The organism is Halanaerobium saccharolyticum, assembly GCF_004362045.1.
Taxonomy (GTDB): domain Bacteria; phylum Bacillota; class Halanaerobiia; order Halanaerobiales; family Halanaerobiaceae; genus Halanaerobium; species Halanaerobium saccharolyticum_C.
The window spans coordinates 1-57671 of sequence record NZ_SNWX01000011.1 but is presented as its reverse complement, the minus strand read 5'-3'; the positions used below and the strand labels follow the sequence as shown (position 1 = coordinate 57671).

Sequence of the window (57671 nt, the reverse complement as noted above, 5' to 3'; positions counted from 1 at the left end):
GTTCTTCTACAACTCTGACGAGGTGGTGATAGACTTTAGTATCATTGATACTTTCATCATTTTTGAATAGATCTTTAACAGAATTTAATTTACCGAGAAGATTATTTAATATATCTTCTTTATCATGGTTACTTAAATACTCAGAAAAGTTGTCATCAAGAATCTGAAGAATATTTTTATGAATTCTATTTTTTTGAGAATCGGATAACTCTCTAACAAAATTCTCGAAAACCTTACGCATTAACTGAATCCTGGAAAGATGCTTTATATTAGCCTTTACCATAGTGGAATCCATACGCTGAATATCAGTATCGAGATCTGCAGCTGCAATAAATTCAGCCAGCAGTTCATCAAAAATTTCATCCAAAGGATTTTCACCTGTTTCATTCATGTAGTCAACCAGATTTTCTCTAAAATCATAGATAGTCCTTAAACCAAGTGTTAATTGTCCCGCTCTTTTTAAGCCAACCGCCTTCATAAAGCGGATATCACAGTGAAATGACTCTAAGAGTTCTTTATCACTGATATCAAAAAGATGTTTTAGTATTTCCAGTGAAACGATAATTTTAACAGGAAAGTTTGGCCTACCATTATCTTCAGAATACATGTCGGCAAATTTATATTCATCAATATTATCAAAAATATGTGTTTTAAATTTACCAGCCCAGCCCTGTTCAAGTTCTTCGACCAGACTCTGAGGTAAATTGAAGTCAAAATCACCAAAAGCAACGTTTTCATCTTCTTCAAAGGGTTTAAACACGATTATCACTCCATAGCTTTATGATACTTTAATTATATCATATTTAAGCATGGATGCCCAGGTTTAAAGGCTTTGTTTTAGTAATATTTTTGTAAATTAGGTTCGTTTTAAACTATTTTAGACTTTTCGCAGTGCAATCATTAAAATATAGTTTACAACTTTTATTATCAATGGAGGGAGGTGTTTGATAGATGGCAGTTAAGATTCGTTTAAAAAGAATTGGAAGTAAGCGTAATGCATCATACAGAGTTATTGTTTCTGATTCAAAGAGAGCTCCTCAGGGCTACTTTGTTGAAGAATTAGGTTTTTATGATCCTACAACTGAGCCAGAAACATACAATATTGACGAAGAAAAAGCACTCAAGTGGTTAAATAATGGTGCAAAACCTTCAGATACAGTTAAGACTTTATTAAAAAAGTCAGGTGTTATGGCTAAGTACCACGGTAATGAGTAATTAAAAGGAGGTTTTCTCCATGGAAGAACTGATAAAATTTATTGCCGAATCTATTGTAGACAATCCTTCTGAAGTTTCGGTTAATAGAGTTGAAAATAATAATTCTATTACTGTCGAGCTTTCTGTTGCAGATGAGGATATGGGTAAGGTCATTGGTAAAAGAGGCCGGATAGCAAAAGCTATTAGAACCGTTGTTAATGCTGCAGCAGCAAAAGAAGGAACAAATGTAAAGGTTGATATTAAATAATTTTTCAGGCTGGTGAAATAATTGAGTGATAATTATTTAGAAATTGGAGTAATAACTCGTTTTCAGGGGAATAAAGGTGAGGTTAGAGTTAAAGCCACAACTGATATCCCTGAGCGCTTTTTAGATATTGATACTGTTTATCTAAAAAGAGATGACGATTTTAAAGAGCTGGAAATTGAATATATTCGATTCCACAAACAATTTATAATAATTAAGTTTTTTGCTGTTAATTCTATTGATGAAGCAGAGGAACTTAAAAATTATCAGATCTTAATTGATGAGTCTGAAAAATATTTACTTCCAGAAGACAACTTTTATGTCAGTGATCTGATAGACTGTGAGGTTTATTTAGAATCTGGCAGATATCTGGGAAAATTAATAGATGTAGTTGATACTTCAGGCACAGATATTTTTCTGGTTCAGGGCCAGGAAAAAGAATATATGCTGCCTGCCAGTCGTGATATGATTTTAGAAATTGATCTTGAGAACCAAAAAATTATTGTAGACCCAATTCCGGGAATCTTAGATCTTTAGGAGCTGAATTTATGTTTTTTGATATTTTAACTCTTTTTCCCGAAATGTTTGAGGGACCTTTTAGTGAGAGTATTTTAAAAATAGCCAGAGAAAAAGATTTGATAGATATTAAAACAGTTAACATCCGTGATTTTGCTGATGATAAACATCATACAACAGATGAACCTCCATATGGTGGAGGAGCTGGAATGGTGATGAAGGCTGAACCGATCTTTAAGGCCTGGCAGCATACTCAAAATAAAAGAGGCACTGAATCAAAAACAATTCTGATGAGTCCTCAGGGTGAGGAATTAACTCAGGATTTAGTAAAAGATTTGAGTCAGGAACAAGGTTTAACAATAATTTGTGGTCGTTATGAAGGTGTGGATGAGCGAGTAAGAGATACTATTGTAGATCAGGAAATTTCTATTGGTGATTATGTACTTACCGGTGGAGAATTACCAGCAATGGTGCTTGTTGACTCAATATCCAGACTCTTAAGTGGTGTTCTGGGTGCTGAAGACTCTTCTAAAAAAGACTCATTTTATAATGGTCTTTTAGAACATCCTCATTATACCAGACCCCAGAAATATAATGGTCTTAAAGTTCCTGATGTTTTACTTAGCGGTAATCATCAGTTAATTGAACGCTGGCGAAAAAAAGAGTCTTTAAGAAGGACTTTTTTAAGAAGAAAAGATCTGCTGGAAGATAAAAAACTTAGTGATCAAGAAAAAGAATTACTTAAAGAAATAAAGCTGGAACTAAAGGGTGAAGTTGATGAGTAAAATTGAGGCAGATGTTTATCTTGGATTAGTCCATAATCCTATCTATAATAAACTGGGCGAAGTTATTACAACAACTGTAACAAATTATGATTTACATGATATAGCAAGAGCTGCAAAGACCTATGATATTAAAAAATACTATATAATAAATAATTTAAAATCACAGCAGGAATTAGTAGAGAGAGTAAGGGATTACTGGACAGGTGGTAGGGGTGCAGATTATGTTTATAATCGGCATCAGGCCTTTTCTGTACTTGAAATCGCCTCTGAATTAGAGGAAGTTAAAAGTAAAATAGAAGAAGAGACCGGTCAAAAACCACTGTTAATAGCTACTGATGCCCGCGAATATCCAAATACTATATCTTATAAAAATATGCGAAAAGAATTGCAGCAAATCGATCGTCCCTTTTTGATTATCTATGGAACAGGTTATGGATTGACCAAAGAGATGATTGCAGACTGTGATTATATGCTCTATCCAATCTGGGGTAGAGGAGATTTTAATCATCTGTCAGTTAGAAGTGCTGCTTCAATAATTATGGACCGTTTGTTATCTGATCCCTGGTGGGAAGCATAAATTTAAATTTTTTTGAGAGGAGGTTTATAGATGAACATTATCAATGAAATAGAAAAAGAACAAATTCGTGATGATATTCCCGAGTTTGCTGTTGGAGATACATTAGATCTTAAGGTTTTAATTTCCGAAGGTGGAAAAGAAAGACTGCAGCCATTTAGAGGTGTTGTAATTAGAAGAAATGGTGGTGGTTTAAGCGAAACCTTCACTATTCGTAAAATTGCTCACGGTGTAGGTGTGGAAAGAACTTTCCCACTACATACTTCAAAGTTAGATACAATTACTGTAGTACGCCGTGGTGATGTGAGAAGATCTCGCCTTTATTATCTGCGGGATAGAAGAGGTAAGGCTTCCAGAATTAAAGAGAAAAGAGAAGAAAGAAAATAATTATTTGATTTTAAGGTGGGGACTTTCTCCACCTTTTTTCAATATTTAAATATATTATTATTTAAATAAAATATGATCCAGAAAAAAGTTTTAAGGAGTTTTTATAATGATACAGTGGTATCCCGGCCATATGGCCAAAGCAAAGAGAATATTAAAGGAAGACTTAAAATTAGTCGATATTGTAATTGAGGTTGCTGATGCAAGAGTGCCCTTAAGCAGTCAGAATCCTGATCTCAGAAAATTAATTAATGAGCAGGTCAAGGTGACTGTTTTAAACAAAAAAGATCTGGCTGACCCGAAATATAATAAAAAGTGGATAAGCTACTTTGAAAATGAAACAGATGAGGATGCAGTGCTGCTCAATTCTCTGACTGGAGAGGGAGTTAGTGAATTGAAAAGTATTTTAAACAATACTTATGATCAGATTGCTGCTAAACTGGCTAAAAAAGGAAGAAACCCCCGTCGACTGCGGGCAATGATTATTGGTATTCCCAATGTTGGTAAATCTGCTCTGATTAATCTGCTAGCCGGTTCTAATATCACTACTATTGGTAATAAACCAGGAGTAACCAGAGGCAGACAGTGGGTTAATGTAAGTAAAAAGATAAGATTGCTTGATACACCGGGAATTTTATGGCCTAAATTTTCGAATGAAGATATGGCCTATAAATTAGCATTAACAGGTGCTGTTGATAATGATATTTTTGATTTTGAACTTGCTGCCTATAAATTAATCCAATTTATATTAAATATTGATGAGAAAATTTTGCTAGTTGCTTATGACCTTGATTTCTTAGAAGCCCATCCGTATGATATCCTTGCTGATATTGGTCGTAAAAGAGGCTGCTTGATGACAGGTGGCAGGGTAGATCGCAACCGGGCAGCGGGAATAATAATCAATGATTTTCGTGATGGTAAGCTGGGTGAAATAACTCTGGAAAAACCAGCAGAGGCAGCTAAATTAAAGGTGGAAAATCAAGATGAATAAGAACTTAAACTTACCGAATTTTTCTCAGCTGACTATTAAAGAAGTTAAGTCATTTACTTCTGAGCTGGAAATAGATAAGCAGCTGCCGGCGATAATTAAAATTTTAAATCAGGACTCACGTAAGGGTGTTCAAAAAATCGCAGCCCGACTGGAGCGGAAAATTACAAAAAAGAAAGCTGTGATAGAAAAGTGGAATAAAATGAATGAAGTTGAAGCTGAGCTGCAGGCAAATGGTTATCAGATGATAGTTGGTCTGGATGAAGCAGGTAGAGGTCCTCTGGCTGGACCTGTAGTAGCTGCTGCTGTTGTGCTGAATCCTGAAGTTAAAATTTATGGCCTTGACGATTCTAAAAAACTATCGCGTCAGAAAAGAGAAAACTTATTTGCTCAAATTCAAGCAAAGGCAAAGGTAGGAGTCGGTCAGGCTTCAAGTGGTGAAATAGATAAATATAATATCCGGGAAGCTACTTTTGTCGCCATGAAAAGAGCAGTTAAAGATTTATTGCCTGAATTAGAAAGTAATCCAGATATTTTACTGGTTGATGGTAATGCCGTTATTCCGGATTTAACTGTTGAACAAAGATCAATAATTGATGGAGATGCGGATGTTAATGCTATTGCTGCAGCTTCTATAATTGCTAAAGTAACAAGAGATAATATTATTTTTAAATATGCTGAAAAATTTCCTCAATATAATTTTAAGTCAAATAAAGGATATGGAACTGCAGAGCATATAGCGGCTCTGGAAAAGCATGGTTCCTCTCCAATTCACCGCAAATCATTTGGCAGAGTTCCAGAATGACTATAGCTTTTTCTGAAAGATAATTCAATTTAAGTTTGAAATTCCAAAAATCAATTTATTGAACAGTTTTGTTTCATTTAAAATTTACCCCTTATATGATTAAGAAAGGAGAATAGAAAATGGATACAAAAAAATTAGCCAGAGGTGCTGCAATTACTGCCTTATATGTTGTTATTACATATTTTCTGGCTCCTGTAAGTTTTGGCCCAATTCAATTTAGAGCTGCAGAAGCACTGACGGTTCTTCCAATATTATTTCCAGAAGCCATACCGGCTTTATTTTTAGGTGTACTGCTGGCTAATATTATAGGTGGACTGGGTTTAGTAGATATTGTTGGCGGTAGTCTGGTTACTTTATTAGCTGCCTATGTGACATATAAAAATCGGGATAATATTTTAGCTTATTTAAGTCCAATTTTGTTCAATGCTTTTTTAATCAGTATTTATCTGCATGTTTTATTTGGTCTTCCGTACTGGTTAAGCGTTATTCAAATTGGATTAAGTGAAGCAGCAGTTGTTTTAATCCTGGGTGTACCCTTAATTAAATATCTAAAGAAGCATTTCTGATTTTTCTGCATACCAGCGAAAGTCCACTGCTTCTATTAAGTCAGATTTTTTAATCTGAGGGTTATTATTTAAATCAGCAATTGTCCGGGCAACCCGCATCAGCCTAATATAACCTCTGACACTTAATTGAAGACGTTGATAGGTCTGACTAAGGACTTTATCGCTGTTGCTACCCAGCTGACAGTATTTTTCTATATCTTTTAACTGCAGTTCAGAATTATTTTTGATTTTCGCATTTTGGTACCTTTCAGCCTGCATTTTGCGGGCTTTTTTTATCTGTTCACTATAGTTAACATTTTTAGCTGTAGATTCCTTTAATAATATTTCATCTTTTTTTAAAGGCAAAACCTCAATCTGCAGATCAATTCTATCTTTTAAAGGTCCCGATAGTTTTTGCTGGTAACGAACAATATCTCGCTCCGAACACTTACATTTCCTATCTTGAACACCTGCAAAACCACAGGGGCAGGGATTCATTGCGGCCAGAAATTGAAAATTTGCCGGAAAATAATAACTACCCTGCTGACGAACAATTTTAATTTTTTTTCTTTCCAGAGGCTCTCTCAAATTTGCCAGGACACTATTTTTAAATTCCGGCAGTTCATCTAAAAAAAGTACACCGTTATGGGCCAGAGATATTTCTCCAGGCACGGGTATCTGACCTCCTCCAATTAAAGCAGCAGAAGTAATCGAGTGATGAGGAGCCACAAAGGGTCGATATTTCATTTTAAGATTTAGTTCTTCTAAATTATTATTGATACTGTAAATTGAAGCAGTCTCCAGTAATTCTTTTTTATTTAAAGGTGCCAGCAGTTTAACTATCGACTCTGCCAGTACTGTTTTACCACAACCCGGGGGGCCAATCAATAGGAGGTTGTGACCTCCGGCGGCTGCAGTTACTAGTGCTTTTTTTGCATTTTTTTGACCTCTAATTTCGCTGAGATCTGGATAATTCAAAGCTGCTTGTTTATTAAAGTTAAAATTATTACTGACTGCCGCAGTGCTATTTTCTAAATTATCAAGTTCCCTTAAATGTTTTATTAAATATGAATTTAAATTTTTTACTAAATAGGATTCTTTTTGATTAGCAGCCGGCAGTACGGCTTCCAGATAATTATTTTCTCCAGCTGCCAGCAGCATGGAGAGAACTCCTTTTACATGATTGAGGTTACCATTTAAATTTAATTCTCCGGCAAAAAATCTTTTGTTTTTATTCTTAATCTTAATTTGCCCGGAACATTCGAGTAAGACAGCTGCAATTGCAAGATCAAAATGAGAACCATATTTATTAATATTACCTGGAGCCAGATTTACAGTGATTTTTTTAACTGGCCATTCAAAGCCAGAATTTATGATAGCTGATCGAACTCTTTTCGCCGATTCTCGAACAGTTTTTCCTGCCAGTCCAACAATATTAAAACCTGGTAAACCTCTGGAGATATCTACTTCTACCTTCACCATTTCTGCTTTTACTCCATGTATAACAGCTGAGTACAAATATGAATACATTTTATTCTCCTTTCAGACTTATAATTAGTAGTTATCAAATTTAAAGTACTATAACAAAATTTAATTAATGATATTTTTAAAATGCTTAAGCTTATCTATTTTTCTGGCAGCAGGATCAATTTTTAGGGCAATTAAGTCAAAGCGAATTGAGCTCAGATGAATATTTTTTTCAGCAAAATAGAAGATAGCAGCCCGACGCAGATGATGAATCTGTTTGTAATAGAGAGAGTGGGCCAGCTCGATATAATTTTCGGAACTTCTACTTTTTACTTCAATGAAAATAGTGTAATTATTTTTGGCTGCAATAATGTCTATTTCTCCAAATTTATTTCTGTAATTTCGTTCTACAATATAATAACCTTCTTTTCGTAGATATTTTGCTGCAATTTCCTCCCCGATTTCCCCAATCTTATTGTGCAGCGCCATTTAAAAAACCTCCTTTTTAGTATATATTATATAATTATGTAAATAAATAGAAACTACTGCATATTTTTTAAATTTTATTCTGAAATTTATAATTTATCTTTTGATATCCGGTTTAGTTATTTTGTTAGATAAAATTTAACAATATTCAAAAGAAAATTATTTTTGTTTAAAACAAATAAAATAGAGGATTTTAAACAAATTTCACGAAATTAAATATTAGAAAAGAAAATAATGTTCTCTTTTTAGGTGCTTCTATATATTAGAAGATAATAGGGAATCAGGTGAAATTCCTGAACGGGTCCGCCACTGTTAATCAGTAGGCCGATTAATTACCACTCACTCATCAATGGCGCTGGGGAAGGTAAATCGGTAGAGCTGTATAGTCAGGAGACCTGCCTAAAAAGATGACAGCCATCTTCGAGACAGGAATGGTTGTGGGCTATTTATGCGTCTTTAGACACCCTCAATTGATACCTGGGTGTCTTTTTATATTTTATAGCCTTATTTTGTCTTAGGTGGCTGTGAGCAGACAAAACACAAGGAGGAATTTTAAATGTTAAAAAAAGTAGTTTTAGTCATGCTTACAGCACTTTTGATTTTTGTGGTGCCGGTAAGTGGGGAGGAAGAAGTTATGGAACTGGATGAGCTTGTTGTAACAGCGAGCCGCTATCAGGAAAGTATTATGGAGACCCCGGTAAGTATTGAGGTTATTGATCAGGAGGAGATAGAGGAGAGTGGAGCTCAGAATGTGGCAGAGTTAATTGCTTCTGTGCCAGGAGTTAAAATTACCAATTATGGAGGGCCAGCTGGTAGTAAAACCATAAGTATTAGAGGAAGTGATTCTAATCAGGTCTTAATTTTAATAGATGGACAATCAATTAACACTAAAATGATTGGAGATGTTGATTTAGGACAGATTTTGCTTTCTAATCTAAAAAAAGTTGAGGTTTTAAAAGGACCCGCTTCTGCAGTATATGGTGCAAATGCCCTCGGTGGTGTTGTTAACATTATAACTAAAAAAGGTTCTGATATAGAAGGACTAAATTTAGAGTTTGGAATGGGATCTTTTGCGACTTATAAAACGGCACTAAATTATGGTATTACACTTGCTAATTCAGAAGTAATGATAACTGCAGAAACATTAAATTCGGATGGGTTTAGAAATGATCCTGATAATAGTGGAGTAGATCAATATAATTTTTCAACAAAAATAAATTATTACCTAAATCAAAATGATGAATTTATTTTTGATATAATCTCTAATAATTCTGATAAAGAAATCCCGGGTTCAGTAAATATGCAATCTCCAAATGCTAATCAGGAAGATAAAATGGAAAACTATAGATTAACTTATAAAAAAAATGAGGAAAATTATGATCTTAGAACTTCTATTTATTATAATAATCAGGAAACTAATTATAACAATCCTGATGTTTATGTTAATAATACTCATTTAAAAGAAAAAATTGGTTTTGAGTTAAATAATACTTTATATTATGAAAATAATACTTTAACTTATGGTCTTGAAGTTACTAATGATGAATTAGATAGTTCGCAGCTTCCAGAGATTTATGATGCTACTAATAAAGCTATCTTTTTAGAAAATAGTTATACTAAACTTGAGAATTTAAAAATAAATATTGGAATTAGATATGATAATAATGAAGATTATGGTTCAGAAACTAATCCAAGAATTAGCTTGTTATATAGAGTAAATAATAATAATAATCTATTTTTTTCATATGGAGAAGCTTATCGTGCTCCAACCTTTGATGAATTGTATTGGGACGAATTATGGTTAGAGGGTAACCCAAATTTAGTACCTGAAAAATCTAAGAATTATGAAATAGGTATTAAAAGTGAGCTAAACAATAGTAAAATGGAAGCTGTATTATTTAAAAGTGAGCTAGAAAATGAAATTGTTGGTTATCCAAATCCTGTTTACAAAAATATTAAAGAATCAGAAACAGATGGACTAGAATTAAATTTAAGTAAAAATATAACTGATAATTTAACTTTAGGCTATAGTCATACTTATCTGGACAGTAGAAATGTCAAAACTAACGAATTATTAAAAGATCAATATTATAACGATGTGTCTTTAAGTTATAGACCAGACAATTATAAATTAATATTTAAGGGGAGTCATGTTGGAGGAAGACTTGATGATTTAGACAATTATACAGTTTTTGATTTAAACTTTATAAAAAATATAAAGTTGATAAAAAGAAATTATAAACTCAAATTAACGGTTAATAATTTATTTGACCAGGATTATCAGGTAGTTGAAGATTACCCAATGCCCGGCCGCAACTTTATGCTTAATTTAAGTACTGAATTTTAAATAGAAATCAAAGGAAAGGATGATGATTATGAAGCAAAAAAAAATAATATATTTTATAGCTTTTCTCTTATCATTATCCTTTATTTTTTGGCTGGAAGCCAGTTCTTTAAAACTTTTGACAGAAGATATAAAACCTCTCAGAAGGGAAGAGGTTAAAATAGAACTATTATCTGTTTCTAAAAATTTATCAGAAGAGAATGAGGAACCTGAAACAGAAGAAAAAAAACAAACTGAAACAGCAGTAAAAACACAAAAATCTCAAGAAAAGCAGGAAGAGGATAATTTGAAAAAGATAAATGAAATAAATGAGGAAGTAGATAATAATAGCTTAGAAAAAGAGAGGAAAGCGATTACACCAGAAAAAAATAAGTCTAATGTGAAAGAAAAATCTGAGACTAAGGATCAAAAAGAACTGAATACAGAAGAAACAAATAAATTGGAAAAAGATCAGGATAAGCCACCAGCCTGGTTAAAAAATACAGAATCTGAAAACAAAAAAGATAATTCAAAAAATAAAAATCTGAAAGCCAGAGATGAAGAAAATAAAAAAGATAAATTTGATTTAGAAAAATATCTGGCTGAATTGAAAAAAGAAGATGAAAAAAATAAGGAGTCTCAAACTGAAAGTAAGCAGAATTTAGAACAGATAAATTTAAATAAAAATACAACCAGTGAAACTAAAAAAACAAAAATGGCTGAAACTATCAAAGAAAACCAGAGCATAGAGAAAGTAGAAATAAATAATAGCAATAATTCTGAGGCTGAGGAAAATAATCAAAAAATCAAGGAGAATAAAGTATATGATTTAAGAAATGGTGATTTCGGTTCAATCCAAAAACCTGGTATTAAAAATTACGCTAAGCCAGAATACCCTTCTAATTTAAGAAGAAGAAACATTGAAGGTGAAGTTATAGTCTCCTTAAGAGTAGATGAGGAGGGTCAGGTTCAAAATTTAAAAATTTACAAGAGTTCAGGTTATGATTCCTTTGATCAGTCAGCTTTGAATGCAATTTCTAACTGGAAATTTAAAGCTGCAGAAAAAGATGGTAATCAGGTTGCAGTAATTGTTAATCTTCCCATTCGCTTTAAGTTAAACTAAATGGAGGTATAAATTATGATTACAGAATTTATTGACACAGCAGGTATTGCTGCTTATCCACTGCTTTTAGCTGCATTTTTAATGATTTTTATAGTTTTTGAGAGAAGCATTATATTTCTTGTGAAATATAGAAGAATAAATAAAGATAAATATTTAAAGGGAATTATTAATTTTGATCCCGCTAATAAGCAGAATAATATTTTAAAAGATGAAAAAGGTATTGCCGCAGATATTTATCACAGTTTGTTAGCAAAAAATCCTAAAAATAGAGAAGAATTCAATTTGTATCTGGATGCAGAAGAGGTGGATAAACTACCTGAACTGGAAAAGCACTTAGGCTTTCTAAATTTTATTGCTCAGGTTTCACCAACTTTAGGTCTGCTGGGGACAGTCAGCGGTATGATTAAAACTTTTCAGGTTTTAAGTGTAGGAGGCAGTCCTGAGCAGATGGCCCTTGGTATTTCTGAAGCTCTATTTACAACTGCGGCCGGTTTAATTATTTCCCTGCCTGCTGCAGCTTTTTATCATTATTTTTACTCAAAAATAGAAAAACTTCACAATCAGATGAATAATCTGAGGCTGGAAATTGAAAGCAGGCTCTTTAGAGAAGAAATCAAGGGACTGAAAAATAATGAAATATCAGCCTAAAAAAAAGGATTCCACCTTAAATCTGGCCCCGATGATTGACATAGTATTTTTGCTTTTGATTTTCTTTTTAGTATCTTCCAGCTTACAGGGAGAGGAAGCACTATATAATATTACAGTTCCTGACAGCAGTATCGGTCAGAGTTCAACCCAGGAGGAGATAAATATTTTTTTAGATCAAAATAACAAAATATATTTTGATGGTAAAAGATATAATAGTCAAAATATTGCTGAGCTTTTTACTATCATAAATAGTGAAGAAAATAAAAAAGTTAAAATTTATTCGGATAGAAAAAGTGATTTTGAATCGGTTATATTTTTAGTTGAAGAATTCAAAAGTCAAGGATATCAAAATATTTCATTTGCCCTGAGGCAGAAAAATTAAATATTAATTTCTCAATTAATAAAATAAAAAAGGATTTTTTCAATCTTATTAGAATTATATATTTAGAGCTTAATTATTAATCTTAAATAAAAGAAATTTAATAAAAGCAAAAGGAGGGGATTTTGATGAATAAAAATTTAGGAATGTTTTTAGTTTTTATAGCTTTAATTTTATTATCTGTTTTAGTGGTAAATGGTTTGTATTTTAATGTTCCGGCTTTAGAAACAGCAGAGAGAGAAGTTCCAGCAGAGGTGAGTGAAGATTATATTACTGCTAATTTAAGTATCAGTCAGCAGGAGGAATATGACCCTAATATTGTTGATGTAGTGCTCGGTTTTGAAAACGAAAATACCGAACAGGCAGCAGCAGTGGAAGAAAATAATAGGATTGTAAGTAGGTTAATGACAATTTTGGAAGAGGCAGAGCTTCAAAATATAGAAACTCAGGGTTTTAGAGTTTATCCTCAGACTAGAACTAATGAACAAACTGGAGAGAGAGTTACTTATTACACGGTTAGTAATCAGATAAAGTTTACTTCTACTAATTTGGCTGAATTACCAGTCTTATTGGGCCGATTACTGGAGGCAGGTGCCAATAGAGTGGTTAATATCAACTATCGTCTGGAAAGCAGCAAACAGGCTTTAGAAGAAGTTACAGCTCAGGCTTTAAGCTCACTTAGAGATAGAGCTGCTTTTCTGGCTGAAAATCTGGATAAGGAAAATTACAGAATTAAAAAAATTAATTTTGGAAACCAGAATATTTATGGTAGTGATGCCCTAAAAACTATGACTAGAACTGCGGAAACTGGAGATTTTACGAAAGTTCCGCTGGCAGAACAAAAAGTTAATATCAGTGTTTCTCTATCAGCAGAAATAGAATTATATTAATTATAAAGCTAAAAAAGCTGAGCGTAGATAAAATACGCTCAGCCTTTTTTTGTACTTATTTATTCATTATTAAGTAAAAAGTTGGCTGCTCTTTCCATATCATCTTTAGAGGCTACCAGAAAGACCTGATTACCGGCAAAAATTTCTCTATTTCCCCTGGGAACAATATATCTATCCTGTTTTTTATCAAATATTCCTGCAATTACACAGTTTTCGGGGAAGTTTTTTTGACTTACAATCTCTGAGATTTTCATCCCAGAAATCCTCGAATCAGCTGGAATGGTTAAAATTGAAACCTCAGCTTTGCCATCACCAAGAGACGCCACTTTCCGGACATCAGGTTCTTCAATATCTGTAATAAAGCGGTCGACAATTAACTCCATAGTAGCAGCAATATTTGTTGCCCCTGCCATCTGATAGGCGTTTTCGTATTCCGGTTCTCTCATTCTTACCAGAATCTTTTCTACCCCAAAGTTTTTAGAAAGCAGAGAAAAAGATAAATTATCTGCGTCATCTCTCATTACTGCGATTGCAACATCACATTTTTCGATGCCGGCTTCTTTTAAAATATCAATTCTGGTTGCACTCCCCAGAACAGTTACTGCACCATAACGGCTGTATATTTTTTCAGCAACATTTTGATCTTTTTCTATTACAATTACATCATGTTTTTGAACTAAACTTTTTGTTAAGTTTCTTCCTGCAATACCTCCACCAGCAATAATTATATACATTTCTATACCTCCATTATTAGAGCTTAAACTTATTCTTTATTCTTCCCAGGCTTTTTTAGTAAATAAAATTATAATCGGCAGAATTTCTAATCTTCCAGCCAGCATTCCAATGATATAAGTCATTTTAATAACGGGGGAGAGAGAGGCCATTTTTTCTACAGAAAAGAAAAATGGACCTATATTTCCCATAGCTGAAAACATTCCTGAAAATGCCTGCCAGCCGTTAAGATCAGAAAAAATAGAAGTAATTATACCTCCAATTATAATTAAAAATAGCCAGAAAGAAAATAAGCCTGTTAATTTATTTATTTCATCACTATCTATGATACTCTTATCAAGTGTAACGGGTAAAACAGCATGATTAGGTAAATATATTTTTTTAACTTCTCGATTAAACAACCCCCCCAAAATATTCAAACGCATTACCTTAATTCCACCAGAAGTTGACCCTACACTACCGCCGATCAGCATAAACACTATAAATATCTGTCTGGCAGCAGCTGGAAAAAAGCTGGAATTAATATTATGGGTTCCAAATCCTGTGGTAGTAAGGATAGAAGTAACCTGAAAAATTGTTTTGCGAAAAATTTCTTCAGCCCCAAAATTACCAGCTGTATTTAAAACTATAATTAAAACACTAATAAAAATTGTTGAATATAAAATTAATCTAATAAAAGTTTTTAGTTCACTATTCTTTTTAATACTTTCGTAATCTTTAGTAAAAAATCTATAGTGAAGTAAAAAGTTTGCACCCCCAAGAAACATAAAAAAAGTTATTACATATTCAATCAGAATATAATTTGAATAACCACTAGCTGCATAATGAGCAATACTTGCATCATAATGCGAAAAACCACCGGTTGATAAAGTGGTAAAACTATGAGTTAAAGCATCGAAAACAGAAAGGCCAAGGAAAATTAAGATAATACTCTCCAACAGCATAAAACCTAAATAAATCATCCAGAGTATTTTTACAGTTTTAAATACATTCGGTACTGGCCTGGAAACATTAATTTTATGGCTTTCTGCACTAAAAAGCTGCCAGGTTTCGCCTTTGGCCCTGGTCGAGATCAACAGAAAAAAAGTTAAAATTCCAAGTCCACCTAAAAGCTGCATTAAACTTCTCCAGAAAATTATTGACTTGGGCATCGAATCCAGGCCAGTAAAGACAGTGATTCCAGTAGTAGTAAAGCCACTAACTGCTTCAAAAAAAGAATCAATAAAAGACTTTTCTATTCCAATTATAAAAGGAAGAGCACCTAAAACAGAAACAATGATCCAGCCTGCAGCACACAATAGCATAGCAGTTGTTAAGTCTATGTATATGTTCTCGGGATCAGTGGGCAGTTTTAAAATGGTTCCTGTAATTAGAGAAATAATAATTGTATAGTAAAATGCCTGATAAATATTATTTCCATCCTGATAGATAAAGGCAAGAACTAAGGGAATTACTATAATAAAACCCATGATAAATGCCAGTATACTTAAAAAATAGAGGATTGTATTATATTTGGTAGATTTGAGCAATAAATTTACCTCCTTAGTTGTTAAAAATAATTTATTATAAATAACTTCTATTAATTACATATTCAAGAACGAACTATCATTTCCTTTATTAGCCATAAAATTCAAGGGAATAATGTTTTTAAGATAAAATTTGATTTTAACAAAATTTGGATATATAATATAATTAAAAATAAGGAGGCAAATTATGGATATTAATGAAATGATAATAATTTTCCTGAATCAGCTGAGTGGATTTGGTCCCAGAACAATTATTGATTTAATAAATAAACTGAATAATCTAGAAGAAATGTGGTCTTTAAATAAGCAGCAGCTAAAAAATCTGGGCTTAACAGATTTTAAAATTAAAAAATTTAATGATCATAAAGAAAAATTTAAACCGCAGGAAATATTTACTGAGTTAAAAAAAGAGCAGATTAGTTATCTTACATTATATAATAATCAATATCCGGACAGGTTAAAAGAAATTTATGATCCTCCACCTGTTATTTTTTATAAAGGAGGTTTAAATTTTCAGCTGCCGGCTGTTGCTATTATAGGATCCAGAAACTCAACTCTTTATGGCCGAAAAATAGCAGGTAAAACAGCTTCAGAGCTGGCTGAAAAGGGGATAAATATTATAAGCGGCCTGGCCAGGGGAATAGACAGTACTGCTCATCAGGGGGCCTTAGCGGCTGATGGTGGAATTACTACAGCAGTTTTAGGGAATGGCTTCAATTATCTTTATCCTTCCCAGAATAAAATGCTGTCTCAAAAAATAATTGATAGAGGTCTAATGTTAACAGAATTTAACGCAGAGATTGCTCCCCGGGCCAGGAACTTTCCCAGAAGAAATAGAATTATCAGCGGACTCTCAGATTTAATTTTAGTAGTTGAGGCTGGAGAAAAGAGCGGAACTCTGATTACAGTTGATTATGCTCTGGAACAGGGAAAAGACGTTATGGCTGTACCAGGAAATATTGATCGTCCCAGTTCTGTTGGCTGTAATAGATTGCTCAAAAAAGGAGCAGCAATTTTCACAAAAGTAAGTGATATTATAGATTATTTAAGTAGATATTTACAGAATAATAAAGAGCAGAATGAATTTGTAGAAACTGATAAATTATTCAATAATATTTATCCCGAGCTTAATTCAGATGAAATTAAAATTCTAAAACTGTTTCAACATGAAATTGAAATATACTATAATGATCTGGTCAGATTAAGTAATCTGGATTCAGAAAAAGTTGATCAAATACTGGTAAAATTAGAGTTAATGAATCTTATAATTCGCCTAAAAGGGAAAAAATATCAATTTAAGGGTTTACAAAATCTCCTTAAACCAATATAATAATATACTAGTTAAAGATTTTTTATGATAGGGAGGCCTAATCGGCAGAAATGCCAGAATAATATGAATAAAAAAGTGATAGAAATTTTAAGTGTTCTTATCCATAAAATGCTGAATGATGAGGATCTCTGGCGGAAACAGGAAGATGTTATAATAGAATTAGAAGACCAGGGTTATACAATTGAAAATATTAGTGAAGCATTTGAAGTTATATTTAGTGAAGTGATTTCTGTTGAAGATCGCGATTTTTATATTGATTATGAGATGCCAAGTGGTTATAACAGAGTATTTACTAAAGTAGAAAATTTTTATTTTAGTAATGAAATTAAGTCCATAATTTATAAATTGAATGGACTTGGTATTTTATCAGCAGATGAGCTGGAAATTATTATTTATAGAATGATGCAGATTGCAAGTGTTGATGATTTAAAGGCTGATCTGGTCTGGGATATTATTAATGATGTTGTTGATGATTCAGAATTAATGCTGACAATTTCAGCTGAAATAAATGAATTTGACAGCAATCTTTTAAAACAACAGAGAGTAAACTAAAAGTTTACTGGAGGTATCAATTTAATGGCAAAGAAAAAGAAGAATTTAGTAATTGTAGAGTCACCTGCAAAGGCAAAGACAATTAAGAAGTTTTTAGGCAGGAATTATAAAGTTGAAGCATCAATGGGTCATGTACGTGATTTACCTAAAAGTAAATTAGGAATCGACTTAGAAAATGATTTTGAACCAAATTATATTACTATTCGGGGTAAGGGAAAAACTTTAAGTAAATTAAGAAAAGCAGCTAAAAAGAGTAAGGATGTATATCTTGCAACTGACCCTGATAGAGAAGGAGAAGCTATTTCCTGGCATCTGGCTTATGCCTTAAAATTATCCGATGAGGAAAATAATAGAATAGAATTTAATGAAATAACTAAAACTGCAATTCAGAATGCAATTAAAAACCCACGGACAATAAATAAAGATTTAGTAGATGCCCAACAGGCCCGGAGGTTACTAGATCGTCTGGTGGGATATCGCTTAAGTCCTCTGCTGTGGAAAAAAGTACGTAAAGGCTTAAGTGCGGGTAGAGTGCAAACTGTTGCAGTTAAAATAATCTGTGAACGAGAAGAAGAAATTAGAAATTTTGATGAGGAAGAATACTGGAGTCTGGAAGTAGAGTTAAAAAATGAGAGTGATGAAAAATTAAAGGCAGATCTATATAGAATTAATAATAAAAAGTTTAAGCTAGAAAGCAAAAAAGAAGTTGATCAGGTAATTGCTGATATCAAAGATCATGATTTTGAAATAATTAAAGTAAAAAAACGTAAAAGAAGAAGAAATCCAAAGTCTCCATTTACAACTTCCACTTTACAGCAGCGAGCTTCAAATAAACTTAACTATACTGCCAAAAAGACAATGTATCTGGCTCAGCAGCTATATGAAGGTATAGATATTGGGAGTTCAGGTACAGTTGGTCTGATTTCTTATATCAGAACCGACAGCACCAGGCTTTCTAATGAAGCAAAAAACGGTGCCAAAGATTATATTCTCAATAAATATGGAGATAAATTTTTGAAAAGTTCAAAGAAAAAATCGAAGAAAAATTCCAATGCTCAGGATGCCCATGAGGCTATCAGACCAACTGATACTCAGAGAACTCCTGAGAAGATGAAAAAACATTTATCCAAAGATCAATATAAATTATATGATCTAATCTGGAAAAGATTTGTTGCCAGTCAGATGAGTCCGGCTCTTTACGAAAGTATATCTGCCCAATTTAAGGCTGGGGAAAAATACAAGTTTAGAGTTAGCGGCTCTCGCCTCTTATTCCCTGGACATTTAATTTTAACTGGAAAAGCAAAAGAAGATGATATTGACCTTCCAGTTTTAAAAGAGGAAGATCAATACAGTTTATTAAAGACAAATCCTGAACAGCACTTTACAACTCCTCCTCCCAGATATTCGGAGGCTACACTTGTAAAAACTCTAGAAGAAGAAGGAATTGGACGTCCGAGTACCTATGCGCCAACATTATCTACCATAGAGTCCCGGGATTATGTAGAAAAAGAAGGTCGTTATTTTAAACCAACAGAACTTGGCGAAACTGTAACTGAACTATTAACTGATTATTTTCCTGATGTAACTGATGTTGAATTTACAGCAGGTTTAGAAAAACGACTGGACGAAATAGAAAAAGGAAATGAAGACTGGAAAAAAATATTGAGAGATTTTTATGAGCCGTTTTATCAGCGTCTGGAAGATGCAAGAGAAAATATGGAAAGTGTCCAGATTGTGGAAGAAACTGATGAAGTCTGCGAAAAATGTGGTAGTCCAATGGTAGTTAAATATGGCCGTTATGGTAAATTTCTGGCCTGCTCCAGTTACCCTGAATGTAAAAACACCAAGCCATATTTAATTAAAACTGGTGTTGACTGTCCGGAATGTGAAGATGGTGAGATCATAGAAAGAACTTCTAAAAAAGGGAGAACTTTTTATGGCTGCAGTAATTATCCAGACTGTAATTTTATGAACTGGAATAAACCTGTTAAAAAACCATGTCCTGAATGCGGTAGTCTGATGGTTGAAAAAACAACTAAAGCCAAAGGAAAACATTATAAATGTACCAATAAAGAATGTGGACATACTGAAAAAGCAGAATAAAATTTGATTTATCTGGCTTTCTTCAAATTTCAAGGAATAATAAATTTGGAGAAAGCCCTTAAAATCAACTCAAGAAAGCGTTTACAATAATAATTATAACTAATAAGATTAAACGCTGTGATATGTAAAAAAATTAGAATATGGTTAAAATATTGTGAAATTAAGAGCGTTAACTTGACATTTTTGATCTTTTCATGGTAATATAAACAAAATAGGTTAAAATATTTTGAATCATGTGACAATTTAAAAATATAAGATTATAAGTAAAGGAGGTTCTAAATTGTCAATTACAGATTTTGAAGCAACTACTATAGTTGCAGTAAAACATAATGGTTGTATGGCCCTGGCTGGAGACGGACAGGTAACCCTGGGTAATACAGTTATGAAAAGTACAGCCAAAAAAGTCAGAAGATTATATAATGGTGAAATTTTAGCTGGATTCGCCGGTACATCTGCAGATGCTTTTACTCTTTTTGAAAAATTTGAAGGTAAACTGGAAGAGTATCATGGAAGTCTGCAGCGGGCAGCAGTGGAGCTGGCCAAAGAATGGCGGACAGATAAAATTTTAAGAAAACTTGAAGCTTTGCTAATTGTTGCAAATCTGGAGGAAATCCTTATTATTTCAGGTAATGGTGATGTGATTGAACCTGATGGCAGGATTACTGCTATTGGTTCTGGTGGCCCTTATGCAAGAGCGGCTGCAATAGCATTATCAAATCATGGTCAAAACCTGAATGCCGGGGATATCGCCAGTGAAGCACTCAAAATAGCGGCTTCTATTTGTATTTATACTAATGAAAATATTACTTTAGAGGAGTTAAATGGAGGTGAGTCTGAAACAGGTGAATAATCAATTAACCCCAAAAGAAATCGTTGCCGAACTGGATAAATATATAATTGGACAGGAAAAAGCAAAAAAATCAGTAGCTATTGCCTTAAGAAATAGGTATAGAAGAAAACTGGTTAAAGATGAGATGAAAGATGAGATAATTCCAAAAAATATTCTGATGATTGGGCCTACTGGTGTTGGTAAAACTGAGATTGCTCGCAGACTTGCTAAAATTGCCAGAGCTCCTTTTATCAAAATAGAAGTGACTAAATTTACTGAAGTAGGTTATGTAGGTCGTGATGTAGAATCAATGATTAGAGATCTTACAGAATCTGCAATTAGAATGGTCAAAGAAGCTAAAATGGAAGAGGTTGAAATTGAGGCTGAGAAACAGGCAATTCAGCGTATTGTAAACCGCATGCTTCCTGGAAAGAAAAAAGATAAAGACAGTTATTATTCTAATCTGGTTGATGATATCAATAAAAAATCAGATGATGTAGATGATCGAATTGCTGCCAGAAAAAAGAGAATGTATCAGAGAATTAAAGATGGTAAGCTGGATGATCAAAAAATAGAAATTGAAGTAGAAGAAAATAATACTCAAATGATGGATGTTTTTTCCGGTTCCGGAGTTGAAGAAATGGGTATTAATTTTAAAGATATGCTGGGAAATATTTTTCCAAATAAAAAACAGAAGAAAAAAGTAACTATTGCTCAGGCTAAAGAAATGCTCAAAGATGAAGAGGCTCAAAAACTAATTGACATGGATCAGGTTAAGTCAGAAGCAATAAAAACTGTTGAGGAAGATGGAATAATCTTTTTAGATGAAATGGATAAGATAGCAGGTAGAGAATCAGGATCCGGCCCAGAAGTTTCAAGACAGGGTGTACAGCGAGATATTTTACCAATTGTGGAAGGCTCAACTGTAAGTACCAAACACGGTTCGGTGAAAACTGATCATATTTTATTTATCGCTGCAGGAGCGTTCCATGTTTCTTCACCAGCAGATTTAATACCAGAACTTCAGGGTAGATTTCCCTTAAGGGTCAATTTAGACAGCCTCAGCCGGGATAATTTTAAGGATATACTGCTGCTGCCTCAGAACTCTCTGGTTAAACAGTACAAGGCTTTATTAGAGACTGAAGGTATAAAGATTAACTTTAGTGAAGAAGCTATAGAAGAAATATCCAGTTTCGCTTATGATATCAACGAAGAGACTGAAAATATTGGAGCCCGAAGGCTGCATACAATAATGGAAAAATTACTGGAGGATCTTTCTTTTGAAGCACCAACTTTAGCTGAACAGGAAATTGAAATTGATGTAGATTATGTTAATGATAAATTAAAAGATGTTGTAGCAAATAAAGACTTAAGTAAATATATTTTATAATTTCAAAACAGAAAATGGAGGAGATTGATATGGGTAGTTTATTAGAAAAAAGCCGAAAGATTAATCGATTATTACAGAGAACAGGTGGAAATGCGGTAGATTTTTCCGATATGGCCTATGTTTTAAAAGAGGCTGTAAGGTGTAATGTATATGTGACAAGCAAAAAAGGCAAAATTTTAGGCTACAGTCTGCGCGATGATTTTGAGTGTGAAATTATGGAAGAAAAAGTAATTGAGCAGGGAGCATTTCCAGAGGAATATAATGATGGATTACTGAGAATTAGGGAAACTAAGTCGAATATTGAACAAAAAGATGGCAAGTGTGTTTTTGCTGATGGTGAAGATTGCTTATTTGAAGATAAATTAACAACGATAGTTCCTGTTATTGGTGGAGGAGATAGACTGGGAACTTTAGTTTTAGCTCGATATGGTTCACCATTTGATGACGAAGATTTAGTCCTTGCGGAATATGGAGCTTCAGTTGTGGGAATGGAAATTCTACGTTCCCGCAGTGAAAGAATAGAAAAAGAAGCCCGCAAAAAGGCAGCAGTTCAAATAGCGATTGATACCTTATCTTATTCCGAATTAGAGGCTATTGAACATATTTTTGAAGAATTAGATGGAGAAGAAGGTTTATTAGTAGCAAGTAAAGTAGCGGATAGAGTGGGTATAACAAGATCTGTTATTGTAAATGCTCTCCGTAAATTTGAGAGTGCTGGTGTAATTGAATCTCGTTCATTAGGAATGAAAGGAACATATATTAAAGTCCTTAATGATAATTTATTAGATGAATTAGAAAAGGTTAAAGGATAATTTTTAGTAACTAATTTGAGTTTGCAGGCTCCTCTGATTATTTGAGGAGCCTTTTAACTGCTGCCGAAAAGAATTATCTAAAAAAGCTTGATTAAATTCTGAGTCTATGGTATACTTTTTTGTGGCAAAATACACACGATAGTTGATCTAAATGCTGGTGCTGTATTTTATACAGTTGTGTTTAGAGTTGATGCTGTCGGAGGCTAAAACCAGAAAGGAGGTGCAGGAGTTATGTCAGTTGTAAACATGAAACAACTCCTCGAATCGGGTGTTCATTTTGGTCATCAGACTAAGAGATGGAACCCAAAGATGAAACAATATATTTTCACCGAAAGAAATGGAATTTATATCATTGACCTTCAGCAGACAGTTAAGTTAATTGATAAAGCTTATAACTTTGTCAAGGAACAGGCTGCTCAGGGAAAAAATGTATTGTTTGTTGGAACTAAGCGTCAGGCACAGGAAACTGTTAAAAAAGAAGCTGAAAAATGCGGAATGCCTTATGTTAATCAGCGTTGGCTAGGTGGTATGTTAACAAATTATAATACCATCAAAAAACGTATTGATCGTTTAGAAGAAATCGAGCAAATGGAAGAAGAAGGAATTTTTGAAGTTCTTCCTAAAAAAGAGGTTATCGACTTAAAGAAAGAACACGATAAGCTTGAGAGATTCCTCGGTGGAATTAGAGATATGAATGGTTTACCAGATGTAATCTTTATTACAGATGCAAGAAAAGAAGATATCGCAGTTTCTGAAGCTAGAAAACTGGATATCCCAATTGTATCAATTTTAGATACAAACTGTGATCCAGATCTGATAGATTATGTCATTCCTGGTAATGATGATGCTATTAGAGCTGTCAAATTGATTACCAGTGTTATTTCTGACGCAGTACTTGCTGGAAAGCAGGGCAGACAGGAAGCTGAAGCTAAACAAGAAGAAGCTGAAGTTGAAGTTGAAGAAAATACTGCTGAATAATTAAGACTTAATAAAAAGCGCTGGTAAAGTTTTTATGCTTTGCAGCGCTTTTTTCTAGCATAATTTTAACTATATTTAATTCAAAATAGTAAATATCAATTAATAATTGTTATTAAAACACTAAGGAATTAAAATACTAAGAAAAATGATTAATATTATTTTATAAGTTATTATAAGGAGGTTTTTAATAAATGGGAGTTACAATGAAAGATATAAAAGAGCTGCGTTCCCGTACCGGTGCAGGTGTTCTTGACTGCAAAAAAGCTCTAAATAAGGTTGACGGCGATATTGAAGCTGCTGTTGAATACTTAAGAGAAAAAGGTATGGCAGCTGCTGCTAAAAAAGCAGGTAGAGTTGCTGCCGAAGGATTAGTAAGCTTAAATATAAGTGATGATCGTAAGAAAGGTGTTCTGGTTGAGGTTAACTCTGAGACTGATTTTGTTGCTAAAAATGACAACTTCCAGTCCCTTGTTTCTGACATTTCTGAGCATTTAATGCAGAGTCAAGCTGAAGATGTAGAAACTGTCGAAAATGAAGCCTGGTTTAAAGATGAGAAAGAAACTGTTAGTGATGTTATTAAAGCAGCCATTGCTAATATTGGTGAAAATATAAATTTGAGAAGATTTAAGAGAGTCGAAACAGATGGCTATTTATTTGGATATATCCATATGGGTGGAAAAATTGGTGTTTTAGTTGAATTTGCAAATGAATTTGCAGAAGAGAAAGCTCAAGCTGCTAAAGATGTGGCAATGCATATTGCTGCAATCAATCCAGAGTTTTTAGATCGTGACTCTGTAGATTCGGAATCTATAGAAAAAGAAAAGAAAATTTATAAGGAACAGATGTTAAACGAAGGTAAACCTGAGCATATTCTTGATCAAATTGTAGAAGGTAAGATCAATAAGTATTATACACAGGTCTGTCTTTTAGAGCAGCCATTTGTTAGAGATGATGATAAAACTGTTGCTGAAGTATTGAAAGAAAATGATATGGAAGTTAAACAGTTTACACGTTTTGAAATTGGTGAAGGTATTGAAAAGAAAGAAGAGGACTTTGCTGCTGAAGTTGCTGCTATGACAAAAAATCAATAATAATTAAAAAAGGAGAGCACTGGAGAGAGTGTTCTCTTTTTTTAAGTAAATTTGCTTATAAAAAAGGAATTAGCTAAAAATTGAAGAATAATATTTAATGGAGGTTAATTATATAATGACGGAAAAACCAGTTTATTCAAGAATACTGCTGAAGATTAGTGGGGAGGCACTGGCCGGTAATAACGGTTTTGGTATTGATCCCGAAATGATTAAAAAAATTGCAGCTGAAATTAGTGATGTTGTCAAAACTACAAATGTTGAGATGGCAGTTGTAGTTGGTGGAGGTAATATATTTAGAGGGATTGCTGGTAGTGCTAAAGGAATGGATCGCGGTACAGCTGATTATATGGGGATGCTGGCAACTGTAATCAATGCTTTAGCATTACAGGATGCCATCGAAAAATTTGATATTGAAACCCGTGTTCAATCTGCAATTGAGATGCGCCAGATTGCTGAGCCCTATATTCGTCGTCGTGCAATTAGACATCTGGAAAAAGGTAGAGTTGTGATCTTTGCTGCTGGCACAGGAAATCCATTTTTCTCAACTGACACTACTGCTGCTCTAAGGGCTGCAGAAATATCTGCAGATGTAATTTTAATGGCTAAAAATGTTGATGGGATCTATGATTCTGACCCCAGTGTTAATGAAGATGCTCAAAAACATGAGTCTTTATCCTATATTGATTTATTAAATAATTCTCTTAGGGTTATGGACTTTACCGCTGTTTCTCTCTGTATGGACAATAAAATACCTTTAAAAGTTTTTGCAGTTAAAAAAGAAGGTAATATTAAACGGGTATTACTCGGCGAAAACATTGGAACTTCTGTTAGTTAATAATTAGATCTGAGGAGGACAAATTTATGTTTAGAGAAGTGATGAAAGAAACAGAAAAAAAGATGGAAAAGACACTTGAAAAAACCAAAGAAGATTTAAATACTATTAGAACTGGTAGAGCCAGACCCTCACTTGTGGAAAATATAAAAGCAAACAATTATGGAGTCGCCACTCCCATTCAGCAGATGGCCAAAGTTTTTGCTCCTGAAGCCAGACAGATAGTAATTGAACCCTGGGATAAGAATAATATTGAAACTATTGAAAAGGCTATTATGCAGGAGAATTTGGGCCTTAACCCCAGTAATGATGGTAGTGTAATTAGAATTAATATTCCTCAGTTAACAGAGGAAAGAAGAAAAGAACTTGTTAAAATTCTGCATGAAAAAGCGGAAAAAGGAAGAATTGCAATCCGGGCAATTAGAAGAGAATCCAATGAAGAACTTGAAATGTTAGAAGAAGAGGGAGAAATCTCAGAAGATAATATGCACCGCGGTCTGGAAAATGTTCAGGAATTAACTGATGAGTATATCGGTAAACTTGATAATATTGTTGAGAAAAAAGAAGAAGAGATTATGGAAGTTTAAAAATGAAATTTTCTAAACTTTTAGCTTCCCCACTGGATAAAGCAGTTGAATTTATGGAAAAACAGCAGTTTGAATACAGATTAAAAGAAATAAAACCTCCATTTCAAAATAATGATCATCTTAAAAATAAAGGACTCAAACGAGTACTAAAGATCGAAGAAGAAAAAAGTTTTTACCTAATAACCTGGTCTTTTCAATATAACAGCTAATTTATACCCCCTTTTTAGGGGGTAATTAATTAATTGGAAGGGATGATTTAATGAATACTCCCAAAAACATTGCAATAATTATGGATGGAAATGGTCGCTGGGCAGAACAAAGAAATAAAAGCCGAAGTGCCGGCCACAAAGAGGGTGTTAAAACTCTTAAAAAAATAGTAAAAGCCGCAGTAAACTTAAAAGTTGAGTCATTAACTGTGTATGCTTTTTCAACTGAAAATTGGAAAAGACCAAAAGCAGAAGTTGATTTTTTGCTAACTTTAATGAAAAGAACAATGCGCAATGAAGTAGATGAACTTTTAGAAAATGGAGTTCGAGTTCAATTTCTGGGTAGAAAAACCAATCTTTCTAATAATTTGATTAAGGAAATTAATAATATAGAAAAAAGATCTGCTGAAAACAGTAATTTGACTTTAAATATTGCTTTTAATTATGGTGGGAGAGCAGAAATTACTGATGCCGCCAAAAAAATAGCTGAAGATTATAAGAATGGTAAAATTGTGTTAAATAAGTTTGAGGAAAAAGATTTTGCCTCTTATTTATATCAGGAGGAACTGCAGAATATAGAATTATTGATCAGAACAGGTGGAGATCTGAGACTGAGTAATTTTCTACTCTGGCAGTCTGCTTATGCAGAATTATATTTTACGGACAAGTTCTGGCCTGATTTTGCTGAATCAGATTTAAAACAGGCCCTTAAAGAATTCAAAAATAGAGAAAGAAGATTCGGCGGCTTAAATGACGGTGATCATCATGCTTAAAAAAAGAATTATTAGTGCAATTATTGGTATTTTATTATTAATATTTTTAGTTTTTGCAGGTTCACTGCCTTTTTTTATTACCGTCAGCATGATCACTGTGCTTGCTGTTAGAGAATACAGCCGAATGCTTGAAATCCAATCAAAATTATTAAGAAGTATACTTGCAGCCTCTGCTGTATTGATTGTTTTTAATGTTTATCTTATTTCTAATAACTTTAATTATTTACCTTCTGGTATTATATTTTTTATTATTACTTTTGCTCTTTATCTTTATAATTTATATGATTATCAGGAAGTGGAATTCATTAAAAACTTAAGCCATCAATTATTTTCAGTTATTTACATTGGTGGTGGTCTATCTTTTGCGGTTTTTTTAAGAGATATTAATCAGGGTGTATTTGTAAATACCAGTGCTTTATGGCTGGTTTTAATCGCCACCTGGCTGACCGATTCCGGGGCTTATTTTGTCGGTAAAAGGTTTGGTAAAAAAGCAATGGCCCCGGTGATTAGCCCGAATAAAACTGTCGCTGGTGCGGTTGGGGGAATTTTTACCACAGCAATTTTTATAATATTTGCTTCTCTTTTTTTAGAAGTTTTTAATATTTATTATTTTATTTTCGCTTTTTTATTTCCAGTTGTGGCAATCATGGGAGATTTATTTGAGTCCTGTATTAAACGAAGTTTTAGAGTAAAAGATACAGGTACAATTATACCAGGTCATGGTGGGATACTTGATCGCTTTGACAGTTTCATTTTTACAGCACCATTTACCTATTATTTTATAATTTTATTATTGGGGTGAATTAGATGATAATTAACAAATGGTATATTAAATATTTTTTAATGTTCTTATCTTTATTAATTAGTTTAGTTATTTTGGAACATGTATTTATATATTTCACCCCTTTTATTATTGCGGCTGTTATCGCAAGTTTAATTAATCCTTTTGTAGATTATATAGATCAAAAGGTTCCTATACACCGGGGTTTTTCAGTGATTGGGGTTCTGATTTTGGTAATAGTAATCCTATTAACAATGATTATTATCGGTGGTGCTCAGGGGTATTTGGAATTAAACAGGCTGCTTAAAAACTTACCTGACTACCGTTCTATCGATTCGCAAATCAAATGGTTTTCAGAACAAAACCAGCAGTTTGAGACATTTATGGAAAACTGGGAAATATCTGATGCTGTCCGGGATGCGATTAACAGTAATTTGCAGTTGTTATATAATGGAATTAGAGATGCATTAATTTCTGTCATTAATTCTATCTTAGAATTTTTGACCAGACTGCCAAGCTTATTTATGATTCTTTTTATTGCTTTTATTGCTGCTTTTTTTATCAGCAGAGATCGTGATCATATTAAAGAATTTCTAATTAACATTTTTCCGGAAGAGGTGCAGCCTAAAATTGCAAATGTTTTTACTCAGCTAAACCGTTCAGCAGTTGGATATATTAGGGCGATGTTGATCTTAATTTCTATTACTGGTGTGGTTGCCGGGTTAGGAGCGAGATTAATAGGTAATCAATATGCCTTAATTGTAGGGGTGGCAGCAGCTGTACTGGATTTAATTCCAATTATTGGACCAGCTCTTTTATTTTATCCCTGGATTGTGACTTCAATTATATTTGGTAACTTTTCTCAGGCTTTTGCTATTTTTATTTTACATTTGTTTCTGTCTGCTATACGCTCAGCTTCAGAAGGTAAGATTATGGGAAAAAGTCTGGGTTTACATCCTTTAGCAACAATGATTGCTCTTTTTTCGGGATATAGAATTTTAGGAGCCATTGGTTTTGTGGTCGGCCCAACTTTTTTAGTTATAATTAAGGCAATAGTTGATTCTGATTTAATAGATATTAAAGATTAATTAAAATAGAAGTTTGAGGTGAAAATTATGAAAGAAATTACAATTCTGGGTTCTACAGGCTCAATTGGAACCCAGACTTTAGAAGTAATAGATAATTTAAATAACTGGAAGATTAAGGCTTTAAGCGCCTATCAGAATGTTGATCTTCTTTTTAAACAGATAAAAAAATATCAGCCTGAATTTGTAGTGATGGTAGAGCAGGAGGCGGCCTCCAAGCTGAAGTCTAAATTGAAAAATCAGAAAACTGAAGTCTTAGCTGGCAAAAATAATTTACAGACTGCTGCTGCAGAAGATGTCGATCTCTTACTAAATGCAATTGTTGGTTTCGCTGGCCTTGAACCGTCAGTGGCAGCTGCGAAGGCAGGTAATGATATTGCACTGGCAAACAAGGAAAGTCTAGTCAGTGGTGGACCTGTCTTAACCCGATTAGTTAAAGAAAAAGGGGTTAAGCTGCTGCCTGTTGATAGTGAACACAATGCGATTTTTCAACTTCTAATGGGGCATGAACAGGAATTAAATGAGATTATTTTAACTGCCTCTGGTGGTCCTTTCTTTTCTTATTCCAGAGAGGAATTAACTCAGGTGTCAGTAGAAGATGCACTTAATCATCCCAACTGGGAAATGGGCAGTAAAATAACTATTGACTCAGCTTCCTTAATGAATAAAGGTTTGGAAGTTATTGAGGCTCACTGGTTATTTGATTGTGCTTATGATGATATTAAAGTCCTGGTTCATCCACAGAGTATTGTTCATTCCATGATTAGATTAGTTGATGGGACAGTACTGGCTGAGATGGGACCTGCTGATATGAAAATACCAATTCAATATTGTTTAACTTATCCAGAAAGAAATAAAACTGCAGGTAATAATTTAGAGCTTGACCAAATTACAGCTTTAGAATTTTTCCCGGCAGATACTGATAAATTTCCTAATTTAAAATATGCATATACAGCTGGTAAAGCAGGAGGAACTTTTCCTGCAGTTTTAAATGCTGCTAATGAAGCAGCAGTTTACAGTTTTTTAAGGGGAGAAATCCCATTTTTAGCTATGAGTCGAGTTGTTGCTTCGGTTCTGGATCAGCATCAAAATATTTCAGATCCCGATTTGGAGGCTATCTTGACATCTGATCAGGAAGCTCGCCGCTTAGCTGTGGAGGTTATTAAAGAATGGTTTTAACTATTGTTTCTTTTATTGTTGTACTGGGTATTTTAGTTTTTATACACGAGTTTGGTCATTATATTACAGCAAAAAAATCTGATATAATGGTCTCTGAATTTGCATTAGGTTTTGGTCCAAAATTACTTTCTAAAAAAGTGGGAGAAACAGTATATTCCATTAGAGCAATTCCACTTGGCGGTTTTTGCAATATGGTGGGAGAGTTTCCTGCTGATGAGTCAATGCCGGAAGAAGAAAGAAAAATTTATGATCAGGCAAAAGAAAATGGCCGTCTTTTTACACAAAAACCAGCTTTTAAGCGTCTTGCAGTGATTTTTATGGGACCAATTATGAACTTTTTACTTGCTGCTTTAATTTTCATTCTGACTTTTGCTATCTTTGGTGTACCAACTTCTACCACAGAAAAAGCTATTTTAGGTAGAGTTATACCCGAACAACCAGCTGCCGAAGCTGGTCTAAAAGCTAATGACCGCATCCTGGCAATAAATGGCCAGGAAATTAGCAGCTGGCAGGAAATGTCTGAGTTAATCAGAAATAATGCCAATCAGAAAATAACGATTCGCTATCAGCGGAATGAAGAAATAAATACAATTAGTTTAACTCCTGTGTTGAGTGAAGAAAGCAACCAGGGTGTAATCGGTGTTTATCCTCAGTTAGTTAGAGAGAATCTCTCTATTGGCAATTCAATAACTATGGGGCTGCAGCAGACTTATCAGGTTTTTAAGATGACGATTATGGGTTTTGTACAGATGTTTAGGGAGAGTTCTGCCGAAGATATTGGTGGACCAATTATGATTGCTTCAATTATCGGCCAGGCAGCTAGAAGAGGTCTTTTGAATGTTTTAAGTTGGACCGCCATTATTAGCATTAATTTAGGGATTATCAATTTGTTTCCCTTCCCAGCATTAGATGGAGGAAGAATATTATTTATTTTTATAGAAATAATTAGAGGTAAGCCTGTAGATCCACGCAAAGAAAGTTATGTCCACCTAATCGGTTTTGCTCTGCTAATGATTCTTATGATCTTCATTATTTATAATGATCTAATGCGGACTTTCTTTTGATAATTAGGGGATTCAAAAAGATATTTACATGCAATAGTGAATTATTTTGACTAGTAATAATCTACAGAGGTGAATTATGTATAATAGAAGAAAATCAAAAATTGTTAATTTTGCTGAACAGCCTGTAGGAGGAGATGCTCCGGTTTCTGTGCAGTCAATGTGTAATACTAAAACTGAAAATGTAGAAGCTACTGTTAAGCAGATCAAAGCACTGGAAGCAGTAGGCTGTGAGATAATTAGAGTTGCAGTTCCTGATAAAAATGCAGCTCGAGCTCTATCAGAAATTAAGCAGAAAATTAAAATTCCTCTGGTAGCGGATATTCATTTTGATTATCAGCTGGCTTTAATGGCAGTTGAAAATGGTGTTGATGCTTTAAGAATTAACCCTGGAAATATCGGTAGTGATCAGAGAGTCAAGGAAGTTGCTTTAGCCTGTAAAGAAAATGATATTCCAATCAGAGTTGGCAGTAATTCTGGTTCCATTGAGGCAGAATTAATAAAAAAATATGGAGGGCCAACAGCAGAAGCAATGGTAGAAAGTGCACTCAGAAATGTCAGGGTTTTAGAAGAAAATGATTTTAGACAGATTGTGATTTCTCTTAAATCAAGTCAGATCTCTACCACCCTGAAAGCCTATAAATTAATGGCAGAAAGGGTTGATTATCCTTTCCATATTGGGATTACTGAATCTGGAACTCCCTGGAGGGGAACAATTAAATCTGCTGCCGGTATTTCTTCACTTTTAACTCAGGGACTGGGTGATACTCTGAGGGTTTCTTTAACTGGTGATCCAGTGGAAGAGGTCCGGGTAGGCTGGCAGATTTTAAAGTCTCTGGAAATCAGAAAAAAGGGAGTTGAGATTATTTCCTGTCCCACCTGCGGTCGAACCAATATTGATTTAATTGCTTTAGCAGAAAAAATAGAAAAAGAGATAATGAAAATTGATAAGGAGATTACTGTAGCTGTAATGGGCTGTGCAGTTAATGGTCCGGGAGAAGCTAAAGAAGCTGATATTGGTGTTGCAGGAGGAGTCGAATCTGGTTTAATTTTTAAATCCGGAGAAATCATCAAAAAAGTAGAAGAGGACCAGCTTTTAGAGGAATTAATGAAAGAAATAAATAAACTTTAATTTTTGAATAAGATGGTTGAGCATAAAATTATAATAATTTTTAAAGATTAGAAATAGGAGTGATTTATAAGATGCGCATGTCAAAATTATACTTACCAACTTTAAAAGAAGACCCAGCTGAAGCTGATGTAGTCAGCCATAAACTGATGCTGAGGGCAGGAATGATGAGAAAACATTCTTCAGGTATTTATTCTTATCTTCCCTTAGGTTATAGAGTCATTAAAAAGATTGAAAAAATATGCAGAAAACATATGGATAACAGTGAAGCACAGGAACTTCTGCTGCCGATTATGCAGACTTCTAAAATCTGGAAGGACTCCAAAAGATGGGATAAATTTGGTCCTTTAATGATTAAATTTAATGACCGTAAGGCACGCGAATACTGTCTGGGTCCCACTCATGAGGAAGTTGTAACTGATCTAGTTAAAGATGAAGTTCGTTCATATAAAGATTTACCATTAAATTTATATCAAATTCAGACCAAGGTTAGAGATGAAATCAGACCCCGTTTTGGTGTAATGAGGGGCCGGGAATTTATTATGAAAGATGCCTACAGCCTTGATATTGATTATGAGGGGCTGGATAAAAGTTATCAGGCTATGTATGATGCTTATGAGAGAATCTTTGCAGAATGCGGTCTAGAAGCTGTTGCAGTTGAAGCAGATACAGGTGCTATGGGTGGAAAAGACTCACACGAATTTATGGTGCTTGCTGATTCAGGTGAAGATGAAATTGCTTTCTGCAGTCACTGTGATTATGCAGCAAATGTTGAGAGAGCTACTTCCCAAAAGACCGAAATCGACTTTGAAGTGGAGGCAGAAGCTGAAAAAATACATACTCCAGAAATTAAAACAATCAGTGAACTGGAAGAATATCTGGAAGTTCCAGCTGCTAAAATGATGAAAGCAGTAGCAGTAGTAGCTGATGGAGAAGCAGTATTAGCTTTAGTTTCTGGTGAAGATGAACTAAATGAAATCAAATTAACTAATTATCTGCAGGCAAATGAGCTGCGGGCTGCAGAAGATAAAGAATTTGTAGAGCTTTTCAACAGTGTACCTGGTTTTATTGGTCCAGTTGATCTAGATGATGTCCGGATAATTGCAGATCAGAGACTTAAAAATATGTCGGGAGCCATTGTTGGGGCTAATGAAAAAGATTATCATCTTAAAAATGTAAAGAGCGGCAGAGATTTTGAGGTCGAAGCTTTTACTGATCTTCGTTCGGTTAGAGGTGGAGAAAGATGCCCCAAATGTGATCAGGGTAAATTAAATATCAAAGAGGGAATTGAAGTTGGTCATATTTTCAAGCTGGGAACTAAATACAGTGAAAACATGGGAGCAAATTATCTGGATGAAAACGGAAAAGCTCAGCCAATAGTAATGGGAAGTTATGGGATAGGGATTACCCGTCTGGTTGCTGCAGCAATTGAGCAGAATAATGATCAGTATGGAATTAAGTGGCCTCAAGCTATTGCTCCCTATCAGATTATTATTCTTCCATTAGGTAATGATGATTCAGTTCAGAAAAAATCCGAAGAAATCTATCAGAATTTAAAAGCAGAGGGCTGGGAAGTTTTAATAGATGATCGTAAAGAAAGAGCAGGTGTAAAGTTTAATGATTCCGAATTAATTGGAGTGCCCCTGCGCTTAACAATTGGTTCACGCTCTCTTGAAAATGGAGTTGTGGAAGCAATGATTAGAGAAAATAACAAAAAAATGGAAATTGAACTGGATAATCTGCGGCCGAAAGTAAAAGAGCTATTTACAGAAATCTCTTAAGTTCTATTTTTTCATCTGGAAGGAGTATTTAATGACAAAAGCAATTACCTTAAGAGAAAGTAAAAATCTATATAAATATTTAATTTGTGATCAGGAAAAAAGGACTCTCTATTGTATTACAGATAATTCTGATTCATCGGCAGTCAAAGCTGAAATTCAAAAGAAAATTAACTTTGATTTAAGTTCTTATCAATTACAAATAATTTCTGATCTAAGCCCGAAAGAGGAATTATTTTTAATCTGGCCTCAGATAATTAAAGATTTTGAGGTATATTTTTCTTTCAGTAATAACTGGCTGAAAAGAGCTCAGCTGTTTTTAGAAAATCAGGAGTTAAAAATAAAAGTTGAAACAAAGATGGCCCAGAAAAACCTGGCCCAGCCAAAAGTAATTGATTTTCTAAAAAACAATACTGGTAAATATTTAAAACAGATAAAAAAAGTTAGTGTCCATAATGGAGACTTTTTGCCTGAGATCGAAGAAAAATCAGATCCCAGCAAATTCAAACAGCGTTCCGAAAGAACTGCTCCGCCTTCTCAAAATTATTCAAATGGAGGCTCTAAGTCCTCTAAAAAGAAGAGGACAATGAATAAAGACCGTTATGGGCGAGTGATAAGGGGCAAAAAAACTCATGATCTTATAGATCTGGATATGGAAATCCCTTCAGTAATTGTAGAGGCTGATTTATTTGATATTGATGTTCGTCAGACCCGCAAGGGCAGTTATCTATATATCTTGAAGATTACTGATTATGAGAGTTCAATTTCTGCAAAAACTTTCTGTGATGAAAAAGATGATTTTCTTGACAGCTTAAATAAGGGTCAGCATCTAAAAATCAGAGGTAAAGTTGCTTTTGATCCCTATAGTAAAGAATGGGGTATTATCTTTAATGATTTAATTCCCTTAGCAAAAGAAAGCCGTCAGGATAAGGCAGAAGAAAAAAGAGTGGAACTACACCTGCATACTCAGATGAGTGCCATGGATTCGATCATCAATGTAAAAGATGTAGTTAAAAGAGCTGGAGAATGGGGCCATAAGGCAATCGCAATCACTGATCACGGTGTTGTTCAGGCATTTCCTGATGCCTATGCTGCTGGCGAGAAACATGGAGTTCAGATCATCTATGGAGTTGAAGCTTATTTAGTTGATGATGGTGAACCAATAATCCATAACCCTTATCCGGAAAATTTAGATCAAACAGAATTTGTGATATTTGATCTGGAGACTACTGGTTTAAATCCATCTCAGCATGAAATAATTGAAATCGGTGCCGTTAAATTTAAAGATGGAGAAAAAATTGATGAATTTAAATCATTTATTAATCCTGGAGTACAGATACCGGCTAAAATTACTGAAATTACTGGTATTAATGATCGGATGGTCAGGGATGCTCCTCCCCTGGAAACAGTAATAAATGATTTTATTGATTTTGCAGGTGAGGGAGTCCTGGTGGCTCATAATGCTGATTTTGATTACGGTTTTATTAGAACTGCACTTGAAAATTTAAAAATAGAAAAAGATGATTATACTGTTCTGGACACTCTGGGGCTTTCCCGGGCTGTAGTTAAAGATAGTAAAAATCATAAGTTAAACACTCTGGCAAAATATTTTGGTGTTGATCTAGAAAATCACCACAGAGCTTTAGATGATGCAGCTGCAACTGCAGAAGTTCTGACAAATTTGCTTGAGATTATTAAAGAAGATGGCTGTCAGAATTTAAATCAAATTAATAGCTATACTTCCAAAATTGACTGGAAAGATTTAAGACCATTCCACGCTGTGATACTGGCAAAAAACAAAAAAGGTTTAAAAAACCTTTATAAATTGATTTCTATCTCACATTTAAATAATTTTTATAAAAAACCCAGAATTTTAAAAAGTGTACTCCTGCAGCACCGCGAAGGTTTGATTATTGGTTCAGCCTGTGAGGCGGGTCAGATTTATAAGGCTTTTGTTAACAACAAGCCTCGGAGCGAGATCAAAAAAATAGCAAAGCTCTATGATTATCTTGAATTACAGCCTCTAGGTAATAATCAATTCTTAATTCCAGATAAGGTTAATTCTAAAGAAGATTTAAAAGAAATTAACAAAAAGATTTATCAGCTTGGTCAGGAGCTGGGTAAACCCGTGGTAGCTACAACAGATGCTCATTTTTTAGATCCTAAAGACAGTATCTTTAGAGAAATTTTACAGACCGGTCAGGGTTTTAAGGATGCCGATCAGCAGCCACCTATTTATTATAGAACTACAGAGGAAATGCTGGAGGAATTTGCTTATTTTGGTGTGGAAACTGCAAAGGAAATTGTAGTAGATAATCCAAATAAGATAGCAGCACAGATTGATAAAATAAAGCCGATTCCGGATGGCCTATTTACTCCAGAAATTGAAGGAGCAGAAGCAGAAATACGTAAAATGTCCTATGAGAGAGCCCATCAGTTTTATGGAGAAAAACTGCCACAGCTGGTAATAGACAGACTGGAAAAAGAATTATCTTCAATTATTGAAAACGGATTTGCTGTTATCTATTTAATAGCTCATAAACTGGTAAAAAAATCCCTGGAAGATGGTTATCTTGTTGGTTCCAGAGGCTCAGTTGGTTCTTCCTTTGTAGCTACAATGACTGAAATCACAGAGGTTAATCCATTACCTCCTCATTACCGCTGTCCTGAATGTTCTAAACATGAGTTTATTACTGATGGTTCAATTGGAACCGGGGTAGATTTACCAGATAAAGTCTGTCCACACTGTGGTTGTGAATACATCAAAGACGGATTTGATATACCTTTTGAAGTCTTTATGGGTTTTAAGGGAGATAAAGTACCGGATATAGATTTAAACTTTTCCGGTGAATATCAAAGTAAGATTCATAAATATACGGAAGAATTTTTTGGTAGAGATTATGTCTATAAAGCGGGTACCATTTCTACAATCGCAGACCGGACTGCTTTTGGTTTTGTCAAAAATTATCTTGATGATAAAGGAATGGAAGTTAAGAGGGCAGAAATTGACCGTCTGGTAGCTGGCTGTACAGGTGTACGCAGAACAACAGGACAGCACCCGGGTGGTTTGATGATTGTACCAAAAGCTAACAGTATCTTTGATTTTAGTCCAATTCAGCATCCAGCCAATGATCAGGATACAGATATCAGAACAACCCACTTTGATTATCATTCGATCAGTGGTAGGATTTTAAAACTTGATTTACTGGGGCATGATGATCCCACTTCACTTAGACTGCTGCAGGATATGACAGGCATTGAACCCAAAGATATTCCTCTGGATGACCCGGATACAATGAGTATTTTTTCGGGGACGGAAAATCTGAATGTTGATCCAGATTTACTGGGAACCGATATTGGAACTCTCGGAATTCCTGAGTTTGGAACATCATTTGTGCAGCAGATGCTCAGAGATACCAGGCCAACCACTTTTGCTGAACTGGTTCGAATTAGTGGACTATCTCACGGGACAGATGTCTGGCTGAACAATGCTCAGAATTTGATTAGAGATGGTAAAGCAGAGCTGGCCGAAGTTATTTCTGTTCGTGATGATATTATGAACTATCTCTTACAGCGCGGGGTTGAATCCTCAACAGCTTTCTGGATTATGGAGCATGTTCGTAAAGGTAAAGGTTTAACTGAGGAAGAAGAACAGGCAATGCGCGGAAATAATGTGCCGGACTGGTATATTGATTCCTGTAAGAAGATTAAATATATGTTTCCCAAAGCACATGCTGCAGCCTATGTAACTATGGCTTATCGAATTGCTTATTTTAAAGTTCATCATCCTGCTGCCTTTTATACCACCTATTTTTCCATTAAAGCTGGTGATTTCGATGCTCAGCTGGCCTGTAATGGCAGACAGACAGTGATTAATAAAATAGAAGAACTGGAAGCTTTAGGAAATGAGATGACAGCAAAAGAAAGTGGAACCCTAACTGTTCTGCGGATTGTACTGGAAGCAATGATGAGAGGGATTGAGTTTCTACCGGTTGATATATATGAATCTGAGACCAATCGATTTATTAAAAAAGATGATAATAAACTTTTAGCACCTCTAATCAGTCTGCAGGGATTGGGAGGTAGTGCTGCCGAAAGTGTGGTTAGCGAAAGACAAAAATCTGATTTCACCTCAATTGAGGAATTATCAAATAGAACTTCACTTACTTCTACAGTTATTGAGATCTTAAGAGAACACGGTTCTCTGGCTGGAATGCCGGAGAGAAATCAACTATCTCTGTTTTAGATTCGAGATGCTGGTACCGGGTACTTGGAAAATTCTGGGAATTAAATATTCATTTTAACTTTATTTATTAATCCAGCATTTTCCAAGTACCCGGTACCGTTAACCGTTAAAAAACTTGCAAGTCTAAATAAGCTGTGATAGAATTATAAAGGAAAGAGTTTTGATATATACTAATGTTGATTTTAGGAGTGGGGATGTCTTCCCACTCTTTTATTATAGTTTAAGTAAAATTTTATCTAATAAAATTAAATATTTAAGAAAGTGGGGTGTTTTATTTGGGAAAAGTTGCTGATACAGTAACAGATTTTGTGCTTCCTATTGCCCATAGTGAAGATTTAAGTTTAATTGATGTTGAATTCTTAAAAGAAGGTAGTGATTGGGTCTTACGTATTTTTTTAGAAAACAAAGATGGAGATCTAACTATAGAGGAATGTGAAAAAGTAAGCCGGGCTTTGAGCCTTATTCTGGATGAAGAAGATCCGATAGATAAAAGCTATATTCTTGAAGTTTCTTCTCCCGGCCTGGAAAGACCACTTAAAACAGAAGAAGATTTTGAACGTTTTAAGGGAGAATTGATTGCAGTTAAAACTTTTAAGAAAATTAACGGCCAAAAAGAATTTGTAGGAACCTTAAAGAATTTTGAAAAAGAAAAAATAATTTTAAACTTGAAAAATGAAGAAGAAATAACAATTGACTACAGTTTAGTAGCACGAGCTAATTTAACTTTTGAAATTTAAAATAAGGGGGTAAAAATATGAATGTAGAATTCATTCAGGCCCTGGATGATATCGAAAAAGATAAAGGAATATCTAAGGATGTATTATTAGAGGCCATCGAAACAGCTTTAGTTTCTGCTTATAAAAAAGATTTTGGTTCTAAAGATAATGTTCGAATTGAAATTTCTGCAGAAGCTGGAGAAGTCGAGGTATATTCTCGCAAAGAAGTTGTAGAAGAAGTAGAAAATGAAAATAGCGAGATTTCTTTAACTGAAGCAAGAAATATAGATAACAAGTATGAAATTGGTGATATTGTAGAGATTGAAGTAACTCCTGCCAATTTTGGTCGGATTGCAGCACAAACAGCCAAACAGGTTGTTATGCAGAGGATCAGAGAGGCAGAAAGGGATGTGATCTTTGATCGCTATAAAGAAAAAGAAGATGAACTGATAACAGGTACAATTCAGCGTTTTCATAATGATAATATTTTAATAGATATGGGGAAAACAGAAGCGTTATTACCACCTTCTGAACAGATTGCCGGAGAAAGATATGAAATTGGGGAAAGAATTAAACTTTATGTGGTGGAAGTTAGTACAACCAATAAAGGTCCCCGGATTTTAGTTTCCAGAACCCATCCGGGTCTTTTAAAAAGACTTTTTGAAATTGAAGTTCCAGAAATATTTCAGGGTCTTGTTGAAATCAAGGCAGTGGCCAGAGAAGCAGGTCAGCGTTCTAAAATGGCTGTAAGCAGTTCTGACAGCCAGGTTGATCCAGTTGGTGCCTGTGTTGGTCCCAAGGGGATGAGAGTTCAGGCAGTTGTTGAACAGTTAAATAATGAAAAAATTGATATTGTAAAATGGGATGAAGATCCAGAAGAATTTGTTGCAAATGCTTTAAATCCTGCTGAAGTTGTCAATGTAAAGATTAATAAATCTGATAAAATTGCCCGGGTGGTAGTTCCAGATTTTCAGCTTTCACTGGCAATTGGTAAAGAGGGACAAAATGCCAGGTTGGCTGCAAAATTAACCGGCTGGAAAGTAGATATTAAAAAAGAATCTGAAATTGAAGAAGAGCCTGAAAATATTGAAGAAATTAAGGAAAATGCTTCTGAACTTGCTGAGAGTTTAGATGAATTTGAGGAAAATGAAGCTGAATTAGCAAACACAAAAACAGCTGTTGAAGAGGCAAACAAAAGTGATTTTGAGGATGAAGATGAGGAAAAAACAGTTAAAAAAGCTAATGATAATTTAATTGATAATATGGCTGATGAAGTAGAAGAGTTGGAAAATGAGACTGAAGAAGCTGAAAAGCTTGATTAAAAATTAAGAGTTGCAGTAAAAAATTTTTTATAAAAAATCTTGAGGAGGATTGAGATTGCAGAGCAGAAGTCCTATTAGAAAATGTGTAGGTTGTGGTGCCAGAAGAGATAAGATTGAACTTTTAAGAGTGGTAAATAATAAAGGTGATATTTTGGTTGATCCAGGAGGTAGAACACCTGGACGTGGAGCTTATCTCTGTCCTAATATGGATTGTTTGGATAAAGCAGTAGAAAAAAATTCACTTAAAAATGCATTAAAGATTGAAATTTCTGATGAAATTTATGAACAAATTTCGGAGGAGATTAAACATGGTTAACTAACAGCAGAATATTTTGGAGGTGCAAGTATGGCAAAAATTAGAGTATATAATCTAGCTCATGAGCTGGATATGGATAGTAAAGAAGTGATTGAAATATTAAATGATCTTGATATTGAGGTATCAAGTCATATGAGTACAATAACAGACGAAACAGCAGAACTTGTAAAGGACATGTATGCTGGTGACAGTCAGCAGGAAAATAAAGAAGTTAAAGCGAAAACTGATCCTGAAAACAAAGTAGAAATTGAAGATGCAGAGACTGATACTGAAGCAGATGAGGAAGCAGTAGAAATAGAAACTCCGATTACTGTCAAAGAATTTGCTGAAGAAATTGGTGAAGCTCCAAACAATTTAATTGTTGAATTAATGAATATGGGAGTTATGGCCAATGTGAATCAGAGTCTGGATCAAGATACACTGGAATTGCTGTCTGAAGAGCTGGGAATAAAAATTAAATTTAAATCGGAAGCGGAAGAAGAAGTTTCCCAACGAGTTGGACCGGAAATTGAAGATAAAGAAGAGGATTTAGAAACTCGTCCACCAATAGTAACAGTTATGGGTCATGTCGACCACGGAAAAACTACTCTCCTTGATTCAATTAGAGAAAGTAGAGTTGCTGGTAGTGAAGCAGGTGGAATTACTCAGCATATTGGTGCTTATCAGGCTGAGGTAGACAATAAAAAGATTACCTTTATTGATACTCCAGGTCATGAGGCTTTTACAGCTATGAGGGCACGTGGAGCTCAGTTAACAGATATTGCAATTTTAGTAGTTGCTGCAGATGATGGTATTATGCCTCAGACAGAAGAAGCAATTAATCATGCTAAAGCTGCAGGTATTCCAATTATTGTTGCAATTAATAAGATAGATAAAGCTAACGCACAACCTGATAGAGTTAAGCAGGAATTAACTGAGTACGGTTTAGTTCCTGAAGACTGGGGTGGAAATACAATTTGTGTTAATGTTTCTGCTTTACAGCAGCAGAATATTGGTGAGCTTTTAGAAATGATTATTCTGGTTTCGGAAATGGAAGAATTAAGAGCAAATCCTAATAGATTAGCAGAAGGTATTGTTATTGAAGCAGAGCTGGATAAGGGTCGTGGTCCAGTAGCTACTGTATTAATTAAAAATGGTACACTGGAAGTAGGAGATCCTATATTAGCTGGTTTAACATCCGGTCGAGTTAGAGCTATGTTCAATGAATTTGGTGATTCTTTAGATGTGGCTGGACCATCTGCAGCTGTTGAGGTGCTTGGATTTAATGAGGTTCCTGCAGCAGGTGATTTTGTTCAGGTCCTAGAAAACGAGCGACAGGCTAGAGACGTGGCTTCTGACAGACAGGATGAAAAAAGACAATCTGAACTGAAATCTGATGCTAAGGTTTCTTTAGATGATCTTTATAAGCAGATTCAGGAAGGTGAAGTCAAAGAATTAAATATTATTATAAAAGCTGATGTTCAGGGTTCAATAGAAGCATTAAGAGCTTCACTAGAAAGATTAGGTACAGAAGAGGTAACTGTTAATGTTATTCACACCGGTGTAGGTGGAGTAAACGAAACAGATGTTAATCTGGCAAGTGCTTCTAATGCTATTATTATTGGATTTAATGTTAGACCTGATAATAATGCTCTTAAAGCAGCAGAAAAAGAAAAGGTAGATGTTAGAACTTATAGAGTTATTTATAAGGCTCTAGAAGATATTAAAGATGCCATGGCCGGACTGCTTGATCCAGAACTTAAAGAAGAGATTACTGGTAGAGCAGAAGTTAGAGATACTTTTAAGGTTCCTGATGTAGGTATCATTGCCGGTGCATATATTACTGATGGTCATGTAAATCGTAATTATGATGCCCGCTTAATAAGAGATGGAGTAGTGATTCATGAAGGAACAATTTCTTCACTCAAAAGATTTGAAAATGATGTTAGAGAAGTAAAGTCTGGTTATGAATGTGGAATTGGAATTGAAAATTATAATGATCTCAAGGTTGGCGATATCATTGAATTCTATACTTATAAGGAGATCAAAAGAACCTTATAGAGGTGAGGTAAAATGAAGAACAAACGTGCAGTACGAGTTGGAGAATTGTTGAAAGAAGAAATCAGTCAGATTGTTTTAAGAGAAATGAAAGATCCCAGAATTGGATTTGTTTCTGTTACTGATGTTGTAGTTAGTGGTGATTTGAGGCATGCTAAGGTTTTTATTAGTGTTTATGGTACTGACAAAGAAAAAGAAGAAACTCTGGCAGGTCTGCAGCAGGCTCAGGGTTTTGTCCGCAAACTTGTTGGAGAAAGAGTTAAAATTCACCATACACCGGAGATTATTTTTCGCTATGATGATTCAATAGAAAATGGAGTTCATATTTCCGAAATAATAAAAGATCTCAAAGAAACAGGAGAGATAAAGGAGTCTGACTCTGATGCAGAAAAAAATTAAAGAAATTATTGAGATTATAGAAGAAAACGATAATTTTTTAATTGTCGGCCATGTAGGTGCCGATGGAGATAGTATCGGATCAGTAACGGCTTTAACACGCCTGTTATCAAAGAAAAATAAAAAAGTCAGAGCTTATCTTAATCGTGATACTCTGGCTCCTTTTTCTTTTCTGGAGGTTAAAGAAGAGATATTTTACACTGATGCAGAAAAATTAAAGGAAGAACTTAAAGTTGAAGATTATATTTTAATCTGTCTGGACTCAGGTACCCGAGAAAGAGTAGATCTGGATCAGGAAATTATTAATTTAGCTCAATTTATAATTAATATAGATCATCATGCTGATAACACCCATTTTGGCAAAATAAACCTTGTTCAGTCTGACCGAGCAGCAGTGGGCGAAATTATTTATAATTTTGCTGCTGAGATGCTTGCTAATAAAATACCACTTACAATCGCTGAGCCGCTGGGTACAGCAATTATTACTGATACCGGAGCCCTGCGTTATGAAAATACTACTTCTAGAGTCCTGAGAATTCTTGCTGATTTAATGGATTCCGGGGTTAATATTTATAAAATTAATAAAAAAGTCTTTGGCAGCTTAAGTTATCAATCACTGATCTTAAAGGGTATGGCTCTGTCCACTTTAGAAAAAAGCAAAAATGGCAAAATTGCCTGGCTTTATGTCAGCCGCCAGATGATGCACGAAGCAGGAACAGATTATACTGAAGGTCTGGTTGGTCTGGCCAGAGATATCGAAGATGTGGAAATAGGTATTCTTTTTACTGAGGAAGAAGAAAGGGAAATTAAGGTTAGTCTCCGTTCTAATTTTTATGCAGAAGTGAATAAACTGGCTGCAGAGTTTAATGGTGGTGGTCATCCCAGAGCTTCCGGGGCAACGGTAGAGAAAACTCTGCAGGAGACAATAGATTCTGTGGTGGAGGCAGCGAAAAAATATGTTTGATGGAACTGCTAATATTTTAAAGCCACCTGGAATCTCTTCTTTTGCTTTAATAAAAAAATTACGCTGGCTTCTGGATGAAAAAAAAGCCGGTCATACTGGTACTCTAGATCCCGCTGCAGCTGGTGTTCTTGCTGTCTGTTTTGGTAAGGCAACAAAAATTATTCCTTTTTTAGATGACAGCCGTAAAGAATATATTTGTGAGATGAAACTTGGAACCCGAACTGATACACTTGATTTAGAAGGTGAGGTCATCAGAGAGGATTTAAACTGGAATCAGCTTTCCCAAACTGAAGTTGAAGCTGTAGTTTTAAGTTTTAAAGGAAAACAGAAGCAAATTCCACCAATGTATTCTGCTCTTCATTATCAGGGCAAACGTTTATATCAACTAGCCCGAAAAGGGATTGAAGTAGAAAGAGAAAGCAGAGAGATTGAAATTTTCAAGATTGATCTACTTGAGGTTAAATTACCAATAATCCGTTTCAAAGCTGAGGTTTCTCGCGGAACCTATATCCGTTCTCTGGTAAGAGATATAGCTGAAAAATTAAATACAAATGGAGTTATGACTTTTTTACTCAGAACTAAATCCGGTACTTTTAAAATAGAGGACTCAGTTAGTTATGAAGAAATTGAAGCAGAGGGTAAGGATTTATTGCAGAATCCTTATGAACCTCTTGCTTTTCCACATTACACCATTAAAGATGAAGAATTTCAGCGCGCGGAAAATGGTAATTATTTAATTAAAGATAATTTTGTCGAAACAAATATTGAGCTGGATGTTGGAGATTATTTTTTGCTTTTTTCGGAAACTGGTAAATTTATAGCGATCAGTCAACATCTGGTAGAAGATGATTATCATATATATCAACCACTTAAAGTTTTTATTTAGTTCTGGAGGAAATTTATATGCAGGTTATAACAAGTAAAGAATATAATAAATTTAAAAGTAGTAATACCTGTCTAGCTATTGGAGCTTTTGATGGTTTGCATAAAGGTCATCAGTTGATAATAAATCAGGCGATTAAAGAAGCCAGAAAAAATAATTATCCTGCTGCAGTTTTATCTTTCCATCCTCATCCCCTGGAAATAATTGCAGGGAAAACGCCTCCACCTTCTATAGTTTCCCGCCGCCAGAAGATATCTATTCTGGAAAATATGGGAGTAGATTATTATTTTGAGCAGGAATTTAATCAGAAATTTGCTCAACTTAGTCCGGAAGAGTTTATTAAGGAAATCCTACTGGATAAAATTAAGGTAAAAACTATAGTTGTTGGTGACGATTTTCGTTTTTCCTATAAAAATGAAGGTAATGTTGAAATTTTAAAGGAGATGGGAGAATTACATAATTATCAGGCTAAAATCATTTCTCAGCTTCATGCCAGTGATGATAGGATTTCAAGCACAAGAATAAGATCTCTGCTTAAAAAGGGCAAAATTAAGAAGGCCGAGAAACTGCTGGGAAGACCATATCAGCTCTGTGGTGAAGTAATTCACGGCAAAAAGAGGGGGAGAAAGTTGGGTTTCCCGACAGCAAATTTAAACTTAGAAACAAATTATGCATTACCGCCTGAAGGTGTTTATGCTGTTCAGGTTCAATATAAAGGCCAGGTTTATGCTGGTGCTGCCAATCTGGGCTATAATCCTACTTTTAATAATCAGGAAATTTCTTTTGAGGTTTATATTTTGGATTTTAAGGGAGATCTTTATAATCAGAGATTATGTGTTGACTTAATAGAATTTATTCGAGGTGAAAAAGATTTTGCTGCTAAGGAAGAATTAATTGAACAGATGGAACAAGATATTCTTTACACACGCAAGCTTTTATGTTAAAATTATAAAGAAAGTTTTAAATTACCGTTTGCTAGGATTACGAGTCTCCGACGTTATCTTGGCTTGCGGCGAATCAATAATGCAGGAGGTGAATTTTACATGTTAAGCAAAGAAAAAAAGCAAGAAATAATTGAGGAATATCAGTTAGAAGAAGGCGATACTGGCTCATCTGAAGTACAGATTGCTCTTTTAACTGCTAGAATAGCTGATTTAACTGAACACTTAAAAGACCATAAAAATGATCATCACTCAAGAAGAGGATTATTAAAAATGGTTGGACAGAGAAGAAAGTTACTTAGATATTTAAAAAATAATGATGTTCTGCGTTATCGTGAATTAATTTCTAAATTAGGAATTCGCGGTTAATAATGCATATTAAAAGAGCGGGGCAATCCCCGCTCTTTATTTGAATAAGGAGGAAAAAATATGAAAGAATGGACTATTGATTTTGCCGGGGATGAATTTAATTTACAGACCGGTAAGCTGGCCAAACAGGCTAATGGATCTGTTGTAGTTCGCTGTGGAGATTCTCAGGTTTTAGTTACAGCAACTATGGATGATCCAAGACCAGGTATGAATTATTTTCCACTGATGGTTAACTATGAGGAAAGAGTTTATGCTATCGGACAAATTCCTGGTAGTGTTATGAGAAGAGAAGGAAGACCCAGAGATGAAGCGACTTTAGCTGCTAGAGTAATTGACCGCTCTATCAGACCGTTATTTCCGGATGGATACAGACGTGATGTACAGATAGTTGCTACTATTTTATCTGTAGATGATGATCATGATCCAGAAGTACTGGCCCTAAATGGAGCATCTGCTGCACTAACACTCTCCGATATACCTTTTGCCGGACCAATTGGTGGAGTAAAAGTTGGATTAGTTGAGGGCGAGATAATTATTAATCCAGATGAAGAAGAAAGAGATAATAGTGACCTTGATCTGGTAGTGGCTGGTAGTAAAGATGCAATTATGATGGTAGAAGCCAGTGCTAATGAGGTAAGTGAAGAAAAAATCTTAGAAGCAATGGATGCTGCTCATGAGGAAATTAAAAAAATTATTTCTCTACAGGAGGAAATCAGAGAAGAAGCAGGTAAGGAAAAAGCTCCATTTGAATCTCCAACTGTAGATGATGAAATTCAGACTCAGGTTGACCAGATTCTGGGAGATAAAATGAAAGAAGCGATTCAAATTCAGGAAAAGAAGGCCAGAAATACTAGACTTGATGCCTTAAAAGAAGAACTTAAAATTACAATCAATCCTGATGAAGATGAAGAAATTAATGATCAGCTCGAACTGGCTTTTGAAAAGATGATTAAAAAGTCTGTTAAAAGCTTAATTATTGATGATGGAGTTCGTCCTGATGGAAGAGATTATGATGAAATCAGATCTATCTGGGCAGAGGTTGATTTTGTGCCAAGAGCCCACGGTTCTGGAATTTTTACCAGGGGTGAAACTCAGGCTTTAAGTGTTTTAACTTTAGGCTCAGCTAGAGATGAGCAGACTATATTTGGACTCGGTGAAAATGAGACCAAACGTTACATGCACCACTATAATTTTCCATCTTTCTGTGTGGGTGAAACATCTCCAATGCGTTCACCAGGAAGAAGAGAAATTGGACATGGTACCCTGGGTGAAAAAGCTTTACTGCCGGTTATTCCATCGGAAGAAGATTTTCCATATACAATCAGAATTGTATCAGAGGTCCTAGAATCTAATGGTTCTTCCTCCCAGGCGAGTATCTGTGGTAGTAGTTTAGCCTTAATGGCTGCTGGTGTGCCAATTAAAGCACCTGTTGCAGGTATTGCTATGGGGTTAATGAAAAAAGATGATGAGATTGTTGTTCTATCTGATATTCAGGGATTTGAAGATTTCCATGGAGATATGGACTTTAAAGTTGCTGGAACTAAAGATGGTATTACAGCTTTACAGATGGATATGAAATTAAAAGGTCTATCTTCTGAAGTCTTAAAAGAAGCGTTAGAAAAGGCCAAAAAAGGTAGAATGCATATTATGGGTAAAATGCTGGATGTTATTCCTGAACCTCGTCCAGAATTATCAGCAAATGCACCTGCAATTATAACTATGAATATTGACCCTGAAAAGATCAGATTTGTGATTGGTCCTGGTGGTAAGATGATCAATAAAATCATTGATGAAACTGGTGCTGATATTGATATTGAAGATGACGGTCTGGTAAAAATTATGACTGAAGATCAGGAAGGTGGACAGAAGGCTAAAGAAATGATTGAGCGACTAACCGAAGAGGTAGAAGTTGGTAAAATTTATCAGGGTAAGGTAAAAAGAATTATGAACTTTGGTGCTTTTGTAGAAATTCTACCAAATAAAGAAGGACTTGTCCACATTTCTAAATTAGCTGACCATCATGTAAAAGAAGTTGGCGATGTTGTATCAGTAGGAGATGAAATTCCTGTAAAAGTTATTGAAATAGATAATCAGGATAGAATTAATTTATCTCTTAAAGATGCAAAAAAGGAATTAAAAGATAAAGAGTAAATATAATTGAAAACTACAATTATAGAAATATAGTATTGATAATTGGAGATGAGTTTTAAGATGATTCTAGGCAAACATGTTTCTATAGCTGGCGGCCTTGATAAAGCTTTTAAAAGAGCAGCGGATATAGGCTGTAATTCTATGCAGATTTTTGTTAAAAATCCACGAGGCTGGAAAATGCGTGAGGTTGAGGCAGAGGAAGTAGAGAAATTCAAGGCAGAAAGAAAAAAATATAAAATTAATCCAGTTGTAGTCCATGCTGCTTACCTGATTAATCTTGCTTCTCCAAAAGTTGAACTATGGGAAAAATCAATTTCAGCTCTTAAGTCTGAATACGAACGTTGTGACAGGCTCGGAGCTGAATACCTGGTTTTTCATCCAGGCAGCCACACAGGTGCTGGACTGGAATGTGGTATCCAGAAAATTGCTGAAGCTTTAAATCAAATTTTAGCTGAAGTTGAATCCGAAACTATGATTCTATTAGAAAACACTGCAGGAGCCGGTACAAGTATTGGAGAAGGATTTTCTCAGCTTAAAGCAATTATTGATCGGGTTGATCAATCATTAAGACTCGGTGTTTGTATTGACAGCTGTCATGCTTATGCTGCTCAGTATAATCTTACTGAAGCAGAAGGACTGCAGGAATTAATCACTGATTTTGACCAGGTTATTGGTCTTAAACACTTAAAAGTTATTCATCTAAATGATTCTAAATATGACTGCTGTACTAATAAAGATGAACATGCTCATATTGGAGAAGGGAAAATTGGAAGCAAAGCTTTTAAAAGGTTAATTAACCATTTTAAATTGAAAGATAAAATATTTATTCTAGAAACACCATGGTTTGATAATCAGGAAAAAGATGATGATGTTATTTTATTAAAGGAATTAAGGGAGGACTAAATTTGTCTGCTAGTACTGAAATGTTATTAGAAGTTGGTAAAGAAATTGAAAAAGAAATCGAAGCAGCTTCTGGTAATGAAATATTTATACGAGCTCAATTAAATAGCAAAAATATCATAAAAGAAATAGAAGTGCTGGCCAGAGGTAATAGTTATTCTGCACCTGCTGTAATCAATAATCTAATGGCAGGGGAAATGATAATTCACAATCATCCTTCAGGAGATTTAACACCATCTGCAGCTGATATTAGACTGGCTGCAAAAATGGCAGCAAGAGAAGTTGGTTTTGCCATTATAAATAATCAGGCTGATCAAATATATGTAGTTGTAGAAGCCGGCAGTAAAAAAGAAAATAAAAAATTGGATAAAGAAGAAGTTTTAAGTTATTTTAAAAAAGAGGGGAAATTAGCCCTGGAATTAGAAAGATTTGCGGAAAGAAAAGAACAGCTGGTGACAGCTGAAAAAATTATTAATTCCTTTAATCAACATCAATTTGATTTTATTGAGGCAGGAACTGGAACTGGTAAATCTTTTGCTTACTTAATACCTGCTCTTTTTTATAATAATTTAAATCAGGCCCGAATAGTAGTTTCGACAAATACAATTAATTTACAGGAACAATTGATTAATAAAGATCTTGTTACCCTGCAGCGGGTTCTGGATTTTGATTTTAATGCTGTTTTAGTTAAAGGCAGAAATAATTATCTCTGTCTGCGTAAATTTAAGAATTTCAATAAAAACTTTGAGAATAATGAGTTAGAAATTGAGGAAAAGATTTTTAATGAATTAAATGATTGGAAAAATCATACTGAAAGTGGCGAAAAAACAGAAATTAATTTTCAGCTGAAAAATAAAGTCTGGAATCAAATTGCTGCTGAAAGTGATCTCTGTTTAAAAAGCTCCTGTCCTTTTTATTCCAATTGTTTTTTTATGCAGGCCAGAAAGAAAATATATAAAGCTGATATTTTAATCGTTAATCATCACCTTCTATTATCTGATGCCCGGGTAAAAGCTGATACGGGGTCTGCTGATAGAGGAATCTTGCCCAATTTTAATCATCTAATTATAGATGAGGCGCACAATATTGGAGAGATTGCCACTGATCACCTGGGTTATCCCTTATATCAGCCGCTTTTAGATAACTGGCTGAAAAGATTGAGTGGAGATAAAAAGTCTCTTCTATCTGAAATTAGAGAAGATATCGCTTTTACTGTTGATTCTGATCAAAAAAGATTGAGAAATATTTTAGATAAAAAAATAATCCCTACAACCCAGAAAATAAGAGATTTAATTCCCCAATATTTTAATGAACTTAAAGATTTGATTTCTGATTACAAGGATAAAAAAATAACAGTTAATGCTAACTTAAAAAATAATCTTAAATGGCAGGAATTTCATAAAACCGCTGAAGATTTAGCTGCCTATTTAAAAAATGATTTTTCTTTTTTGCAGATTATTTATGAGAATTTATATCTAGGACTGGAAGCTGAAACTGAGGAAAGTGAAATGAAAATCAAATCCAGCCTCAATCGCTGTCAGGACCTGATAAAACGAGTAGAATTCAACTTAAAATCTGATGATGATGATTATGTCTTCTGGCTGGAGTCCAGCTATTATCGAGGTTCTGAGCAGATTGTACAAAAATCTGCTCCCATTGATGCCGGTAAGTTTTTACCGGATATGATCTGGTCAAAATTAACTAACGTTATTTTTACCTCTGCTACAATCACAGCTGCCAATTCGTTTGATTATTTTTATCGAGAAACTGGGATCAAAAAAGCTGAGGAATTAAAGGTGGAATCTCCTTTTGATTATTCTAAGCAGGCTGAATTATTGATTCCATTAAATTTTCCAGATCCGGGTAATAAAAACTTTTTAAAAGAACTGGTTTTCAGTTTAAAAAAAATTATAAATAAAACTCAGGGTTCAACTATGGTTTTATTTACTTCCTATAAAATGTTGAGTTATTGTTATAATAATTTAAAAACTGAACTGGAAAAAAAGGGGATTAGAATTTTATCTCAGTCAAAACTCTCTCGTAACTATATAATGCAGGAATTTCGCAGTGAATACAAAACAATCATCTTTGGAACTTCAAGTTTTTGGGAAGGAGTAGATTTACCGGGAGATATTCTTAAATATTTAGTTATGGTTAAACTACCTTTTCCAGTACCAGGAGAGCCGCTTTATAAAGCAAAGGAAAATCTTTTAAAAGAAAAAGGTTTAAATCCTTTTTATAATCTTGCTTTACCACAGGCTGTAATTAAATTTAGACAGGGGTTTGGACGTTTAATCAGATCAAAAAATGATACAGGTTTTATAATTTTATTTGATAGAAGAGTAAAAAGTAGGTCTTACGGCCAGAAGTTTTTAGATTCTCTACCTCAGGGCTGTCCGGTTTCAGAAATTAATCATGAAGATTTACTTGCTAAAATATATAAAAATGGAGAGTAAAAAGATGAAAAATAAAAATATATTCATTCAAATCTTTATGACATTTTTGATAATATTAATATTTTCTACAGCTGCTTATACTGCTCCCAGCTTGAGTTTGATCTATGTTATTCAGCAGGGAGATACACTTTCGGAGATTGCAGCTGAATATGATGTTGACTTAGATCAACTTAAATCTGTGAATAATATTTCCAATGAAGCCAATATTAGGATGGGAGATGAATTAGTTATTCCGCAGAATAGTAAAGATAGAAAAGAGAAAAAAAAGAAAAAAATATTTTCAGAATACAGCCCCCAGCAAGAGGAGCTGTCTTTTGCTATTAATACTCATTATGCTGTTCGAATTAATCCGGGACATCAGGTGCCTGATATTGATAAAATACCAGAAGATAAGATTATAGATTATTATGTTGGCTCAGGAGATACTCTTTATGATCTGGCAAGAGATTTTAGCACTACAATTGGCACTATTCTCGCTCTCAATAATAAAAAAAATAGTTTTTTGAGAAAAGGGGAAAAAATTCGTTTACCAGTTCATAATTTAACTGATCATCAAATTTTAAATCAAAGAGTTAGTAAACAGGAACTGGATCTTTTAGCAAGAGCTGTTTCTGGGGAGTCCAGAGGGGAACCTTTTATTGGTCAGGTTGCTGTAGCTGCAGTTATTATCAATAGAGTGCTCAGCCCTCAGTTCCCGGATACTTTTGCTGAAGTTATTTATCAAAGAGGACAGTTTTCTGCTGTCAGTGATGGACAGATTAATTTAACTCCAAATCAGACTGCCTATCGGGCAGCCAGGGCTGCTTTAAATGGCAGTGATCCAACAAATGGAGCTCTTTATTTTTATAATCCTAAAACTGCAACCAGAGTTAGTTTTTTTAAAGGAAGAAGAGTTATTACCAAAATTGGAGATCATGTTTTTCTAGAATAGAGGTGATTTTATGACTTATTTTTTAAATAAATCTTTCCAGCTTTTTAAAACAGGGCTGGTTTATTTTTTTATAATAATCTTTATTTTATTACTTTGTAATACATCTGCTGATGCTGAAGCTGATTATTTAAAGGAATATACTGGCAGTCGGTTGGTTCCAATTTACCGGGTTCAGAGAGAGGATAAAAAAATAACTCTGACAGTTGATGGTGCCTGGGGCAGCAATCAGACAAAAGCTCTGCTCAATTTATTTGAGCAAGAAGAAATCCCAGTTTCTTTTTTCTTTGCTGGAATCTGGCTGAAAAATAATCCCGAGCTTGTTAATAAAATAATTGCTTCCGGTCATCAAATATATAATCATTCTTACAGCCATCCTCATTTCAATACATTAAATAAGTCTGGAATAAGAGAGGAACTGCTGCGGACAGAGGCTATAATTAACAGTTATCAGGGTTCTCAGTCAGAAATAAAATTATTTAGGCCTCCTTATGGAGAGTATAATAAACTTGTAATTGAAACTGCAAGAGAAATGGGATATCAGGTTCTTCAGTGGAGTCTGGATTCTCATGACTGGATGAATCCGGGAAAAGAATATATTATACAGAGAGTCAAAGATAATATTAATTCAGGAGATATCCTGCTTTTTCATAATGATTCAAGTAATATCGTAGAAATACTCAGTGAGATTATTCCACTTTTAAAAAAAGATTTTCAATTTGTCAAAATTGAAGATCTAATTTATAATAATAACTATCAGATTAGTTCCCTAACTGGTCTGCAATATAAAATAAAGGATGATGCTAATGGAAATTAAGGTAGAAAGAGTTAATAAAGATATAGAATTACCGAGATATCAACATTTTGGAGAAGATGCCGGTCTTGATCTGCATGCAGCAGAAGAGCTGACAATTAAAAGTGGAGCCTATAAATTAATAAAAACAGGTCTAAAAATAGCTGTGCCGAAGGGTTATGCTGCTTTTGTTTATCCCCGCAGCGGTCTGGCTTTAAAAAAAGGAGTCACTGTTTTAAATGCTGATGGAGTTATTGACTCTGGTTATCGAGGTGAAATCGGCGTAATTTTGATTAACCATGGGCCAGATGATTTCAATATAAACTTTAATGACAGGATTGCCCAATTAATTATTCAGAAAGTAAATACTATCAAATGGAAAGAAGTAGATAATTTAAGTACAAGCCAGCGAGGAAAAGGCGGTTTTGGCCACACTGGTCTTAAAAAGAATTAGAAAGGAAAATAATTATGCCTCAAATAAAAGTTCCTGCAACTTCAGCAAATCTCGGTCCTGGTTATGATACACTGGGGCTTGCTTTAAGTTTATACAATAATTTTAAAGTAAAAAAGCGAAATGATCAGCTGTTAAAAATTAAAATTATTGATAAAAATCAAAATAAGATTATAAAAATTGCTAATTCAGAAAATCTAGTAGTTCTGGCCTATCAGAAGTACTTTGATTTTATCGATCAGAATTTAAAAGGTGCAGAAATAATTGAAGAAATGCACACTCCCCTGGCCAGAGGTCTGGGAAGCAGTTCTTCTGCTATAATTGGGGGGCTTGCTGCTGCAGCAATAGTCTCAGGTACTTTAATTAGCGAGAAAGATTTTATCCAACTTGCTGTTGCTCTGGAAAAACATCCGGATAATGTGATTCCAGCTTTAGTTGGTGGACTGACAATAAATTTTTATTGCAATAATAACTATGATTATTATAAAATAGATGTGGAGCAGGATTTAGATTTCATTTTAGTAGTCCCCGATTTTGAATTAAAAACTGAAAAACTGCGGCAGGTATTACCTAAAAAAATTAGTTATTCCGGCGCTATTTCTAATTTGAGCAGGGTCAGTCTGCTGACAGCAGCTTTTATAAACCGTGAATATCATCTCCTGAAAACTGCAATGGAGGATCAACTCCATCAGCCATTTAGAAAAAAACTAATTAAAGGTTTTGACCAGGTACTCAAAACTGCCTATGATAGTGGCGCTTATGGTGCTGCTTTAAGTGGAGCAGGTCCAACAATTTTAGCCTGTGCTGGAGATAATTTAGAAGTAATTGCAGAAAACATGAAAAGTGTTTTTGAATCTAATTCTATTAACACAGCTGTATATAAAGTAAAAGCCTGTAATCAAAGTTTATATCAGATTTTAAAAGAGGAGATATCTTAAATGCTTAAACTGGCCCTAGTTACCAATCGGGAAGATCTTTTGCAGAATTTTTTTGATTTCTTTGAAGAAAATATAAATAAAATCGAAAAATTAACGGCTCAAAAAATGGATATTACATATATTTTAAATAGTTCTGAGGATAAAAAAATAGTTTCAATTCCTGAAGGAAAATTTAATCAAGCAGAATTTATAGAAGACTATAATAAAATTTTAACAGACTCTAAAGTTGATATAATTCTGGAATTGAGTAGAAAGCAGGAGCCTCCAGATTATCTCTTTCAGGCACTAAAAAAGGATAAGACTGTAATAACTTCCAATCTCAAAGTAATTACAGAAAATTATTTGGAAATTAAAAAGAGGGAAAAAAAATATGGGAACAGGATATTTTTTGCAGCCGCATTTTCGCCTCTGCCTATAAAAACACTTATCGATAATTTTTATGCTCTGGATGAGCCGAAAGAGCTAAATGCAGTTTTAAATGCCACAACCAATTATATTCTAGCAGAGATGAAAAAAAACAAAATCAGTATGAAAGAGACAGTAGAACAGGCAAAAGAGTTAAGTTATACTGAAGAAAATACCGATCTGGATTTAAATGGAGTTGATAGTTTAAATAAAATAATTTTACTGGCTAATCTATTTTATAATACAGCTATAAATCCAGCATTGATTAATGCCAGGGGAATTAAGGGGATTACAAGTTATGATTTAATTTATGCAGCAGAACTTGGTTATAAAATTAAACTGATCTGTGCTCTTAAAAAAGAAAATGAAGAATTATATCTGGGTGTAAGGCCTAATTTGATTCCGCAGGACAGTTTTCTGGCATCAATTAATGAAAACAGCAATGGAGTGGAAATGCTCTCAGACTATAATGCTAAGACTACTTTTACAGCAGAAAATTGCGATCAGGCTCCTTTAAATTTATTGAGCCTTGATCTTATAAATGCAGCTAAATTTATAAATAATAAAAAGCGAACAGATTTTAGGGTTGAGATAAAAAATTTTAATGTCTCAGATTATTATCAGAAAAAGTTCAGTTCTTTTTATGTCAGGCTGCAGATCGAAAAAGATGAGGAAATAATAGATAAAATAAAGAAAATATTTTCAGAAAAAAATTTAGCAGATTTGATTTTACATGACAATTCAACAGAAACACCACTGCTGCCGGTAATAATTTTAACTAAAAAAATTAGAGAAAATGATTTAGAAAAATTATTAGAAGAAGTAGAGAATCTAGAAGGAGTGTTAACTGTTAATAATATTATAGCAGTTAAGGAAGATTAATAATTTATAATTTACAATAGGAAGGTGAAACAATTGTCATTAATTGTACAAAAATATGGAGGAAGTTCAGTTGCAGATCCTGATTTGATAAAAAATGTTGCCAGCAGAGTAATTGAAGGTTATGAGGAAGGCAATCAGATGATTGTAGTAGTCTCAGCTATGGGAGATACTACTGATCATTTAATAGACTTAATGGGAGATATCACAGATGATCCTGATCCAAGAGAAGTAGATATGCTCTTAACAACAGGGGAACAGGTTTCAATTGCTCTTTTAACAATGGCCATTCATTCTTTAGGTTATCCGGCCATTTCTTTAACCGGCAGTCAGATGAAAATTAGAACTGATGAAAAGCATAATCAGGCAATGATCAAAGATGTTGATACAACACGCCTAAAGAAGGAACTTGCAGAAAATAAGATTGTTATAGTTGCCGGTTTTCAGGGTGTAAATGATAATCAGGATTTTACAACTCTAGGTCGAGGGGGTTCTGATACCACTACTGTTGCAGTAGCAGCGGCTATGAACGCCGATCGCTGTGAGATATACTCTGATGTAGATGGTGTTTATACAGCAGATCCAAGAATTGTTGAAGAAGCAAGCAAACTGGATTCTATTTCATATCAGGAAATGCTTGAACTTGCCAATTTAGGAGCCAATGTACTTCATCCCAGGGCTGTAGAACTTGCCAATAATTTTGGGCTGGAATTATATATTGCATCAAGTTTTAATAAGACAGAAGGTACAATTGTTAGAGGAGATGAGAAAATGGAAGGTAAAAAAAATGTAGTAGGAGCAGCGAGTGATTTAGGAGAAATTAAGATTACTGTAGAAAGAGTGCCAGATGAGCCGGGAATAGCTGGTAAAATGTTTAAAGCTCTTGCCGATGCAGGGGTCAATGTTGATATGATTATTCAGAACTTACAGCGGGATGAACTGAATGATATAACTTTTACTATCAATCAGGAACAGGAAAAAATGGCTGTTAAGGTACTGGATAAAATTAAAGAGGAACTAAAATTTAACAACTATACTATTGATCGAGATGTTGCAAAAATTTCTATTGTTGGTGCAGGAATGCAGTCTACTCCTGGTATTGCTGCCAGAATGTTTACTTCTTTTGGTGAAAATGAAATTAATATTGAAATGATAACAACCTCAGAAATAAAAATTTCCTGTTTAATAAAAAAAGAAGAAGCCAATAAAGCATTGAATGTATTACATAATGAATTTGGGCTGGATCAGATCAATAATTAAATATTGCAAAAACTTCTTTTTTCACATATAATATATTTAGTATAAAGCAGATAGCTTTACAAATTTTTAAGCTTGCTGTTTAAATCTTATGATATTATAGATAACGTCAAATAAAATATGATAGTTACCATAAAATGTAAGCAAATAGTAATAGAGCACCACTAATTTAATTATAAGAAAAATCTTTAGAATGT

Annotated in this window: 56 protein-coding genes and 1 riboswitch (1 of these 57 running past the window's edge); of the genes, 51 read left to right on the top strand and 5 right to left on the bottom strand. The window is 34.2% G+C overall.

Annotated features, from left to right (window positions below):
• Positions 1-760 carry the beginning of a transposase gene (locus tag DFR79_RS08300; RefSeq protein WP_133515046.1) on the bottom strand. Its footprint begins 824 nt before the window's first position, so only the first 760 of its 1584 coding nucleotides appear in the window; it begins with the start codon at positions 758-760; its stop codon lies off the left edge, out of view.
• A gap of 191 nt (positions 761-951) precedes the next feature.
• Between DFR79_RS08300 and rpsP the strand changes: the two genes are divergently transcribed.
• From rpsP to DFR79_RS08255, 9 genes are all read left to right on the top strand, one after another.
• Positions 952-1215, top strand: coding sequence for a 30S ribosomal protein S16 (gene rpsP, locus DFR79_RS08295; protein ID WP_111571245.1), 264 nt, complete (start codon positions 952-954; stop codon positions 1213-1215).
• A gap of 19 nt (positions 1216-1234) precedes the next feature.
• Positions 1235-1462 (top strand): KH domain-containing protein, encoded by a 228-nt coding sequence (locus DFR79_RS08290; RefSeq protein ID WP_133515045.1) that lies wholly within the window; start codon positions 1235-1237, stop codon positions 1460-1462.
• 21 nt (positions 1463-1483) lie between these two features.
• The gene (rimM, locus tag DFR79_RS08285; protein WP_133515044.1) at positions 1484-1996 is read left to right on the top strand and encodes a ribosome maturation factor RimM; all 513 of its coding nucleotides are present in this window, start codon (positions 1484-1486) and stop codon (positions 1994-1996) included.
• A gap of 11 nt (positions 1997-2007) precedes the next feature.
• The gene (trmD, locus tag DFR79_RS08280; RefSeq protein ID WP_133515043.1) at positions 2008-2760 is read left to right on the top strand and encodes a tRNA (guanosine(37)-N1)-methyltransferase TrmD; all 753 of its coding nucleotides are present in this window, start codon (positions 2008-2010) and stop codon (positions 2758-2760) included.
• On the top strand, positions 2753-3337 hold the full coding sequence (locus tag DFR79_RS08275; RefSeq protein WP_133515042.1) for an RNA methyltransferase: 585 nt from the start codon (positions 2753-2755) through the stop codon (positions 3335-3337). Before trmD ends, DFR79_RS08275 begins: the two co-directional genes overlap by 8 nt.
• Before the next feature lie 30 nt (positions 3338-3367).
• Positions 3368-3721, top strand: coding sequence for a 50S ribosomal protein L19 (gene rplS, locus DFR79_RS08270; RefSeq protein WP_133515041.1), 354 nt, complete (start codon positions 3368-3370; stop codon positions 3719-3721).
• Positions 3722-3827: 106 nt separating this feature from the next.
• Positions 3828-4709 (top strand): ribosome biogenesis GTPase YlqF, encoded by an 882-nt coding sequence (gene ylqF, locus DFR79_RS08265; protein ID WP_133515040.1) that lies wholly within the window; start codon positions 3828-3830, stop codon positions 4707-4709.
• Entirely contained in the window at positions 4702-5511 is an 810-nt protein-coding gene (locus tag DFR79_RS08260; RefSeq protein ID WP_133515039.1) for a ribonuclease HII, read from the top strand. Before ylqF ends, DFR79_RS08260 begins: the two co-directional genes overlap by 8 nt.
• Positions 5512-5630: 119 nt before the next feature.
• Positions 5631-6077 carry a QueT transporter family protein gene (locus tag DFR79_RS08255; protein ID WP_133515038.1) on the top strand — a complete coding sequence of 149 codons (447 nt, stop codon included), beginning with the start codon at positions 5631-5633 and terminating at the stop codon, positions 6075-6077.
• Here the strand turns inward: DFR79_RS08255 and DFR79_RS08250 are convergent.
• Together DFR79_RS08250 and DFR79_RS08245 are read right to left on the bottom strand one after the other, a co-directional pair.
• Positions 6060-7586 carry a YifB family Mg chelatase-like AAA ATPase gene (locus DFR79_RS08250; protein WP_133515037.1) on the bottom strand — a complete coding sequence of 509 codons (1527 nt, stop codon included), beginning with the start codon at positions 7584-7586 and terminating at the stop codon, positions 6060-6062. The genes DFR79_RS08255 and DFR79_RS08250 overlap by 18 nt on opposite strands.
• A gap of 60 nt (positions 7587-7646) precedes the next feature.
• Positions 7647-8012 carry a YraN family protein gene (locus DFR79_RS08245; protein ID WP_133515036.1) on the bottom strand — a complete coding sequence of 122 codons (366 nt, stop codon included), beginning with the start codon at positions 8010-8012 and terminating at the stop codon, positions 7647-7649.
• A gap of 227 nt (positions 8013-8239) precedes the next feature.
• Positions 8240-8426, top strand: a riboswitch (cobalamin riboswitch).
• A gap of 139 nt (positions 8427-8565) precedes the next feature.
• On the opposite strand from DFR79_RS08245, the gene DFR79_RS08240 reads away from it, so the two are divergent.
• The 5 genes from DFR79_RS08240 (at position 8566) to DFR79_RS08220 (ending at position 13372) form a co-directional block, all read left to right on the top strand.
• A complete protein-coding gene (locus tag DFR79_RS08240; protein ID WP_133515035.1) occupies positions 8566-10356 on the top strand; it encodes a TonB-dependent receptor plug domain-containing protein in 1791 nt (596 codons plus the stop codon).
• 28 nt (positions 10357-10384) lie between these two features.
• Positions 10385-11455, top strand: a complete 1071-nt coding sequence (locus tag DFR79_RS08235) for an energy transducer TonB (protein ID WP_166638016.1) — start codon at positions 10385-10387, stop codon at positions 11453-11455.
• 15 nt (positions 11456-11470) lie between these two features.
• Positions 11471-12103 (top strand): MotA/TolQ/ExbB proton channel family protein, encoded by a 633-nt coding sequence (locus DFR79_RS08230; RefSeq protein WP_133515033.1) that lies wholly within the window; start codon positions 11471-11473, stop codon positions 12101-12103.
• The gene (locus tag DFR79_RS08225; protein WP_133515032.1) at positions 12087-12485 is read left to right on the top strand and encodes an ExbD/TolR family protein; all 399 of its coding nucleotides are present in this window, start codon (positions 12087-12089) and stop codon (positions 12483-12485) included. Before DFR79_RS08230 ends, DFR79_RS08225 begins: the two co-directional genes overlap by 17 nt.
• A 125-nt stretch (positions 12486-12610) precedes the next feature.
• Positions 12611-13372, top strand: coding sequence for an SIMPL domain-containing protein (locus DFR79_RS08220; protein ID WP_133515031.1), 762 nt, complete (start codon positions 12611-12613; stop codon positions 13370-13372).
• Positions 13373-13431: 59 nt separating this feature from the next.
• On the opposite strand, the gene DFR79_RS08215 is transcribed toward DFR79_RS08220, so the two are convergent.
• Both DFR79_RS08215 and DFR79_RS08210 read right to left on the bottom strand, forming a co-directional pair.
• Positions 13432-14106 (bottom strand): potassium channel family protein, encoded by a 675-nt coding sequence (locus DFR79_RS08215; protein ID WP_133515030.1) that lies wholly within the window; start codon positions 14104-14106, stop codon positions 13432-13434.
• A gap of 36 nt (positions 14107-14142) precedes the next feature.
• Positions 14143-15633, bottom strand: a complete 1491-nt coding sequence (locus tag DFR79_RS08210) for a TrkH family potassium uptake protein (protein ID WP_133515029.1) — start codon at positions 15631-15633, stop codon at positions 14143-14145.
• Between the two features lie 184 nt (positions 15634-15817).
• Between DFR79_RS08210 and dprA the strand changes: the two genes are divergently transcribed.
• The 37 genes from dprA to DFR79_RS08025 all read left to right on the top strand — a co-directional run bounded on the left by dprA (position 15818) and on the right by DFR79_RS08025 (position 57477).
• A complete protein-coding gene (gene dprA / locus DFR79_RS08205) occupies positions 15818-16960 on the top strand; it encodes a DNA-processing protein DprA (RefSeq protein WP_133515028.1) in 1143 nt (380 codons plus the stop codon).
• Positions 16961-17023: 63 nt separating this feature from the next.
• Positions 17024-17512, top strand: a complete 489-nt coding sequence (locus tag DFR79_RS08200) for a DUF494 family protein (RefSeq protein ID WP_133515027.1) — start codon at positions 17024-17026, stop codon at positions 17510-17512.
• Between the two features lie 24 nt (positions 17513-17536).
• On the top strand, positions 17537-19615 hold the full coding sequence (gene topA, locus DFR79_RS08195; protein ID WP_133515026.1) for a type I DNA topoisomerase: 2079 nt from the start codon (positions 17537-17539) through the stop codon (positions 19613-19615).
• A 280-nt stretch (positions 19616-19895) separates the two neighbouring features.
• On the top strand, positions 19896-20465 hold the full coding sequence (gene hslV, locus DFR79_RS08190) for an ATP-dependent protease subunit HslV (protein ID WP_279512875.1): 570 nt from the start codon (positions 19896-19898) through the stop codon (positions 20463-20465).
• Positions 20437-21834 carry an ATP-dependent protease ATPase subunit HslU gene (gene hslU, locus DFR79_RS08185; protein WP_208107516.1) on the top strand — a complete coding sequence of 466 codons (1398 nt, stop codon included), beginning with the start codon at positions 20437-20439 and terminating at the stop codon, positions 21832-21834. The genes hslV and hslU overlap by 29 nt, the downstream gene beginning before the upstream one ends.
• 29 nt (positions 21835-21863) lie before the next feature.
• Positions 21864-22646, top strand: coding sequence for a GTP-sensing pleiotropic transcriptional regulator CodY (codY, locus tag DFR79_RS08180; protein WP_133515024.1), 783 nt, complete (start codon positions 21864-21866; stop codon positions 22644-22646).
• 231 nt (positions 22647-22877) lie between these two features.
• Positions 22878-23624: a 30S ribosomal protein S2 gene (gene rpsB, locus DFR79_RS08175; RefSeq protein ID WP_133515023.1), complete on the top strand. Its 747-nt coding sequence runs from the start codon at positions 22878-22880 to the stop codon at positions 23622-23624.
• A gap of 191 nt (positions 23625-23815) precedes the next feature.
• The gene (gene tsf / locus DFR79_RS08170) at positions 23816-24715 is read left to right on the top strand and encodes a translation elongation factor Ts (RefSeq protein WP_133515022.1); all 900 of its coding nucleotides are present in this window, start codon (positions 23816-23818) and stop codon (positions 24713-24715) included.
• Positions 24716-24830: 115 nt separating this feature from the next.
• Positions 24831-25550, top strand: a complete 720-nt coding sequence (pyrH, locus tag DFR79_RS08165; RefSeq protein ID WP_133515021.1) for a UMP kinase — start codon at positions 24831-24833, stop codon at positions 25548-25550.
• 26 nt (positions 25551-25576) lie between these two features.
• Entirely contained in the window at positions 25577-26134 is a 558-nt protein-coding gene (gene frr / locus DFR79_RS08160; protein WP_133515020.1) for a ribosome recycling factor, read from the top strand.
• Between the two features lie 2 nt (positions 26135-26136).
• Positions 26137-26343 (top strand): hypothetical protein, encoded by a 207-nt coding sequence (locus DFR79_RS08155; protein WP_133515019.1) that lies wholly within the window; start codon positions 26137-26139, stop codon positions 26341-26343.
• A gap of 50 nt (positions 26344-26393) precedes the next feature.
• Positions 26394-27113: an isoprenyl transferase gene (locus tag DFR79_RS08150; protein WP_133515018.1), complete on the top strand. Its 720-nt coding sequence runs from the start codon at positions 26394-26396 to the stop codon at positions 27111-27113.
• Positions 27106-27915, top strand: coding sequence for a phosphatidate cytidylyltransferase (locus DFR79_RS08145; RefSeq protein WP_243727743.1), 810 nt, complete (start codon positions 27106-27108; stop codon positions 27913-27915). Before DFR79_RS08150 ends, DFR79_RS08145 begins: the two co-directional genes overlap by 8 nt.
• A gap of 5 nt (positions 27916-27920) precedes the next feature.
• The gene (gene ytvI, locus DFR79_RS08140) at positions 27921-28982 is read left to right on the top strand and encodes a sporulation integral membrane protein YtvI (protein ID WP_133515016.1); all 1062 of its coding nucleotides are present in this window, start codon (positions 27921-27923) and stop codon (positions 28980-28982) included.
• Between the two features lie 27 nt (positions 28983-29009).
• The gene (locus DFR79_RS08135) at positions 29010-30158 is read left to right on the top strand and encodes a 1-deoxy-D-xylulose-5-phosphate reductoisomerase (protein WP_133515015.1); all 1149 of its coding nucleotides are present in this window, start codon (positions 29010-29012) and stop codon (positions 30156-30158) included.
• Complete coding sequence (gene rseP / locus DFR79_RS08130; protein WP_133515014.1) at positions 30149-31222, top strand: RIP metalloprotease RseP; 1074 nt, start codon at positions 30149-30151, stop codon at positions 31220-31222. Before DFR79_RS08135 ends, rseP begins: the two co-directional genes overlap by 10 nt.
• A gap of 76 nt (positions 31223-31298) precedes the next feature.
• Entirely contained in the window at positions 31299-32351 is a 1053-nt protein-coding gene (ispG, locus tag DFR79_RS08125; RefSeq protein ID WP_133515013.1) for a flavodoxin-dependent (E)-4-hydroxy-3-methylbut-2-enyl-diphosphate synthase, read from the top strand.
• A gap of 71 nt (positions 32352-32422) precedes the next feature.
• Positions 32423-34129: a proline--tRNA ligase gene (locus DFR79_RS08120; protein ID WP_133515012.1), complete on the top strand. Its 1707-nt coding sequence runs from the start codon at positions 32423-32425 to the stop codon at positions 34127-34129.
• Between the two features lie 31 nt (positions 34130-34160).
• Positions 34161-38372: a PolC-type DNA polymerase III gene (locus DFR79_RS08115; protein WP_133515011.1), complete on the top strand. Its 4212-nt coding sequence runs from the start codon at positions 34161-34163 to the stop codon at positions 38370-38372.
• A gap of 266 nt (positions 38373-38638) precedes the next feature.
• Positions 38639-39109 carry a ribosome maturation factor RimP gene (gene rimP / locus DFR79_RS08110; protein WP_133515010.1) on the top strand — a complete coding sequence of 157 codons (471 nt, stop codon included), beginning with the start codon at positions 38639-38641 and terminating at the stop codon, positions 39107-39109.
• Positions 39110-39126: 17 nt separating this feature from the next.
• The gene (nusA, locus tag DFR79_RS08105) at positions 39127-40410 is read left to right on the top strand and encodes a transcription termination factor NusA (protein ID WP_133515009.1); all 1284 of its coding nucleotides are present in this window, start codon (positions 39127-39129) and stop codon (positions 40408-40410) included.
• A gap of 55 nt (positions 40411-40465) precedes the next feature.
• Positions 40466-40726 (top strand): RNase P modulator RnpM, encoded by a 261-nt coding sequence (gene rnpM / locus DFR79_RS08100; RefSeq protein ID WP_133515008.1) that lies wholly within the window; start codon positions 40466-40468, stop codon positions 40724-40726.
• A 30-nt stretch (positions 40727-40756) separates the two neighbouring features.
• On the top strand, positions 40757-42766 hold the full coding sequence (gene infB / locus DFR79_RS08095; protein WP_133515007.1) for a translation initiation factor IF-2: 2010 nt from the start codon (positions 40757-40759) through the stop codon (positions 42764-42766).
• A 12-nt stretch (positions 42767-42778) separates the two neighbouring features.
• Entirely contained in the window at positions 42779-43162 is a 384-nt protein-coding gene (rbfA, locus tag DFR79_RS08090; protein ID WP_133515006.1) for a 30S ribosome-binding factor RbfA, read from the top strand.
• Positions 43146-44123: a DHH family phosphoesterase gene (locus DFR79_RS08085; RefSeq protein ID WP_133515005.1), complete on the top strand. Its 978-nt coding sequence runs from the start codon at positions 43146-43148 to the stop codon at positions 44121-44123. The genes rbfA and DFR79_RS08085 overlap by 17 nt, the downstream gene beginning before the upstream one ends.
• Positions 44116-45009: a tRNA pseudouridine(55) synthase TruB gene (truB, locus tag DFR79_RS08080; RefSeq protein ID WP_133515004.1), complete on the top strand. Its 894-nt coding sequence runs from the start codon at positions 44116-44118 to the stop codon at positions 45007-45009. The genes DFR79_RS08085 and truB overlap by 8 nt, the downstream gene beginning before the upstream one ends.
• A gap of 17 nt (positions 45010-45026) precedes the next feature.
• A complete protein-coding gene (locus tag DFR79_RS08075) occupies positions 45027-45950 on the top strand; it encodes a bifunctional riboflavin kinase/FAD synthetase (protein ID WP_133515003.1) in 924 nt (307 codons plus the stop codon).
• 99 nt (positions 45951-46049) lie between these two features.
• A complete protein-coding gene (rpsO, locus tag DFR79_RS08070; RefSeq protein WP_133515002.1) occupies positions 46050-46316 on the top strand; it encodes a 30S ribosomal protein S15 in 267 nt (88 codons plus the stop codon).
• A 60-nt stretch (positions 46317-46376) separates the two neighbouring features.
• Positions 46377-48467 (top strand): polyribonucleotide nucleotidyltransferase, encoded by a 2091-nt coding sequence (locus DFR79_RS08065; RefSeq protein WP_133515001.1) that lies wholly within the window; start codon positions 46377-46379, stop codon positions 48465-48467.
• A 60-nt stretch (positions 48468-48527) separates the two neighbouring features.
• Positions 48528-49370 carry a deoxyribonuclease IV gene (locus tag DFR79_RS08060; RefSeq protein WP_133515000.1) on the top strand — a complete coding sequence of 281 codons (843 nt, stop codon included), beginning with the start codon at positions 48528-48530 and terminating at the stop codon, positions 49368-49370.
• Between the two features lie 2 nt (positions 49371-49372).
• Entirely contained in the window at positions 49373-51823 is a 2451-nt protein-coding gene (locus DFR79_RS08055) for a helicase C-terminal domain-containing protein (protein WP_133514999.1), read from the top strand.
• A 4-nt stretch (positions 51824-51827) separates the two neighbouring features.
• Positions 51828-52754: a cell wall hydrolase gene (locus DFR79_RS08050; protein WP_133514998.1), complete on the top strand. Its 927-nt coding sequence runs from the start codon at positions 51828-51830 to the stop codon at positions 52752-52754.
• Between the two features lie 10 nt (positions 52755-52764).
• Positions 52765-53568 carry a polysaccharide deacetylase family protein gene (locus tag DFR79_RS08045; protein ID WP_133514997.1) on the top strand — a complete coding sequence of 268 codons (804 nt, stop codon included), beginning with the start codon at positions 52765-52767 and terminating at the stop codon, positions 53566-53568.
• Complete coding sequence (gene dut / locus DFR79_RS08040; protein WP_133514996.1) at positions 53558-53998, top strand: dUTP diphosphatase; 441 nt, start codon at positions 53558-53560, stop codon at positions 53996-53998. Before DFR79_RS08045 ends, dut begins: the two co-directional genes overlap by 11 nt.
• A 14-nt stretch (positions 53999-54012) precedes the next feature.
• Complete coding sequence (gene thrB, locus DFR79_RS08035; protein WP_133514995.1) at positions 54013-54933, top strand: homoserine kinase; 921 nt, start codon at positions 54013-54015, stop codon at positions 54931-54933.
• The gene (locus DFR79_RS08030; protein ID WP_133514994.1) at positions 54934-56220 is read left to right on the top strand and encodes a homoserine dehydrogenase; all 1287 of its coding nucleotides are present in this window, start codon (positions 54934-54936) and stop codon (positions 56218-56220) included.
• Between the two features lie 33 nt (positions 56221-56253).
• On the top strand, positions 56254-57477 hold the full coding sequence (locus DFR79_RS08025) for an aspartate kinase (RefSeq protein ID WP_133514993.1): 1224 nt from the start codon (positions 56254-56256) through the stop codon (positions 57475-57477).
• The last annotated feature ends 194 nt before the right edge of the window (positions 57478-57671 follow it).

Excerpts from the sequence above, each read along its gene's own strand:
- rpsP (WP_111571245.1), top strand. The coding sequence starts at position 952 with ATGGCAGTTAAGATTCGTTTAAAAAGAATTGGAAGTAAGCGTAATGCA.
- DFR79_RS08290 (WP_133515045.1), top strand. The coding sequence starts at position 1,235 with ATGGAAGAACTGATAAAATTTATTGCCGAATCTATTGTAGACAATCCT.
- trmD (WP_133515043.1), top strand. The coding sequence starts at position 2,008 with ATGTTTTTTGATATTTTAACTCTTTTTCCCGAAATGTTTGAGGGACCT.
- DFR79_RS08275 (WP_133515042.1), top strand. The coding sequence starts at position 2,753 with ATGAGTAAAATTGAGGCAGATGTTTATCTTGGATTAGTCCATAATCCT.
- rplS (WP_133515041.1), top strand. The coding sequence starts at position 3,368 with ATGAACATTATCAATGAAATAGAAAAAGAACAAATTCGTGATGATATT.
- ylqF (WP_133515040.1), top strand. The coding sequence starts at position 3,828 with ATGATACAGTGGTATCCCGGCCATATGGCCAAAGCAAAGAGAATATTA.
- DFR79_RS08260 (WP_133515039.1), top strand. The coding sequence starts at position 4,702 with ATGAATAAGAACTTAAACTTACCGAATTTTTCTCAGCTGACTATTAAA.
- DFR79_RS08255 (WP_133515038.1), top strand. The coding sequence starts at position 5,631 with ATGGATACAAAAAAATTAGCCAGAGGTGCTGCAATTACTGCCTTATAT.
- DFR79_RS08250 (WP_133515037.1), bottom strand. The coding sequence starts at position 7,586 with ATGTATTCATATTTGTACTCAGCTGTTATACATGGAGTAAAAGCAGAA.
- DFR79_RS08245 (WP_133515036.1), bottom strand. The coding sequence starts at position 8,012 with ATGGCGCTGCACAATAAGATTGGGGAAATCGGGGAGGAAATTGCAGCA.
- DFR79_RS08240 (WP_133515035.1), top strand. The coding sequence starts at position 8,566 with ATGTTAAAAAAAGTAGTTTTAGTCATGCTTACAGCACTTTTGATTTTT.
- DFR79_RS08235 (WP_166638016.1), top strand. The coding sequence starts at position 10,385 with ATGAAGCAAAAAAAAATAATATATTTTATAGCTTTTCTCTTATCATTA.
- DFR79_RS08230 (WP_133515033.1), top strand. The coding sequence starts at position 11,471 with ATGATTACAGAATTTATTGACACAGCAGGTATTGCTGCTTATCCACTG.
- DFR79_RS08225 (WP_133515032.1), top strand. The coding sequence starts at position 12,087 with ATGAAATATCAGCCTAAAAAAAAGGATTCCACCTTAAATCTGGCCCCG.
- DFR79_RS08220 (WP_133515031.1), top strand. The coding sequence starts at position 12,611 with ATGAATAAAAATTTAGGAATGTTTTTAGTTTTTATAGCTTTAATTTTA.
- DFR79_RS08215 (WP_133515030.1), bottom strand. The coding sequence starts at position 14,106 with ATGTATATAATTATTGCTGGTGGAGGTATTGCAGGAAGAAACTTAACA.
- dprA (WP_133515028.1), top strand. The coding sequence starts at position 15,818 with ATGGATATTAATGAAATGATAATAATTTTCCTGAATCAGCTGAGTGGA.
- DFR79_RS08200 (WP_133515027.1), top strand. The coding sequence starts at position 17,024 with ATGAATAAAAAAGTGATAGAAATTTTAAGTGTTCTTATCCATAAAATG.
- topA (WP_133515026.1), top strand. The coding sequence starts at position 17,537 with ATGGCAAAGAAAAAGAAGAATTTAGTAATTGTAGAGTCACCTGCAAAG.
- hslU (WP_208107516.1), top strand. The coding sequence starts at position 20,437 with ATGGAGGTGAGTCTGAAACAGGTGAATAATCAATTAACCCCAAAAGAA.
- codY (WP_133515024.1), top strand. The coding sequence starts at position 21,864 with ATGGGTAGTTTATTAGAAAAAAGCCGAAAGATTAATCGATTATTACAG.
- rpsB (WP_133515023.1), top strand. The coding sequence starts at position 22,878 with ATGTCAGTTGTAAACATGAAACAACTCCTCGAATCGGGTGTTCATTTT.
- tsf (WP_133515022.1), top strand. The coding sequence starts at position 23,816 with ATGGGAGTTACAATGAAAGATATAAAAGAGCTGCGTTCCCGTACCGGT.
- pyrH (WP_133515021.1), top strand. The coding sequence starts at position 24,831 with ATGACGGAAAAACCAGTTTATTCAAGAATACTGCTGAAGATTAGTGGG.
- frr (WP_133515020.1), top strand. The coding sequence starts at position 25,577 with ATGTTTAGAGAAGTGATGAAAGAAACAGAAAAAAAGATGGAAAAGACA.
- DFR79_RS08155 (WP_133515019.1), top strand. The coding sequence starts at position 26,137 with ATGAAATTTTCTAAACTTTTAGCTTCCCCACTGGATAAAGCAGTTGAA.
- DFR79_RS08150 (WP_133515018.1), top strand. The coding sequence starts at position 26,394 with ATGAATACTCCCAAAAACATTGCAATAATTATGGATGGAAATGGTCGC.
- DFR79_RS08145 (WP_243727743.1), top strand. The coding sequence starts at position 27,106 with ATGCTTAAAAAAAGAATTATTAGTGCAATTATTGGTATTTTATTATTA.
- ytvI (WP_133515016.1), top strand. The coding sequence starts at position 27,921 with ATGATAATTAACAAATGGTATATTAAATATTTTTTAATGTTCTTATCT.
- DFR79_RS08135 (WP_133515015.1), top strand. The coding sequence starts at position 29,010 with ATGAAAGAAATTACAATTCTGGGTTCTACAGGCTCAATTGGAACCCAG.
- rseP (WP_133515014.1), top strand. The coding sequence starts at position 30,149 with ATGGTTTTAACTATTGTTTCTTTTATTGTTGTACTGGGTATTTTAGTT.
- ispG (WP_133515013.1), top strand. The coding sequence starts at position 31,299 with ATGTATAATAGAAGAAAATCAAAAATTGTTAATTTTGCTGAACAGCCT.
- DFR79_RS08120 (WP_133515012.1), top strand. The coding sequence starts at position 32,423 with ATGCGCATGTCAAAATTATACTTACCAACTTTAAAAGAAGACCCAGCT.
- DFR79_RS08115 (WP_133515011.1), top strand. The coding sequence starts at position 34,161 with ATGACAAAAGCAATTACCTTAAGAGAAAGTAAAAATCTATATAAATAT.
- nusA (WP_133515009.1), top strand. The coding sequence starts at position 39,127 with ATGAATGTAGAATTCATTCAGGCCCTGGATGATATCGAAAAAGATAAA.
- infB (WP_133515007.1), top strand. The coding sequence starts at position 40,757 with ATGGCAAAAATTAGAGTATATAATCTAGCTCATGAGCTGGATATGGAT.
- rbfA (WP_133515006.1), top strand. The coding sequence starts at position 42,779 with ATGAAGAACAAACGTGCAGTACGAGTTGGAGAATTGTTGAAAGAAGAA.
- DFR79_RS08085 (WP_133515005.1), top strand. The coding sequence starts at position 43,146 with ATGCAGAAAAAAATTAAAGAAATTATTGAGATTATAGAAGAAAACGAT.
- truB (WP_133515004.1), top strand. The coding sequence starts at position 44,116 with ATGTTTGATGGAACTGCTAATATTTTAAAGCCACCTGGAATCTCTTCT.
- DFR79_RS08075 (WP_133515003.1), top strand. The coding sequence starts at position 45,027 with ATGCAGGTTATAACAAGTAAAGAATATAATAAATTTAAAAGTAGTAAT.
- rpsO (WP_133515002.1), top strand. The coding sequence starts at position 46,050 with ATGTTAAGCAAAGAAAAAAAGCAAGAAATAATTGAGGAATATCAGTTA.
- DFR79_RS08065 (WP_133515001.1), top strand. The coding sequence starts at position 46,377 with ATGAAAGAATGGACTATTGATTTTGCCGGGGATGAATTTAATTTACAG.
- DFR79_RS08060 (WP_133515000.1), top strand. The coding sequence starts at position 48,528 with ATGATTCTAGGCAAACATGTTTCTATAGCTGGCGGCCTTGATAAAGCT.
- DFR79_RS08050 (WP_133514998.1), top strand. The coding sequence starts at position 51,828 with ATGAAAAATAAAAATATATTCATTCAAATCTTTATGACATTTTTGATA.
- DFR79_RS08045 (WP_133514997.1), top strand. The coding sequence starts at position 52,765 with ATGACTTATTTTTTAAATAAATCTTTCCAGCTTTTTAAAACAGGGCTG.
- dut (WP_133514996.1), top strand. The coding sequence starts at position 53,558 with ATGGAAATTAAGGTAGAAAGAGTTAATAAAGATATAGAATTACCGAGA.
- thrB (WP_133514995.1), top strand. The coding sequence starts at position 54,013 with ATGCCTCAAATAAAAGTTCCTGCAACTTCAGCAAATCTCGGTCCTGGT.
- DFR79_RS08030 (WP_133514994.1), top strand. The coding sequence starts at position 54,934 with ATGCTTAAACTGGCCCTAGTTACCAATCGGGAAGATCTTTTGCAGAAT.